This is a genomic window from Aeromonas sp. MR16, assembly GCF_022549315.1.
GTDB lineage: Bacteria > Pseudomonadota > Gammaproteobacteria > Enterobacterales > Aeromonadaceae > Aeromonas > Aeromonas aquatica.
In genome coordinates, this window is record NZ_JAKZFK010000005.1 from 56,722 (window position 1) to 114,392 (window position 57,671).

49 protein-coding genes, 9 tRNA genes and 1 pseudogene (1 of these 59 running past the window's edge) are annotated in these 57,671 nt (G+C 61.2%); 38 read left to right on the forward strand and 21 right to left on the reverse strand.

Features of this window, described 5'->3' with window-relative positions:
- Positions 1-86: 86 nt before the first annotated feature.
- A complete protein-coding gene (locus MM194_RS06040) occupies positions 87-1,259 on the reverse strand; it encodes an MFS transporter (RefSeq protein ID WP_033131074.1) in 1,173 nt (390 codons plus the stop codon).
- Positions 1,260-1,421: 162 nt separating this feature from the next.
- Between MM194_RS06040 and MM194_RS06045 the strand changes: the two genes are divergently transcribed.
- Together MM194_RS06045 and MM194_RS06050 are read left to right on the forward strand one after the other, a co-directional pair.
- Entirely contained in the window at positions 1,422-2,564 is a 1,143-nt protein-coding gene (locus MM194_RS06045) for a PatB family C-S lyase (RefSeq protein WP_241343031.1), read from the forward strand.
- Between the two features lie 350 nt (positions 2,565-2,914).
- A complete protein-coding gene (locus MM194_RS06050; RefSeq protein WP_241343032.1) occupies positions 2,915-4,252 on the forward strand; it encodes a TAXI family TRAP transporter solute-binding subunit in 1,338 nt (445 codons plus the stop codon).
- 87 nt (positions 4,253-4,339) lie between these two features.
- On the opposite strand, the gene MM194_RS06055 is transcribed toward MM194_RS06050, so the two are convergent.
- Positions 4,340-5,260 carry a LysR family transcriptional regulator gene (locus MM194_RS06055; RefSeq protein ID WP_033131107.1) on the reverse strand — a complete coding sequence of 307 codons (921 nt, stop codon included), beginning with the start codon at positions 5,258-5,260 and terminating at the stop codon, positions 4,340-4,342.
- Between the two features lie 170 nt (positions 5,261-5,430).
- Here MM194_RS06055 and MM194_RS06060 point away from each other — a divergent pair, with 170 nt between their 5' ends.
- Both MM194_RS06060 and ygjK read left to right on the forward strand, forming a co-directional pair.
- Positions 5,431-6,687, forward strand: coding sequence for an adenylosuccinate synthetase (locus MM194_RS06060; RefSeq protein ID WP_033131071.1), 1,257 nt, complete (start codon positions 5,431-5,433; stop codon positions 6,685-6,687).
- Positions 6,688-6,986: 299 nt separating this feature from the next.
- Complete coding sequence (gene ygjK, locus MM194_RS06065; RefSeq protein WP_241343033.1) at positions 6,987-9,467, forward strand: alpha-glucosidase; 2,481 nt, start codon at positions 6,987-6,989, stop codon at positions 9,465-9,467.
- 74 nt (positions 9,468-9,541) lie between these two features.
- Here the strand turns inward: ygjK and tyrS are convergent, their stop codons facing one another.
- The gene (tyrS, locus tag MM194_RS06070) at positions 9,542-10,741 is read right to left on the reverse strand and encodes a tyrosine--tRNA ligase (protein WP_033131069.1); all 1,200 of its coding nucleotides are present in this window, start codon (positions 10,739-10,741) and stop codon (positions 9,542-9,544) included.
- A 112-nt stretch (positions 10,742-10,853) separates the two neighbouring features.
- Here tyrS and MM194_RS06075 point away from each other — a divergent pair, with 112 nt between their 5' ends.
- The 3 genes from MM194_RS06075 to MM194_RS06085 all read left to right on the forward strand — a co-directional run bounded on the left by MM194_RS06075 (position 10,854) and on the right by MM194_RS06085 (position 15,599).
- Positions 10,854-12,161, forward strand: a complete 1,308-nt coding sequence (locus MM194_RS06075; RefSeq protein WP_241343034.1) for a peptidoglycan DD-metalloendopeptidase family protein — start codon at positions 10,854-10,856, stop codon at positions 12,159-12,161.
- Positions 12,162-12,338: 177 nt separating this feature from the next.
- Positions 12,339-13,484 carry an anhydro-N-acetylmuramic acid kinase gene (locus MM194_RS06080; protein ID WP_241343035.1) on the forward strand — a complete coding sequence of 382 codons (1,146 nt, stop codon included), beginning with the start codon at positions 12,339-12,341 and terminating at the stop codon, positions 13,482-13,484.
- Between the two features lie 849 nt (positions 13,485-14,333).
- Positions 14,334-15,599, forward strand: coding sequence for a Rid family detoxifying hydrolase (locus MM194_RS06085; protein WP_241343036.1), 1,266 nt, complete (start codon positions 14,334-14,336; stop codon positions 15,597-15,599).
- Between the two features lie 138 nt (positions 15,600-15,737).
- On the opposite strand, the gene MM194_RS06090 is transcribed toward MM194_RS06085, so the two are convergent.
- From MM194_RS06090 to tkt, 4 genes are all read right to left on the reverse strand, one after another.
- Positions 15,738-16,139, reverse strand: a complete 402-nt coding sequence (locus tag MM194_RS06090) for a hypothetical protein (RefSeq protein ID WP_082041597.1) — start codon at positions 16,137-16,139, stop codon at positions 15,738-15,740.
- Between the two features lie 424 nt (positions 16,140-16,563).
- Positions 16,564-16,935, reverse strand: a complete 372-nt coding sequence (locus MM194_RS06095; RefSeq protein ID WP_241343037.1) for a hypothetical protein — start codon at positions 16,933-16,935, stop codon at positions 16,564-16,566.
- Between the two features lie 89 nt (positions 16,936-17,024).
- Complete coding sequence (locus MM194_RS06100; protein ID WP_241343038.1) at positions 17,025-17,486, reverse strand: GNAT family N-acetyltransferase; 462 nt, start codon at positions 17,484-17,486, stop codon at positions 17,025-17,027.
- A 262-nt stretch (positions 17,487-17,748) separates the two neighbouring features.
- A complete protein-coding gene (tkt, locus tag MM194_RS06105) occupies positions 17,749-19,740 on the reverse strand; it encodes a transketolase (RefSeq protein WP_241343039.1) in 1,992 nt (663 codons plus the stop codon).
- A 341-nt stretch (positions 19,741-20,081) separates the two neighbouring features.
- Here tkt and metK point away from each other — a divergent pair, with 341 nt between their 5' ends.
- The 7 genes from metK (at position 20,082) to ruvX (ending at position 26,002) form a co-directional block, all read left to right on the forward strand.
- Positions 20,082-21,233 carry a methionine adenosyltransferase gene (gene metK, locus MM194_RS06110; RefSeq protein ID WP_033131062.1) on the forward strand — a complete coding sequence of 384 codons (1,152 nt, stop codon included), beginning with the start codon at positions 20,082-20,084 and terminating at the stop codon, positions 21,231-21,233.
- A gap of 79 nt (positions 21,234-21,312) precedes the next feature.
- Positions 21,313-21,837: a SprT family zinc-dependent metalloprotease gene (locus MM194_RS06115; protein WP_033131061.1), complete on the forward strand. Its 525-nt coding sequence runs from the start codon at positions 21,313-21,315 to the stop codon at positions 21,835-21,837.
- A gap of 72 nt (positions 21,838-21,909) precedes the next feature.
- Positions 21,910-22,608: an endonuclease gene (locus tag MM194_RS06120; protein WP_241343040.1), complete on the forward strand. Its 699-nt coding sequence runs from the start codon at positions 21,910-21,912 to the stop codon at positions 22,606-22,608.
- A gap of 208 nt (positions 22,609-22,816) precedes the next feature.
- Complete coding sequence (gene rsmE, locus MM194_RS06125) at positions 22,817-23,548, forward strand: 16S rRNA (uracil(1498)-N(3))-methyltransferase (RefSeq protein WP_033131059.1); 732 nt, start codon at positions 22,817-22,819, stop codon at positions 23,546-23,548.
- Positions 23,549-23,670: 122 nt separating this feature from the next.
- Complete coding sequence (gene gshB / locus MM194_RS06130; RefSeq protein ID WP_241343041.1) at positions 23,671-24,621, forward strand: glutathione synthase; 951 nt, start codon at positions 23,671-23,673, stop codon at positions 24,619-24,621.
- 314 nt (positions 24,622-24,935) lie between these two features.
- Positions 24,936-25,490, forward strand: a complete 555-nt coding sequence (locus tag MM194_RS06135; RefSeq protein WP_033131057.1) for a YqgE/AlgH family protein — start codon at positions 24,936-24,938, stop codon at positions 25,488-25,490.
- Between the two features lie 89 nt (positions 25,491-25,579).
- Positions 25,580-26,002, forward strand: a complete 423-nt coding sequence (gene ruvX, locus MM194_RS06140; RefSeq protein WP_033131056.1) for a Holliday junction resolvase RuvX — start codon at positions 25,580-25,582, stop codon at positions 26,000-26,002.
- 102 nt (positions 26,003-26,104) lie between these two features.
- Here the strand turns inward: ruvX and yidZ are convergent, their stop codons facing one another.
- The 4 genes from yidZ to MM194_RS06160 all read right to left on the reverse strand — a co-directional run bounded on the left by yidZ (position 26,105) and on the right by MM194_RS06160 (position 31,352).
- A complete protein-coding gene (gene yidZ / locus MM194_RS06145) occupies positions 26,105-27,091 on the reverse strand; it encodes an HTH-type transcriptional regulator YidZ (protein ID WP_033131055.1) in 987 nt (328 codons plus the stop codon).
- A gap of 16 nt (positions 27,092-27,107) precedes the next feature.
- A complete protein-coding gene (locus MM194_RS06150; RefSeq protein WP_241343042.1) occupies positions 27,108-28,268 on the reverse strand; it encodes an MdtL family multidrug efflux MFS transporter in 1,161 nt (386 codons plus the stop codon).
- Positions 28,269-28,547: 279 nt separating this feature from the next.
- A complete protein-coding gene (ampC, locus tag MM194_RS06155) occupies positions 28,548-29,714 on the reverse strand; it encodes a class C beta-lactamase (protein WP_241343043.1) in 1,167 nt (388 codons plus the stop codon).
- 198 nt (positions 29,715-29,912) lie between these two features.
- The gene (locus MM194_RS06160) at positions 29,913-31,352 is read right to left on the reverse strand and encodes a sodium:alanine symporter family protein (RefSeq protein ID WP_241343044.1); all 1,440 of its coding nucleotides are present in this window, start codon (positions 31,350-31,352) and stop codon (positions 29,913-29,915) included.
- Positions 31,353-32,075: 723 nt separating this feature from the next.
- Between MM194_RS06160 and tal the strand changes: the two genes are divergently transcribed.
- The gene (gene tal, locus MM194_RS06165; protein ID WP_241343045.1) at positions 32,076-33,026 is read left to right on the forward strand and encodes a transaldolase; all 951 of its coding nucleotides are present in this window, start codon (positions 32,076-32,078) and stop codon (positions 33,024-33,026) included.
- A 195-nt stretch (positions 33,027-33,221) separates the two neighbouring features.
- Entirely contained in the window at positions 33,222-33,401 is a 180-nt protein-coding gene (locus MM194_RS06170) for a DUF3545 family protein (protein ID WP_033131050.1), read from the forward strand.
- A gap of 95 nt (positions 33,402-33,496) precedes the next feature.
- Here the strand turns inward: MM194_RS06170 and MM194_RS06175 are convergent, their stop codons facing one another.
- Together MM194_RS06175 and ung are read right to left on the reverse strand one after the other, a co-directional pair.
- A complete protein-coding gene (locus MM194_RS06175) occupies positions 33,497-34,045 on the reverse strand; it encodes a hemerythrin domain-containing protein (protein ID WP_033131049.1) in 549 nt (182 codons plus the stop codon).
- Positions 34,046-34,245: 200 nt separating this feature from the next.
- Entirely contained in the window at positions 34,246-34,938 is a 693-nt protein-coding gene (gene ung, locus MM194_RS06180) for a uracil-DNA glycosylase (protein ID WP_241343046.1), read from the reverse strand.
- A gap of 736 nt (positions 34,939-35,674) precedes the next feature.
- Here ung and grcA point away from each other — a divergent pair.
- Positions 35,675-36,055 carry an autonomous glycyl radical cofactor GrcA gene (gene grcA / locus MM194_RS06185; RefSeq protein WP_033131047.1) on the forward strand — a complete coding sequence of 127 codons (381 nt, stop codon included), beginning with the start codon at positions 35,675-35,677 and terminating at the stop codon, positions 36,053-36,055.
- Between the two features lie 101 nt (positions 36,056-36,156).
- Here grcA and MM194_RS06190 read toward each other — a convergent pair whose 3' ends face one another.
- The 7 genes from MM194_RS06190 to hemA form a co-directional block, all read right to left on the reverse strand.
- Positions 36,157-37,440, reverse strand: a complete 1,284-nt coding sequence (locus MM194_RS06190; RefSeq protein WP_033131046.1) for a dicarboxylate/amino acid:cation symporter — start codon at positions 37,438-37,440, stop codon at positions 36,157-36,159.
- Positions 37,441-37,743: 303 nt separating this feature from the next.
- On the reverse strand, positions 37,744-38,598 hold the full coding sequence (kdsA, locus tag MM194_RS06195; protein WP_033131045.1) for a 3-deoxy-8-phosphooctulonate synthase: 855 nt from the start codon (positions 38,596-38,598) through the stop codon (positions 37,744-37,746).
- Between the two features lie 100 nt (positions 38,599-38,698).
- The gene (locus MM194_RS06200) at positions 38,699-39,499 is read right to left on the reverse strand and encodes a tetratricopeptide repeat protein (RefSeq protein WP_241343047.1); all 801 of its coding nucleotides are present in this window, start codon (positions 39,497-39,499) and stop codon (positions 38,699-38,701) included.
- Positions 39,500-39,510: 11 nt separating this feature from the next.
- On the reverse strand, positions 39,511-39,891 hold the full coding sequence (locus MM194_RS06205) for a SirB2 family protein (RefSeq protein ID WP_033131043.1): 381 nt from the start codon (positions 39,889-39,891) through the stop codon (positions 39,511-39,513).
- On the reverse strand, positions 39,891-40,778 hold the full coding sequence (gene prmC / locus MM194_RS06210; RefSeq protein ID WP_052101036.1) for a peptide chain release factor N(5)-glutamine methyltransferase: 888 nt from the start codon (positions 40,776-40,778) through the stop codon (positions 39,891-39,893). The genes MM194_RS06205 and prmC overlap by 1 nt, the downstream gene beginning before the upstream one ends.
- The gene (gene prfA / locus MM194_RS06215; RefSeq protein WP_033131042.1) at positions 40,778-41,866 is read right to left on the reverse strand and encodes a peptide chain release factor 1; all 1,089 of its coding nucleotides are present in this window, start codon (positions 41,864-41,866) and stop codon (positions 40,778-40,780) included. The genes prmC and prfA overlap by 1 nt, the downstream gene beginning before the upstream one ends.
- 51 nt (positions 41,867-41,917) lie before the next feature.
- On the reverse strand, positions 41,918-43,177 hold the full coding sequence (hemA, locus tag MM194_RS06220; RefSeq protein WP_241343048.1) for a glutamyl-tRNA reductase: 1,260 nt from the start codon (positions 43,175-43,177) through the stop codon (positions 41,918-41,920).
- A 118-nt stretch (positions 43,178-43,295) separates the two neighbouring features.
- Between hemA and lolB the strand changes: the two genes are divergently transcribed.
- From lolB to MM194_RS06300, 16 genes and pseudogenes are all read left to right on the forward strand, one after another.
- Positions 43,296-43,880, forward strand: a complete 585-nt coding sequence (gene lolB / locus MM194_RS06225) for a lipoprotein insertase outer membrane protein LolB (protein WP_241343049.1) — start codon at positions 43,296-43,298, stop codon at positions 43,878-43,880.
- A 26-nt stretch (positions 43,881-43,906) separates the two neighbouring features.
- Entirely contained in the window at positions 43,907-44,794 is an 888-nt protein-coding gene (ispE, locus tag MM194_RS06230) for a 4-(cytidine 5'-diphospho)-2-C-methyl-D-erythritol kinase (protein WP_241343050.1), read from the forward strand.
- Positions 44,774-44,848: transfer RNA gene (locus MM194_RS06235), tRNA-Gln, on the forward strand. Before ispE ends, MM194_RS06235 begins: the two co-directional genes overlap by 21 nt.
- Before the next feature lie 239 nt (positions 44,849-45,087).
- Positions 45,088-46,035: a ribose-phosphate pyrophosphokinase gene (locus MM194_RS06240; protein ID WP_033131039.1), complete on the forward strand. Its 948-nt coding sequence runs from the start codon at positions 45,088-45,090 to the stop codon at positions 46,033-46,035.
- A 92-nt stretch (positions 46,036-46,127) separates the two neighbouring features.
- Positions 46,128-48,116, forward strand: a complete 1,989-nt coding sequence (locus MM194_RS06245; RefSeq protein ID WP_241343051.1) for a bifunctional metallophosphatase/5'-nucleotidase — start codon at positions 46,128-46,130, stop codon at positions 48,114-48,116.
- A gap of 197 nt (positions 48,117-48,313) precedes the next feature.
- Positions 48,314-48,910: an aminoacyl-tRNA hydrolase gene (gene pth, locus MM194_RS06250; protein WP_241343052.1), complete on the forward strand. Its 597-nt coding sequence runs from the start codon at positions 48,314-48,316 to the stop codon at positions 48,908-48,910.
- Positions 48,911-48,936: 26 nt separating this feature from the next.
- Positions 48,937-49,032 (forward strand): annotated as a pseudogene (locus tag MM194_RS06255) (aminoacyl-tRNA hydrolase); the annotation flags it as partial.
- A gap of 144 nt (positions 49,033-49,176) precedes the next feature.
- Entirely contained in the window at positions 49,177-50,268 is a 1,092-nt protein-coding gene (gene ychF, locus MM194_RS06260) for a redox-regulated ATPase YchF (RefSeq protein ID WP_241343053.1), read from the forward strand.
- Positions 50,269-50,503: 235 nt separating this feature from the next.
- Positions 50,504-50,580 (forward strand) — tRNA-Met (locus MM194_RS06265).
- Positions 50,581-50,594: 14 nt separating this feature from the next.
- Positions 50,595-50,669: transfer RNA gene (locus MM194_RS06270), tRNA-Gln, on the forward strand.
- A 152-nt stretch (positions 50,670-50,821) separates the two neighbouring features.
- A tRNA-Gln gene (locus MM194_RS06275) sits at positions 50,822-50,896 on the forward strand.
- 38 nt (positions 50,897-50,934) lie between these two features.
- Positions 50,935-51,011 (forward strand) — tRNA-Met (locus MM194_RS06280).
- 14 nt (positions 51,012-51,025) lie between these two features.
- Positions 51,026-51,100, forward strand: a tRNA-Gln gene (locus MM194_RS06285).
- 47 nt (positions 51,101-51,147) lie between these two features.
- A tRNA-Gln gene (locus MM194_RS06290) sits at positions 51,148-51,222 on the forward strand.
- Between the two features lie 138 nt (positions 51,223-51,360).
- Positions 51,361-51,437: transfer RNA gene (locus MM194_RS06295), tRNA-Met, on the forward strand.
- Between the two features lie 8 nt (positions 51,438-51,445).
- Positions 51,446-51,529: transfer RNA gene (locus MM194_RS06300), tRNA-Leu, on the forward strand.
- Between the two features lie 205 nt (positions 51,530-51,734).
- On the opposite strand, the gene MM194_RS06305 is transcribed toward MM194_RS06300, so the two are convergent.
- Positions 51,735-53,567: an SLC13 family permease gene (locus MM194_RS06305; protein ID WP_241343054.1), complete on the reverse strand. Its 1,833-nt coding sequence runs from the start codon at positions 53,565-53,567 to the stop codon at positions 51,735-51,737.
- A 281-nt stretch (positions 53,568-53,848) separates the two neighbouring features.
- Between MM194_RS06305 and yqfB the strand changes: the two genes are divergently transcribed.
- The 5 genes from yqfB to nifJ all read left to right on the forward strand — a co-directional run.
- Positions 53,849-54,181 carry a N(4)-acetylcytidine aminohydrolase gene (gene yqfB / locus MM194_RS06310; protein WP_163147797.1) on the forward strand — a complete coding sequence of 111 codons (333 nt, stop codon included), beginning with the start codon at positions 53,849-53,851 and terminating at the stop codon, positions 54,179-54,181.
- 87 nt (positions 54,182-54,268) lie between these two features.
- Complete coding sequence (locus tag MM194_RS06315) at positions 54,269-55,189, forward strand: alpha/beta hydrolase (RefSeq protein WP_241343055.1); 921 nt, start codon at positions 54,269-54,271, stop codon at positions 55,187-55,189.
- 60 nt (positions 55,190-55,249) lie between these two features.
- The gene (locus MM194_RS06320; RefSeq protein WP_033131032.1) at positions 55,250-55,627 is read left to right on the forward strand and encodes a DUF1622 domain-containing protein; all 378 of its coding nucleotides are present in this window, start codon (positions 55,250-55,252) and stop codon (positions 55,625-55,627) included.
- 181 nt (positions 55,628-55,808) lie between these two features.
- Entirely contained in the window at positions 55,809-57,422 is a 1,614-nt protein-coding gene (locus MM194_RS06325) for an alpha,alpha-phosphotrehalase (RefSeq protein WP_241343056.1), read from the forward strand.
- A 137-nt stretch (positions 57,423-57,559) separates the two neighbouring features.
- Positions 57,560-57,671 carry the beginning of a pyruvate:ferredoxin (flavodoxin) oxidoreductase gene (gene nifJ, locus MM194_RS06330; protein WP_241343057.1) on the forward strand. Its footprint extends 3,419 nt past the window's final position, so 112 of the gene's 3,531 nt are visible here — the first part of the coding sequence; the start codon lies at positions 57,560-57,562; its stop codon lies beyond the right edge, outside the window.

Genomic DNA, 57,671 nt, shown 5'->3' on the forward strand with positions numbered 1-57,671 from the left:
GGCAGACCGGCCCCTCAGCCTGATTACTCCCTATTTGCCCCCTGCTTGCCCCTGCCTATCGGATCTCGGCGCCAGCCCAGCCAGCCTCACACATTGGGCACACGCCAGCAGGCGGCCAGCGCCGCCAGCGCCAGCCCTGTGGCCACCATGAAGACCCCGTGAAAACTCCAGATCTCCGCCACAGTCCCCGCGATCGCGCCCGCCATGATGGAGCCGGTACGGATGCTGTTGGCAAACAGGGTGGTCGCCACCCCGGCGCGGCCCGGCATCAGATCCTGGAAGTAGGACATGCCGATCCCCGCGACGATGCCGATGAAGATGGCGTTGAGCAGTTGCAGCCCGATCAGCGCCTGCTGGCTCGACAGGGTCACCAGCCCCACGTAGAAACCGACCCCGGCCAGCACCGCCAGCAACATCATGGGCCGCTTGCCAAAGCGCCGGGTGTAGTAACCCGCCAGCAGCATGAAGGGGATCTCGAGGGCCGCCGCCGTGCCCATCAAGATCCCGGCGAGCTTCTCCTCCAGCCCCAGCTCGCGGGTGATGTAGAGCGGCATGTTGATGAGGTACATGCTGTTGCAGGTCCACATCAGGGTGGAGGCGATGAACAACGCCCGCACCGAGGGATCCTTCCAACTGCTGACCCGCTCCCCTTCCCCGTTGGACTTGGGCAAGGGCAGGGAAGGCAACCAGCGCCAGACCACGAAGGCGCAGACGAGATAGGCGAAGGCCGAGGCCAGGTACATCACCTCGAAGCCATAGCCGATGGCGAGTGCAAAAGCGGCCGGCGGCCCTATCACCCAGGCCAGGGAGAACTGGGCCCGCAGCACCGAGCTGAACATGTCGGCGCGCTTGTTGCGACTGTCGGCATACTCCCGCGCCAGGGCAAACAGCTGAGGGCTGGCGGTGGCGGTCAGGCTCGCCAGCACCACCCCCAGGCTCACCAGCAGCCAGTATTGGCGGTTCCAGGCAAACAACAGGGAGAGCACTATGCCGGCGAAACAGCAGCGCAGGATCAGTTGCTTGCGATCCCCCTTGCTATCGGATCTATGGCCGAGCCACTGGCTGATGAGGATGCCGATCACGGCGTTGACCGTGTAGAACAGCCCCACCAGGAAGGGGCGAACCTGCACCTCCTCGGCCAGGAACAGGCTCAGGGTGGGCACCTGCAGTGCCACCGCCACCCCGGTCATGAAGGTGACGGCCAGGAAAGAGAGGGAAACGGGATCCGGCCTCTTGCGGGCTGCGGTCAATAAACTCATAGAGATACCATCGATAAGGGAGAGAAAAAGGAGCCAGAAACCGGCAGCTGTATAAAATGACGGCGCTCATTTTATGTCACTATCAAGAGCCACCTCAAGGCTTGCGAGGCCACGTCCAAGTCCGTACATTGGTAAACCCTCTGGCCAGCACAAGGATTTCACATGTTTGATTTTGATCGGGAGATAGATCGCCGCCATACCATGAGCCTGAAATGGGACAAGTACAAGACTCAGGACGTGCTGCCCATGTGGGTGGCCGACACCGATTTTTGCTCCCCCCCTGCGGTGATCGAGGCGCTCACCCAGCGGGTTGCCCACGGCATCTTCGGCTACTCCCGCCCCTCCCCCCGCCTGATCGAACTCATCGTGACCCGTCTGCAGCAGCGCTATGACTGGGCCATCCAGTCGGAGTGGCTGGTCTTCCTGCCGGGCGTGGTACCCGGACTGAACCTGGCCTGTAAGGCCTGGAGCCAGCATGGCCGCGGCATCATCACCCCCAAGCCGGTCTACTACCCCTTCCTGCAGGCGCCGGGCTTCAACGATCGCCCCCTGCTGACCGTCCCCATGATCGAGGAGGCCGGACGCTGGGTGCTGGATCTGATCGAGCTCGAGCGCCAGGCCCCTTCAGCGGATCTGCTGCTGCTGTGCAACCCGCACAATCCGGGCGGTACCGTGTTCACCCGCGAGGAGCTGGAGGCCATCGACGCCATCGCCGAGCGCCACAATCTGGTGATCTGCTCGGACGAGATCCACTGCGATCTGCTGCTGGATAAAGATGCCCGCCACATCCCCTACGGCGCCCTCAGCCCGGCGGCGGCCGAGCGCAGCGCCGTGATGATGGCACCGAGCAAGACCTTCAACATCGCGGGCCTGTGCTGCTCCTTCGCCGTGGTGCCCAACGCGCGTCTGCGACTCAAGTTGCAACAGGCGATGCGCGGCATCAGCGCCGACGTCAACCTGCTGGGCTTCGTGGCGGCGGAGGCAGCCTACGAGGGGGGCGAGCAGTGGCTGGCGGAGCAGCTCGACTATCTGTCCGCCAACCTGGCCCTGATCGAGCAGGCGGTCGCCCGCTGGCCCGGCGTCAAGCTGGCCAACAACCAGGCCACCTACCTCGCCTGGATCGATGTGAGCGCGCTCGGGCTGGACGATCCCGTCGCCTTCTTCGAGCAGGCCGGGGTGGGGCTCTCTCCCGGCGCCCAATTCGGCGATGGCCAGTTCGTGCGGCTCAACTTCGGCTGCACCCGGGCTCGTCTCACCCACGCCTTGGCGCGCATGGAGAAAGCCATCTTTCAGCGCTGCGTCTGACCAAGGTCGTGCGATCAAACGCCGGCTGCACCAGGGCGCGGCTGGTCGAGGCGCTGGCCCGCATGGAGAAAGCCATCTTTCAGCGCTGCGTCTGACCAAGGTCGTGCGGTCAAACGCCGGCTGCACCAGGGCCCGGCTGGTCGAGGCGCTGGCCCGCATGGAGAAAGCCATCTTTCAGCGCTGCGTCTGACCAAGGTCGTGCGATCAAACGCCGGCTGCACCGGGGCACTGCTCACCGAGGCCCTTACCCGTATGGAGCAAGCCATTCGGGCTAACATCTGATATAGATGTGACTCATGACGGGATGAGCCTGGCTCATCCCCTTTTTTCAGCCATTGATCCGGTTCACTATGCACCCACGAGCCCTGCGCCACTTGTTTATCCCAAGCACAAGCCTGCCCTGGCTGGCCGCCTTGCTGGCCGGCGTGCTGGCCCTGCCGCTGTCGGCCGCCCCCGCCTATGTCACCATAGGCACGGGTGCGCTCAACGGCGTCTACTACCCGACCGGTGGCGCCATCTGCCGCCTGCTCAACGAAGACAACAGCCAGAATCGGCTGCACTGCACGGTGCAGAGCACTGCGGGCTCCCTCGCCAACCTGGTGGCGCTGGCCAAGGGCGACATCCAGCTCGCGCTGATCCAGTCGGATGTCCTGTACCATGCGGCCCACGGCAGCGGCCCCTTCGCAGGCCAGGCCCCCAATGATCAGCTGCGCAGTCTGTTCCGGCTCCATCAGGAGTCGCTGACCCTGCTCGCCAGCGCCACCAGCAACATCACCACCCTGGCCGACATCGAGGGCAAGCGGGTCGATCTGGGCAGCCTGGACTCCGGGGACAGGGCCGCCAGCCAGGCGCTGCTCGATGCCATGGGCTGGCAGGAGAGCAGCTTCGCGGTGCCGCCGGTAGCCTCCCCCGGCAACCGGCTGGAGGGGCTGTGCAACGGCAGCCTGGATGCCGCCTTCCTGGTCGCCGGCCACCCCAATCAGGGGATCGGCGATCTGACCGGTCGCTGCAAGGCGCGCCTCATCCCCATTGAGGGAGAGCAGATAGACAAGCTGCTCAAACAGCACCCCTATTACCAGCGCAGCCGCATCGGCGCCAACCTCTACCCGGGTCAGACCGGTGGCGTCAACACCTTCGCCGTCACCGCCGAGCTGGTGGCACTGGCGAGCCTGCCCGAGGAGACTGTGCGCACGGTGCGCGACGTGCTCACCAACAACCTCAAGCAGTTCACCCGCTTGCACCCGGCCCTGACCACCCTCACCCTGGAGTCCATGCAGGCGGATGACATCATACCGCCCCACCCGGGGATGCAGGATGCGCAGCCCAGCCTACTGCCCGAGTCCCTCAGCCCTTCAGAGGCGGTGGCCACCTCGGGCACGCAGCCCACCGCGGTGGACGAGTCTGCCGGCGAGACGGGGGCTCCCTCCCCGGAAGGGGCCCCCGCCACTCAATCCGAACATGCCCCTGGCGCTACCCTGCCGACGACCTCGGGGGCCCAGGCAACTGAACCGACCGCGAGCCCCGTGCTCGAAGGGGCCGCCGTGGAGCAGGGCGGCAAGCTGACGGGCACCGCCGCCCCCAGCCCCTCAGCCCTGACGAGCGGGGAGCAACCCGCTAAGGCGACCCCGCCAGCGGCACCTGCGCCGAGCAGCGCCGCACCGACCGGGGATATCGCTCCTGCACAATGATGCACACGAGCCCGCAACGAGAGAGGCCACCCAAGGGTGGCCTCTCTTCATCTCGATACACAGTATTTTTCTAATCTGCGCCTGAGCTCACGGCGTGGCGCCCGGCAACGGCTCGGGGCGCTGGATCTCCTCCTCCACCCAGTGCAGCAACTGCTTGATGGCCCGCGACAACACCTGATTCTGGCGCACCACGTACCCTAAGCTGGTGGCGGGGAAGTCGGTCAGCCGGGTCACGGGAGCAGTCAGCTTGAGACGGGGGTGCAAGGAGAAGTCCGGCACTATGGCGACCCCGAACCCCGCCTCGGCCCAATCGAGCTGGGCGTCCACGCTGCCCACCTCCATGATGCGGCAGGGGGGCAACCCCAGGAGCGGCAAGGAGGGATCGATCAACGCCCGGGTGCGGGTGTCGTGCCCCAGCAGGATGAGCGTGGGCTCGTCCTGGGGATCGCTCTTGCGCTCATCCACCCCGACTCTCGCCCTGCCCTGCCAGCGCGCCAGCCCGTGGCCGAGGGCGCACCAGGTCACCTGCTGCAATTCTGTGTAAGAGAGCGGCTCGCTGCGCTTTTGCGCCATCACGAAGCCCAGATCCGCCCGCCCCGTCTTGACCAGCTCCGCCGCCTGATCCGAGGTGGTGTTGAACAGGGTGAGATCGATCCCCGGAAAGGCCTGCTTGAAGCGTTGGAACGGCTGGATCAGCAAGAGGCGCGAGAGGATGTCGCTGGCGGCGATGGCGAGCGTCCCCTGGCTGTGCTGATTGAGGGCGTTGAGGTCGGACTGGCACAGTTGCAGTTCGTTGATGGCGCGCTCGGCGCTTTGCAGCAGCCGCTCACCGGCCTGGGTGAGGCGAAACGGGCTGCGCTCTATCAGCTTGACCCGGGTGGCCTGCTCCAGGTTCTTGAGGTGCAGGCTGACATTGGGCTGGGTCATGTGCAGTTCGGTGGCGGTCTGGCCGAAGTGTTGCAAACGGGCCAGGGTGACGAAGGTATTTAACCAGTGAATATCCAGCATGACGACATTCTCATCCAGCACTGGCGCGGCTTGGCGCACCATGGCACGTTGTGTGCCGATAAATTGGCCACAATTATATGACTTTCTTATTGGAATTATAAAGATAATTAATTTTTCTAATCCACCCCAGGCTCCTAGGATGAACGCCTAACGTCTTAGGAGAAAGAGTCATGTCGTCTATCGTAGTCGTAGGTGCTAACTGGGGTGATGAAGGCAAAGGCCGCATCGTCGATTATCTGGCAGGTGAATCCGCCGCCAGCATCCGCTTCCAGGGCGGCAACAACGCCGGCCACACCGTGGTCAACGATCTCGGCACCTTCAAGCTGCACCAGCTGCCGAGCGGCGTCTTCAACCCGGATTGCCTGGTTGTCCTCGGCCCTGGTATGGTCATCAGCCCGGAGCCCCTGACCAAAGAGCTGGCCGAAGTAAAGGCCGCCGGCGTGACTCCCAAGCTCGCCATCTCCGATCGCGCCACCTTCTGCCTGCCGATCCACGCGCTGGAAGACACCCTGGAAGAAGTGCGTCTGGGTGACGGCGCCTACGGCTCCACCCGTCAGGGCATTGCCCCGGCTTACGGTGATCGGGTCATGAAAAAAGCGATCCTGGTGGGCTGGCTGAAACAGCCGGACGTGCTGGTCGAGCGTATTCAATTCTTCCTCGACTGGAAACTGCCACAGCTCAAGGCCCTCTACCCGAGCTTCGAGTTCAGCCAGACCGCCCAGGAGATGGCCGACTGGTTGCTGGAAGTGTCCACCCCCTGGCGCGATGCCATCTGCAACGTCAGCGAGCCGCTCAAGGCGATCCAGGCACAGAACGGCACCCTGCTGTTCGAAGCCCAGCTCGGCGCCGGCCGTGACCTGATCTACGGTGAGTACCCCTGGGTGACCTCCTCCCACGTCTCCGGCGCCTACGCCGGGATCGGTGGCGGTCTGCCGGCCCTGCGCCCGGAGCGCGTCATCGCCGTGGCCAAGGCGTTCAGTACCTCGGTCGGTACCGGCACCCTGATCACCGCCATGGAGAACCAGGACGAGTTCCGCAAGTTCGCCAACGAGTTCGGCGCCACCACCGGCCGTCCCCGTGACATCGGCTACTTCGACGCGGTCGCCACCAAGCAAGGCTTGGAAATTCAGGCCGCCAACGAGATCGCCCTGACCAAGCTGGACTGCCTCTCCGGCATGCCGGATCTGAAGATCTGCATCGCCTACGAAGGTGCCAACACCGAGAACCCGATCTGGCCGCAGACCGCCGGTCTCAAGCCGGTGTACGAGTCCATGGAAGCCTGGAGCGAAGACATCTCCCACATCCGCAAGTTCGAAGACTTGCCCAAGGCTGCCCAGCACTATGTGCTGCGTATCGAAGCCTTGCTGGGTGTTCCTGTGCCCATGGTCTCCGTCGGCCCGGGCCGCGATCAGATGATCCTGCGCTAAGCAGCGCGATCCGCTACCGACACAGTCTCGAAACCGGCCTCATGGAGGCCGGTTTTTTTATACCTGACTGCCGCTTACTCGCCCTTCAGATCACCACAAAGTAAATAGTTACTAAAATTAACCCTCATGTAACCTCGTGTAACCCGGTGATCCCGCTCACAAGTCACCGTCCCCACACTGTGACATAGCTCCAATCTTTCCCTATTTCTTGCCATACAATGGCATCCGCAAACGCTTTCACTAAAAACAAGATAAAAAAACACCTACCTCAACCTACAAAATCGTCATTGGAGCGAGATATGTTTCGTAAAAATTTACTTTCCGTCGCCCTGGGTGTCGCCCTGTTTGGTCTGGCCGCCTGCAACGGCAATGACTCAAGCGCACCGACCCAGCCCGACGCCACCCTGGCGAACCAGTACAGGAACGTGATCGATCGCACCGGTACCCCGCTCCAATTCCGTGACTTTGACAGCTACTCCAACCTCAAATACAACCCCCTGCTCGATCTCGGGGCCTGGCACGGCTTCCTGCTGCCCAAAAGCGACAGCGAGTGGGGGGGCTTCACCGGTCCCATGGTGATCGCCGAAGAGTACAGCCTCTTCTTCGCAAGGGAATTGGACAAGCTGACCCTGAGCGATGAGAGCGGCCGCCAGTACCCCCTCACCAGCGCCAGCAAGCATGAGATCTACGCCATCCCCGGCGCCCTGGTGCAGCGCTTCGAGTTCGAACCCTTCACCCTGGAGCTGGAGCTGCGCTACGGCGATGCCCGCACCGCCCTTGTCCGCACCCGTCTGGTGAACAATCAGGATGCGCCCCTCACCCTGACCCTCAACTGGCAGGGGGAGCTGCTCCAGCAGTGGGATGCCAAGAAGACGGTCGCCGAGCAGTATCCCGACTGGACCCGCACCCTCCGCCAGAGCGAGCAGGGGATCGAATTCCAGTTTGGCGAACTGCGCAGCACCTGGAACATCATGCAAAGCGGCAGCGCCAGCTACCGCATCGACCGCACCCTGCCGAGCCGCACCACCCTGGACGAGAAGGGGCTCGGCTATGTGAGCGAGGCCAGCCTCACCCTGGCCGCCAAGGGTCAGCAGGATATCTACACCCTGCAGAGCTACGTTCACAGCAGCGATGACGCCAGCCGCTTCCAGCAGAGCCGCCAGGCCCTGCTGGCCAACCCGGCCGACGCCTTCGATGCCTCCATCCGCCGCTGGGAGGGCTACCTCGAGCGCGGCCTCTCCAACCAGGGCATCCCCGAGTCGGAGCGCCGCATCGCGGTCAAGGCGATAGAGACTCTCAACGGCAACTGGCGCTCGCCGGCAGGCGCCATAAAGCACGACGGCGTGACCCCCTCCAACACGGCCCGCTGGTTCGACGGCGTCTGGGCCTGGGATAGCTGGAAGCACGCCTATGCCATGGCTCACTTCAACCCAGAGGTGGCCAAGAACAACGTGCGCGCCATGTATGACTACCAGATCCAGCCCGATGATCCGGTGCGCCCACAAGACGCCGGCATGGTGATCGACGCCGTCTTCTACAACAAGCTCGCCGATCGGGGCGGCGACGGCGGCAACTGGAACGAGCGGGACACCAAGCCGCCCCTCTCCGCCTGGGCCATCTGGGAGATCTACAGCGCCACCCAGGACAAGGCCTTCATCGCCGAGATGTATCCGAAGATCCAGGCCTATCACGACTGGTGGTATCGGGCGCGGGACAACAACCGCAACGGCATCATAGAGTACGGTGCCACCCGCCACGTCGAGCACAACGACGAGTTCGGCAATATCACCTTCAAGGTGCGATATGGGAACGGCGTACCCGCCGTGCTGGATCTCGCGCGCTGCACCGACGAGGGGGATGGCTGGTACGGCTGCGCCGGCATGCCGCTCTACCAGCAGGTGCTGAGCACTGGCGGTTACGACGAGATGGACATAGGTGCCCAGCACGGCGCCGGCTGGGAGTCCGGCATGGACAACGCCGCCCGCTTCGGCTTCATCGAGCAGGACCAGCTCAAGCGTTACGCCGACAAGGCCTATGGCGGCGACATAGAGAAAGCCCGTCAGGACTGGAACGTCGCCTTCTTCGAGAACCACCAGGATAGCGGTGAGCTGATCGGTTTCTCCATCGATCAGGAGTCGGTGGAGCTCAACGCCTTCCTCGCGAAAGAGAAGCGCATCCTGGCGGACATGGCAGATCTGCTCGGCAAGCCGGACGAGGCAAGCCGCTACCGCGAGGGGGCCAGCCAGCTCGCCGGCTACATCAATAGCTGCCTGTTCGATGAGACCTCCGGCTTCTATTACGATCGCCAGATTGCCCTGGGCGACGTGGCAGACGCCAACGGCTGCGTCGGCAAGCTGCTGACCGCCCGCGGCCGCGGCCCGGAAGGCTGGAGCCCGCTCTGGGCCGAGGTGGCCGACAAGGAGAAGGCGGCGCGGGTGCGCGAGGTGATGCTGAGCAGCCAGGAGTTCAACACCAAGGTGCCGCTCGGCACGGCGGCGCTGACCAACCCGGCCTACGATCCCGACATCTACTGGCGTGGCCGGGTCTGGCTGGATCAGTTCTACTTCGGGGTGAAGGGGCTGGAGAACTACGGCTATCGCGACGACGCCCAGGCGCTGGTCAACAAGTTGTTTGCCAATGCCGAGGGGCTGGCGGGCACTGGCCCCATCCGCGAGAACTACAACCCGGAAACCGGCGCCATGCAGGGGGCCAGCAACTTCAGCTGGAGTTCGGCCCACCTCTATATGCTCTATCGCAACTTCCTGAAAAAAGAGGGGTAATCCCCGCTGACCCGGTAAATGACGCAACAAAAAGGCCTCCAGATGGAGGCCTTCTTTCTATCAGGGGAGCGCGCTTACTTGACGGTCACCCGGGCAAACTTGCGCTTGCCGACCTGATAGACGGCGGTGCCGGCAGCAATCAGCGCCTTGCCATCGTCCAGCTTGTCGCCATCCACCTTGACCGCGCCCTGCTTGATCATCCGCAGCGCTTCGGAGGTGGTCTCCACCAGACCGGCATCTTTCAGCAGGTTGGCGATGGCCAGCCCTTCCCCTTCCAGCGCCAGTTCGACTTCCGGCATCTCGTCCGGGATGGCGTTCTTGGAGAAGCGCTGGGTGAAGTCTTCGTGGGCCGCTTCGGCCGCCGCCTCGTCGTGATAGCGGGTGATGATCTCTTTCGCCAGCCAGATCTTCACATCGCGCGGGTTCAGGGTACCGGCTTCGATGCCGGCCTTGAAACCTTCGATGTCCGCCAGCGGGCGGGAGGAGAGCAGCTCGTAGTAGTTCCACATCAGGGTGTCGGTGATGGACATGATCTTGCCGAACATCTCCCCCGGGGCATCGTGCACGCCTATGTAGTTGGCGGCGGACTTGGACATCTTCTTGACGCCGTCCAGACCCACCAGCAGTGGCATCATCAGCACGCACTGGGCGGCCATGCCGGCATCTTTTTGCAGCTCGCGGCCCATCAGCAGGTTGAACTTCTGATCGGTACCGCCGAGCTCCACGTCCGCTTTCAGCGCGACCGAGTCATAGCCTTGCAGCAGCGGGTAGAGGAATTCGTGAATGGCGATGGACTGGCCGCCGGAGTAGCGCTTCTTGAAGTCGTCGCGCTCCATCATGCGGGCCACAGTCTGCTTGGCCGCCAGCTTGATCATGCCGGTCGCGCCCAGCTCACCCAGCCAGCTGGAGTTGTACTCGATGCGGGTCTTGGCAGGATCCAGGATCTTGAACGCCTGCTCCGCATAGGTGAGGGCGTTGTGCTTGATGGCCTCTTCGGAGAGCGGCGGGCGGGTGCTGTTCTTGCCGGACGGGTCGCCCACCATGGCGGTGAAGTCGCCGATCAGCAGGATGATCTCGTGGCCCAGATCCTGGAAGGTCTTCAGCTTGTTGAGGATCACGGTGTGGCCGAGGTGAATGTCGGGAGCCGTCGGGTCCATGCCCAGCTTGATGCGCAGCGGGCGCCCTTCCTTCAACTTGGCGACAAGTTCTTCTTCCACCAGAATTTCTTCCGCTCCGCGCTTGATCTCGGCTAGCGCCACCTCGAGCTGGGACATTTTTTGACTCTCCAATCACGATTCCACAGGGCCAAACATATTACTGGAATGGCGGGCCAATTGGAAAGGCTGTAAAATCCGACGCTCTTTCTCTCTCGACCCGTCCGCCTCGATGATTATTTGGAACGCCTTCAACTCTCTTCCCACCTGGCACCGCAAGATGGTGCTGATCCTGAGCATCATGGTGATGATGCTGGCGGCCTGGCCCAGCGAACAGGCGGTGGCCACCCGGGTCAACGATGACGAGCCCCTCGCCGATGCCTCGCCTCTTGATGAAGGTGAGGCCCAGCCCCAGGCCCTGGCACAGAGGGCCGCCAAGCCCAGCTACGTCACCAAGCAGGTGAAGGTGCGCACCGGCGACAACATGCAGGTCATCTTCCAGCGCCTCGGCCTCAGTGCCAACGATCTCTACCTCATCGCCCAGCTGGAGACCACCAATCCCTTGCGCACCCTGCAGCCGGGCCAGGAACTCACCTTCAAGCTCACCAAGGGCGGCGATCTGCACAGCCTCTACTACCCCCACAGTCTGGAGCAGGCGCTGAAGGTCAGCCGCAAGGCCGAGGGCTTCGTCGCCAAACCGGTCAAGCTGGAGCTCGACACCCGCGAGCAGGTGGCCAGGGGCGAGATCCGCTCCAGCTTCTGGGGCGCCGCCGCCGAAGCGGGCATGACCGAGGATCAGATCATGGACTTGGCAGCCATCTTCGGCTGGGACATCGACTTTGCCCAGGACCTGCAACCGGGGGACAGCTTTCGGGTGGTCTATCAGGACAAGTATCAGGATGACGAGCGGGTCGCCTCCGGCGACATCCTGGCCGCCGAATTCATCAACCAGGGCGCCATCTACCGCGCCGTGCTGAACGAGGATGGCAACTACTACACGCCGGAGGGCAAGGCGATGCGCAAGAGCTTCCTGCGTGCGCCGGTCAACTTCAAATACATCAGCTCCAACTTCAACCCGCGTCGCCTGCACCCGGTCACCGGCAAGGTCCGCCCCCATAACGGCATCGACTACGTGGCACCGGTGGGTACCCCCATCATGGCGGCGGGTGGCGGCAGCGTGGTCGCGGCCGGTTACAACCAGTTCAACGGCAACTACGTCTTCATCAAGCACGCCGGCAACTATGTGACCAAGTACCTGCACCTCTCCAAGCTCAGCGTCAACAAGGGCCAGCGAGTCAAGCAGGGCCAGACCATTGGCCTCTTGGGAGGCACGGGACGGGTCACGGGCCCGCACCTGCACTATGAATTCGTGGTGGGGGGCGTGCACAAGAACCCGCGCACCCTGGACCTGCCTCAGGCGGAGACCCTGAGCGGACGAGAGCTGGCCAGTTTCAAGGCCCAGGCGATGCCACAGCTGGCAAAACTCGACAGCAGCGAGCTGCAGCTGGCCCAGAATAAACGGGACAATAGCGGCAGCTAATTCGCCCATAGCCCCGCTTGTTATGTGCGGGCGAACCGGAAGACCATAAGGAGAAGGCCATGAGTGAGCGCCATATCGGGCTGATGTGGGGTACCGGAATATGTACCGGCATAGATGCGGACGCCCCGCCTCTGTCACTCGTTTTGCACGCATCTTCTCAACAAGCAGGGGTACATCATGACTGAACGCTATATCGGGTTGATGTCGGGTACCAGCATGGATGGCATAGACGCCGTGCTGATCGAAGCGGATGGTGATCAGTTGCGGGTCGAGGCGGCCCTCTGCCACCCCTGGCCGAGCGACACCGCCCGCGAGCTGCACGCCCTCTGCACCCCGGGGGAGAACGAGATAGATCGCTTGGGGGTAGCCGATAACCTGATAGCGCGAGAATTTGCCGCCGCCACTCGGGCCCTGCTCGCCAAGGCCGGGCTCGCACCTTGTGATATTCGCGCCATCGGCTCCCACGGCCAGACGGTGCGCCATCGCCCGGCCCTCGGCTTTACCCTGCAGATCGGCAACGCCGCCCTGTTGGCGGTGCTCACCGGCATCGACGTGATTAGCGACTTTCGCACCATGGACATGGCCCTCGGCGGCCAGGGCGCGCCCCTGGTGCCCGCCTTCCATCAGGCCCTGTTCGCCAAGCCCGGCGCCCTGCGGGTGGTACTGAACCTCGGCGGCATCGCCAATATCTCGGTGCTGCCGGGTCATGCCGATGGCGCTGAGGGCGCTGGTTTAAACGGCTCTGGTTTAAACATCTATGGCTTCGATACCGGCCCCGCCAACACCCTGCTCGATGGCTGGTATCGCCGCCATCACCCCCAAGGCGGCGCCTATGATGCCTGTGGTCGCTGGGCCGCCAGCGGCGCCCTTGTCCCCGACCTGCTGGCCCGGCTGCTGGCCCATCCTTACTTCGCCGCCCCCTGGCCCAAGAGCACCGGACGGGAGATGTTTACCCTGGACTGGCTCGACGGCGAGCTGGCAGGCGCGGCCTACGCCCCTGTGGATGTACAGCGTACCCTGTTGGCGCTGACCTGCCACAGCATCGCCCGCCAGTTGCCTGCGCTGGACAAGGCCCAAGGCCAGGCCGAGCTGTTTGTCTGCGGTGGCGGCGCCCATAACGGCCCGCTGCTGGCAGAGCTCGCGGCCCTGTTGCCCCGCTGGCGCCTTGCCAGCACCGCCGAGCTGGGCCTCGCCCCCGACTGGGTGGAAGGGGCCGCCTTTGCCTGGCTGGCGATGCGCTTTATCCAGCGTCAACCGGGTAACCTGCCCGCCGTCACGGGGGCCAGCCGCCCCGCCGTCTTGGGCGCCCTCTATCCCGCCTGATCGATAGCCGGGATCACCACCTCGTATCGACCATGGCTGGGCAAGGAGGGCAACCTGCCCTCTCATTCCCTTATTTCCTCTCCACGTTTTTACCCCTAGCCTGACATTCCTCATCCTTGGCCTTTTCCCCTTCAATTCACGATTGAAATTTAATGGCATATAACGCCAGCGCTTTGTCAGGAAATAATTCACTGATATCAGCATTCAAGCTTTATATCGGCGCGAGCAGAAGGGAGTACCATGCAGAATGAATGCATTATATTCCAGGCACATCTTTACGCTTATTCAGATACCCTTTGGCTAGCATACTTTTGGCCGCCGAGATAGCCCGCCAAAAAATCAAATATTACATATCCATGCACAATAATGCTGATTAACTGCAAGATGGTGCATATTATTAACGCTTCATTCACAGTGGAGGCCCCAGGCTTGTGCGGGGAAGATCCTATGCCACACTGCCTTCACCCGCTTGAAGCAGCATGTTCAACTACCAATCTGTGGTATGCAGCATGAATTGAATAGCAAAATGGCTATTTTTCAGACCATTGAGCCACCTCATAGAAATGAGATCCTGGTTTGCATCCCGTGTGGGCCACTCATAGAATCGCCTTGTCTGAAATAATCAACCCCATCCCTGCCTCTCTTATCCAATCCCTCATTTGACTGGATTGACAATAATAACCGAGGACGCGGATCCGGCTTCCTGTTGCGTGCCGCTCAGCCGCCTGCCATGGCCAGCTATTCGTCACACAAAAGATCTCGGCTGCCCAATTTATGGCACCGAGGCTGGCTCGCGATCAGATAGGGTCAAACCGTACTCTGCGTTAATACTGAATGAGGAACATAGATATGAGTGGAATTATCATCAAGTCTGCCAGAAATACCCCTAATGCCCCCCAGGATCTGGGCCCCTATACCCAGAGCGTGGCGTTCTCTCATTACAACAATATTTCCGCTCAACTCCCTGTCGATCCCAACACCGGCAAGATGATCGAGGGTGATGTCGCAGCGCAGGCCAGACAATGCCTGAGCAACATCAAGGCCATCGTCGAAAGCATCGGCCATGTGATGGACGACATGGTGAAAGCCACCATCTTCCTCCAAGACATTTCAGATCTGGATGCGGTCAACGCCGTCTATACCGAATTCTTCCCGGGCTATGTGCCGACCCGCACCGTGCTCGCCGTGGCCGCCTTGCCGATGAATGCCAAGGTGCAAATCGATGCCATCATCTCCAATGGTGAAGGCACCTTCCCGCAGGCACCTTGCGCACTCATCAAGCTAGCCCGCAATAGCGACAAGGCGCCGCAGAGCCCGCTCTCGACCCATACCGTGGCCTTCTCCCACTACAACAACATCGGGGCCCAGCTGCCCGTCGACGGGGCATCGGGCAAACTGGTTGCCGGCGGTATCAAGGAGCAGGCGGCCCAGTGCCTGAGCAACATCAAGGCCGTCCTGGAAAGCGTCGACGTGCCCTTTGACGACATCGTCAAGGTGACTGTCTATCTGACCAATCTGGCGGATATCGACGCCGTCAACGAGGTCTACACCACCTTCTTCCCGGACTCCGCCATCGCCCGCGCCGTCGCCTATCTGCCGGCCCGCTCCGTGATCTGTGCCTCTGCCCTGCCGATGGGTGCCCTGGTGCAGATGGATGCGGTGATCTCCCACGGTGACGGCACCCCGCCGCAGCTGGTGGAAGACAGACACAATCTGGTGATCCTGGCCCGCAATACCGACAAGGCGCCACGCAGCCCGCTCCATTGCCAGACCGTCGCCTTCTCCCACTACAACCATATCGCCGGCCAGCTGCCGCTCGATATGGCCACCGGCAAGATCCTGACCGGTTGCGTCAAGGAGCAGACCGCCCAGTGCCTGAGCCATATCAAGACGATTGTGGAGAGCATCGGCCATGTGATGGACGATATCGTCAAGGTCAATATCCAGGTGAAGAACATCGAGGATCTGGAGGCGGTCAACGCCATCTACACCCAGTACTTCCCGAGCTACCATCCCGCCCGCACCCTGATCGGTGTTAGCGAGCTGCCCGCTGGCGCCCTGGTGCAGATGGATGCGGTGATGTCCAACGCGGAAAGCACCCCGCCCCAGTACTGATTAGTTAATTAAAAAAACAGGGCCCTGAAATAACTATTTCAGGGCCCTGTTGTATTCAACCTAATCTGGAATAAATCGTTGCCTGTAGGCTCGATAAAATAAAGAATTAAGTTTTCTTTATTTTAAATAGCAACCTTTTTATTGAATGTAACGCTTAAGCTCCGCTTCCCGCGCCTTGAACATCTGATAATCACCGGCGGCTCTGCTCTTTGCGGCGGTGAACCACTGCACACCCACCTCGTCAGCATGTCTGAACTCCAGTCTGAATTCATATTTCATGCTTATCACCAGCGCCAAGCATGCCCCCACCACAAATGCAACGGCAGGCAGCAGCCACGTGATGACCTGACCGTTTTCATCCGTTGGGACAAATATAAACAATAAGCTGGAGGCAATGGCACCCAGCATCATCATATTGAGTACTTTATCTTTCCAGGAAAGAACCTTGACTTGTACATTGGATATTTTATCCAGATCATAGCTATCTTTATTGACTTGCAACTTGCTTGCTGACTTGTTGATGACAATGGAACAAGGCATCGTAACACTCCATTTTAAATATGCATCACATGACATTTTTATAATTAACCGGCATTCGTGCGGGAGCTGATCACCCCCTGCATGCCTCATTACTGACTCCCTCACCCAGGCCCGATACGCTGATTGCCGGCTTGACTTGCACCATGGGGCTGCCGGACAAGGGCTTGCCGCTGGCAGGGGGAATGGTCGCCGTGAATGGTATCGTATGGCGCTATAGTGCGCAGCAAAATAAGGATAAAAAGCGAGGCAGATCACCTTCTCACAGCATGAGATTGACCATAGGCGCTTATCCCCCGTCAGCCATGACAGCCACCGCCCAGAAGAGTCTTTGTTGGGACAGAAGAGCCCGGAAGGCCAGCAGGGTGCCGCTGCCATCAGGAGCGGACAATAGCCGCCCGAGCCCGGCATCCATCATGACGACTGGCTAGCCCCCTGCTCGCAACCTGCGGATACGCACCAGAAAATAGCCGGCCGCGAGCAGTGGCCAGAGTGACAGCCATTGCCCCGGGATCAGAAACAACAGGGTGATCGCAACCAGGGCACCACTCACCAGTCCGGCGAGGTGCAGTCTGAGGTCACCGAGAGGGGCGCCGTTGCGAAAATGGTTGTCGAGACTAGAGAGCGTCTGCAGCCCGACGCCACCGCACAGCAGCAAGAGTGCCAGCGGCCAGTGGCCGAGCGCGAGCCCCTCTGTCGCCATCCCCGTCAAGGCGGCCACCCCCATCAACATGAAGAAGGCGCTCACCACGAAAGTCGGCAGCAACACCAGCAGCCAGATGATTCGATAGAGGATCATGCTATCCATGTCACCGGAGATCGGGCCGGAAGGCAGCTAAACACGCTGCTCTTGTGCCGGTTAACAGAAGATAAAGGATGAATTTATCATCATCGGCAGATGATCAGCTCCATAAACAGGCTGTTTGGGTCTGCTTCGTAGCTGCCGAAGGGCTCACACTCGCGAAAGCCATGCTTGCGGTAGAGGGCGTGCGCCGGCTTGAAGAAGGCCATTGAACCGGTCTCCAGTTTCAGCGAGCGATAGCCCCGCGCTTGGGCGGTCGTGATGAGGTGGTTCAGCAGGCGGGAGCCCACCCCCCTGCCCCTGGCGGCGTCATGTACCCGCATGGATTTGATCTCCCCACTGTGTCGATCCAGCTCCTTGATGGCGCCACAACCGACGAGCTCGCCCCCCTCATAGGCCGACCAGAAGGTGATCTCCGCCGCCTTGAGCCCCTCGAGATCGAGCGCATGCTTGCTTTCCGGCGGCGAGCTGGCCCTCATGTCATCCAGGTGACACGCCAGGAACGCGGCGATTTCCGGCCCCTCGAGGTTGTCGATGCCAATGTCCATCCCTGCGCTTCTCCTTCTCTCATATCGTGCCAGCATCCTGCTGGAGGTTTCAGGGGCGCCTGTGACGGCGATCAGCCCTGCCAGCTCCATTGATACGCGATCAGCCGACCCGGATCCAGCCACCAGCTGGTGCGGAACCGGATTGTGCCGGCGAGCGGGCCCTGGGCCGCCCATAAAAAAACGCCCCCCATCTTGCGATGGGGGGCGTTTATCGACTCAGCGCTTGGGCCCGGTGCTGCTCAGCCCAAGGTGCCGACAGGCATTACAGGGATTCGGCGGTCGCAACCACGTTTTCCACGGTAAAGCCAAATTCCTTGAACAAGAGCTCGGCAGGGGCGGACTCACCGAAGGTGGTCATGCCGATGATCTTGCCGCCGAAGCCCACGTACTTGTACCAGTAGTCGGCGATACCCGCTTCGATGGCGACACGCTTGGTCACGCTCATCGGCAGGACGGACTCCTTGTACTCGGCAGACTGGGCATCGAACACGTCGGTAGCCGGCAGGGAGACCACGCGCACGGCGCGGCCCTTGGCGGTCAGCTCGACGTAGGCGGCCACGGCCAGCTCCACTTCGGAACCGGTGGCGATCAGGATCAGCTCCGGGGTACCGGCGCAGTCTTTCAGCACATAACCACCCTTGGCCACGTCGGCCAGTTGCTGGGCGGTGCGGTCCATCTGGGGCAGGTTCTGACGAGAGAAGATCAGCGCAGTCGGGCCGTCATGACGCTCGATGGCGTGCTTCCAGGCAATGGCGGATTCCACCTGGTCACATGGGCGCCAGGTGCTCATGTTCGGGGTCAGACGCAGGGAAGCGATCTGCTCGACCGGCTGGTGAGTCGGGCCATCTTCACCCAGACCGATGGAGTCGTGGGTGTAGACGAAGATGGCGCGCTGCTTCATCAGGGCGGCCATGCGCAGGGCATTGCGGGCGTATTCCATGAACATCAGGAAGGTGGCGCCGTAGGGGATGAAACCCCCGTGCAGGGCGATGCCGTTCATGATGGCGGACATGGCGAACTCGCGCACACCGTAGTGAATGTAGTTGCCGGAGGCATCTTCATTGGTCAGGGACTTGGAGCCGGACCACATGGTCAGGTTGGACGGTGCCAGATCCGCAGAGCCACCCATGAACTCGGGCAGCAGCTTGCCGAAGGCTTCCAGAGCGTTCTGGGACGCTTTACGGGTCGCGATCTTGGCCGGGTTCGCTTGCAGGGTTTCGATGATCTTGGCGGATTCTGCGGCCCAGTTGGCCGGCAGCTCACCGACGGTGCGGCGCTTGAATTCGGCAGCCAGGGTCGGGTGCGCGGCTTCATAGGCGGCAAACTTGGCAGCCCAGTCGGCTTCCAGCTTGGTGCCTTTCTCTTGGGCATTCCACTCGGCAGCGATGTCGGACGGAATGACGAACGGCGCGTGGTCCCATTTCAGGAAGGCGCGGGCGGCGGCGATCTCGTCGTTACCCAGCGGTGAACCGTGGCAATCGTGGGAGCCGGATTTGTTCGGTGAACCGTAACCGATGATGGTGCGGCAGCAGATCAGGGTCGGCTTGCCGGTCTCGGCCTTGGCGGCTTCGATGGCGGCATTGATGGCTTCCGGGCTGTGACCGTCCACCGCCGGGATGACGTGCCAGCCGTAGGCTTCGAAGCGCTTGGGAGTGTCGTCGGTGAACCAGCCTTCCACGTGACCGTCGATGGAGATGCCGTTGTCATCCCAGAACGCAATCAATTTACCAAGCTGCAGGGTACCGGCCAGGGAGCACGCCTCGTGGGAGATGCCTTCCATCAGGCAGCCGTCGCCCATGAAGGCGTAGGTGTAATGGTCGACGATGTCGTGACCCGGCTGGTTGAACTGTTCGCTCATGGCCTTCTCGGCGATCGCCATGCCCACGGCATTGGTGATGCCCTGACCCAGCGGGCCAGTGGTGGTTTCGATGCCAGGGGCATAACCGTACTCCGGGTGACCCGGGGTGCGAGAGTGCAGTTGACGGAAGTTCTTCAGATCATCGATGGAGAGATCGTAACCGGAGAGGTGCAGCAGAGAGTACAGCAGCATGGAGCCGTGGCCGTTAGACAGTACGAAACGGTCGCGGTCGGCCCACTTGGGGTTGTTCGGGTTGTGCTTGAGGTGGCCACGCCACAGCACTTCGGCGATATCTGCCATTCCCATGGGGGCGCCCGGGTGACCGGAGTTGGCTTTTTGAACGGCATCCATACTCAATGCGCGAATGGCATTGGCAAGCTCTTTACGAGAAGGCATCTGTATCTCCTGCGATTGCTTCATTTTGGTGGCCAAGATTAAGGCGCGTCATTGTCCCAGCAGGGCGCGCGGCGTGCAAATATTATCTGGGCGAATAAAGCCGCTTTGGGAGCACAATCGCTTTTCTTGGCGGGGCAAACGATTCAATCCAACCCCTTGCCACTCCCCAATGGGGTAATTCTCCGCACCGACCCGCCCCGGGCGGCTCCAGGCCAAAATAGTGCTGGCAATCACCCTATGGCCTAATTAAAATAGACGTCCAGATGTAGATACCTCTACAGTCATCCTGTCATTATCCGGTTATGGCCGAGGCGATAACCCCAACGAATCGAGAACCTATCATGGCAAAGCTGTTTACTTCCGAGTCGGTCTCCGAAGGCCATCCCGATAAAATCGCCGACCAGATCTCCGATGCGGTGCTGGACGCCATCCTGGTGCAAGACACCAAGGCTCGCGTCGCCTGCGAGACCCTGGTCAAGACCGGTATGGTGATGGTCGCCGGTGAAGTAACCACCTCTGCCTGGGTCGACATCGAGCAGATCGTGCGCGACACCGTGCGCGAGATCGGTTACACCCACTCCGACATGGGCTTCGATGCCGACTCCTGCGCCGTGCTGAACGCCATCGGCAAGCAGTCTCCCGACATCAACCAGGGTGTTGACCGTACCGATCCGTACGAGCAAGGCGCCGGTGACCAGGGCCTGATGTTCGGCTACGCCACCAACGAAACCGACGTGCTGATGCCCGCCCCCATCACTTACTCCCACCTGCTGGTGAAACGCCAGGCCGAAGTGCGCAAGAACGGCACCCTGCCGTGGCTGCGCCCGGATGCCAAGAGCCAGCTGACCTTCGCCTACGACGACGCGGGCAAGATCCTGGGTGTGGATGCCGTGGTGCTCTCCACCCAGCATTGCGACTCCATCAGTCACAAAGATCTGGTGGAAGCGGTGCGCGAGGAGATCATCAAGCCGGTGCTGCCGACCGAGTGGATCACCAGGGACACCAAGTTCTTCATCAACCCGACCGGCCGTTTCGTCATCGGCGGCCCCATGGGTGACTGCGGTCTGACCGGTCGCAAGATCATCGTCGATACCTACGGCGGCATGGCCCGTCACGGTGGTGGCGCCTTCTCCGGCAAGGATCCGTCCAAGGTGGATCGCTCCGCCGCCTACGCCGCCCGCTACGTGGCCAAGAACATCGTCGCCGCGGGCCTGGCGGATCGCTGTGAAGTGCAGGTTTCCTACGCCATCGGCGTGGCCGAGCCGACCTCCATCAGCGTCGAGACCTTCGGCACCGGCAAGGTCGCCGAGGAGCTGCTGGTCAAGCTGGTACGCGAGCACTTCGAGCTGCGCCCCTACGGCCTCATCGAGATGCTGGACCTCAAGCGCCCGATCTACCAGGCCACCGCCGCCTACGGTCACTTCGGTCGCGAAGAGTTCCCCTGGGAGAAGACCGACAAGGCCGCTCTGCTGCGGGACGTCGCCGGTCTGTAAGTTTCGCCCGGCCACGAGCCTGTGATAAAAGGGGAGCCTGGCTCCCCTTTTGCTTATCCGCCGACCGACAGGATTGCCCATGTCTGCCCTCCCCTCCCCCGATGCCCTGCTCGCCGCGCGGGTCGACGCCTGCTTCTTGCAGGCAGAGGCTCGCCTCGGCCGCCCCTTCCCGCGCCCGCAAATTCACTTGAACATGCGTGGCCGGGCGGCGGGATCGGCGCGGCTGCAGACCTGGGAGCTGCGCTTCAACCCGGCGCTCTATGAGGCCAACCAGCAGGCGTTTATGGACGAGGTGGTGCCCCACGAGGTGGCCCACCTGCTGGTCCATGCGCTCTGGGGGGAAGGCCGTGGCAAGAGCCGGGTGCTGCCCCACGGCCGCCAGTGGCAGTCGGTGATGCGGGAGGTATTCAACCTCGAGCCCCGCACCACCCACAGCTTCGATCTCGCGGTGCTCGGCCAGCGCACCCATGCCTATGCGTGCGCCTGCCAGCAGCATCGGCTCTCCGTCCGCCGTCACAACAAGGTGCTGCGCGGCGAGGCCCGCTACCACTGCCGCCGCTGTCGCCAGCCATTGGTGTTGCAGCCGGGCTCGCCAGCGGATTGAGTCAACCCGTGTCGCGCCCCTGTGTTAGGGTGCGCAACCGCGTCGTTTTATCTCTCATTTTCAAGGATCTTCATGTCTCGCTCCCTGCTCTCTCTTGGCCTCGGCCTGCTCATCAGCCTGCCGCTTCTCAGCTCGCCACTTCAGGCCCAGACCTTCCGCGCCGCCAAGCAGGATCTGGTCAAGCTCTATCAGAGCCACCCCACCAGCTTCTACTGCGGCTGCAACATCAAGTTCAGCGGCAAGAAGATGGCGCCGGACTGGGAGAGCTGCGGCTATCTGCCGCGCAAGCAGGCCGCCCGCGCCGCCCGCATCGAGTGGGAGCACGTGGTGCCTGCCTGGGAGTTCGGCCACCAGTTGCAGTGTTGGCAGGAGGGGGGCCGCAAGAACTGCGGCAAGAGCGACGAGTTCAACCAGATGGAGGGGGACATGCACAACCTCTTCCCCGCCATCGGCGAGGTGAACGGCGATCGCGCCAACTACCGTTTCTCCGACTGGAACGGCAAGCCGGATCAGTACGGCAAGTGCCAGATGCTGGTGGACTTCAAGGAGCAGCGAGTACAGCCGCCCAAGGGGCCGGTGCGCGGCCAGATAGCCCGCGCCTACCTCTACATGGGGGAGCAGTATGGGCTGCGTCTGGCTGCGCAACAGCGTAAACTGTTCGAGGCCTGGGACAGGCAATACCCGGCGGATCGCTGGGAGTGCGAGCGCAATCGTCGCATCGGCAAGCTGCAGGGCAATACCAACCCCTTTATTGAAAAGCAGTGTCAATGACCCCATTTGACAGGGAGGGATAACAGATCCCTCCCATATGAGAAGCGGTGCTATCTCGACACGACAGGCTGCCAGCGGGCTCATCGACTGCGTCAAATCCCTATTTAATACCAATAAATAACGACTGTACGCAGTGCATAAGCTATTAAACGGCACCCTGGCATCATATTTAACCGCTTAATCGTCATTCAAGAGACAGATATAACGCATGCGCACTCCACGTATCTATGAACCGGCCCCCCTGCAGGTTGGCCAGACTCTCGCCCTGTCGGAAGACGGTGCCAACCACATCGGCCGGGTGCTGCGCATGCAGCCGGGTCAGCCCCTCGAGCTGTTCAACGGCGACGGCAACCAGTATCCCGCCACCATTGTCAGCGTCGGCAAGAAGTCGGTGGAGGTGCGGATCGACGGTTGCGACGAACAATCCGTCGAGTCGCCGCTGGCCATCCACCTGGGCCAGGTGATCAGCCGCGGCGACAAGATGGATTTCACCATCCAGAAATCCGTGGAGCTCGGCGTCACCTGCATCACCCCCCTGTTCTCCGAGCGCTGCGGCGTCAAGCTGCCGGCGGATCGGCTGGAGAAGAAGCGCGAGCAGTGGCAGAAGGTGGTGATCAGCGCCTGCGAGCAGTGCGGCCGCAATGTGGTGCCAGAGGTGCGCATGCCAATGGAGCTGGACGCCTGGCTGGCGGAAGAGACCCAGGAGCTCAAGCTCAACCTGCATCCCCGCGCGCCCTACAGCATCAACACCCTGCCGGTGCCCGAGCACGGGGTACGTCTGCTGATCGGCCCCGAAGGCGGCTTGTCCAGCGACGAGATCGCCCGTACTGTGCAGGAAGAATTCAAAGAAATGTTGCTGGGGCCGCGAGTGCTGCGCACCGAAACCGCCGCCCTGACCGCCATTTCGGCGCTGCAGTGCCGCTTTGGCGATCTCGCTTAATGCCATCGGGCAGCGTCGATAAGCCGCGTGGCGGCATAATCGAACGATTGCAGTCTTAAACGGCCGATTACGCTTTGCTAATCGACCCTACAACCCAATCGAGCCACAAGAAGGAATCTCGGATGACCATCAAACTCGGCATAGTGATGGACCCCATCTCGGCCATCAACATCAAGAAGGACTCCAGCTTCGCCATGCTCGAAGAGGCGCAACAGCGCGGCTATGAGCTCTTCTACCTGGAGATGTCGGATCTCTACATGGAGGCGGGCCGCGCCTTTGGCACCATGCGCCCGCTCAAGGTGAAGTACGACCATGCCAACTGGTTCGAACTGGGTGAGGTTGTCGATCAGCCGCTCTCCACCCTGGACGTGATCCTGATGCGCAAGGATCCGCCGTTCGACACCGAATTCATCTACGCCACCTACATGCTGGAGCGGGCCGAGGATGAGGGCTGCCTCATCGTCAACAAGCCCCAGAGCCTGCGCGACGCCAACGAGAAGCTCTACACCGCCTGGTTTGCCGAGCACACCCCGACCACGCTGGTCACTCGTCGCGCCGACAAGCTGCGGGCCTTCCACGCCGAGCACAAAGACGTGATCTTGAAGCCGCTGGACGGCATGGGTGGCGCCTCCATCTTCCGCATGAAGGAAGACGATGCCAACGTCGGCGTCATCATCGAGACATTAACCTCGCACGGCAGCCAGTACTGCATGGCGCAGACCTATCTGCCCGCCATCAAGGACGGCGACAAACGGGTGCTGGTGGTAGACGGTGAACCGGTGCCTTACTGCCTGGCCCGCATCCCGGCGCAAGGGGAGACCCGTGGCAACCTGGCGGCCGGTGGTCGCGGCGAGGCGCGTCCTCTGAGTGAAGCGGACTGGGCCATCGCCCGCGCGGTCGGGCCGACCCTCAAGGCCAAGGGCCTGATCTTTGTCGGTCTCGACATCATCGGCGATCGGCTGACCGAGATTAACGTCACCAGCCCGACCTGCATCCGCGAGATCGAGGCGGCTTTTGACGTCTCCATCACCGGCATGCTGATGGACGCCATCGAACGCCGTCTGGGACGTTAATGATGCAGGGTACTCCAACTGTCGTTCCATTTACCGAAGCCGGCATGCTGATGGACGTCTCAGTGGAGCCTCGGCAGGGACGTTAATGATGCAGGGTACTCCAACTGTCGTTTCATTTGCCGAAGCCGGCATGCTGATGGACGTCTCAGTGGAGCGTCGGCTGGGCAAGTAATTCCCATCGGGGGCCCTCGCGGCCCCCGCTATTCCCTTTGCGGATCAGTACCCAACTTCGTGCCACGGCCGCAAAAAGCGGTTTTGCCCGCCGCCCCTTACTGCCATAATCACCCCAAACACCTTTGCACTATTTGGCCACTATGCAAACACTGCAAAACCATTTTCTGCTCGCCATGCCGAGCCTCTCTGACGCCTACTTCGAACGCTCCCTGGTCTATCTGTGTGAACACAGCAGCGAGGGCGCCATGGGGTTGGTGGTCAATATCCCGGTCGACATGGCGCTGGATGAGATGCTGACCAAGCTCAACCTGAGCCCGCCCGACACGGCCGAGATGAAGCAGCCCGTGCTGCAAGGCGGACCCGTCCACGGGGATCGCGGTTTCGTGCTGCACAGCTTCCGCCCCGGCTTCAACTCCACCCTGCAGGTGAGCGACGAGATGATGGTCACCACCTCCAAGGACATCCTGGAGACGCTCGGCACCGATGAGGCGCCGAGTCACTGGCTGGTGGCGCTCGGCTACGCAGGCTGGAGCGCGGGTCAGCTCGAGCAGGAGCTGGTGGACGGCGCCTGGCTGGTGATCCCGCCCAATGCCAAGCTGGTATTCGACACACCTATCCATCAGCGCTGGCAGCAGGCCGCCGCCAGTATCGGCGTCAACCCCCTGCATCTCTCCAGCCAGGTGGGGCATAGCTAAGACCCCAAGTCGTCTTGCATTTCCCTTTGTCCCCAGTGGCAAAGGGAAGTCAGGGCTCCTTTTCATGTATCCCAGTTTCAAGGACTTTCATGTCATCACGCAGCATCATGGGCTTTGACTACGGCACCAAGAGTATCGGCGTCGCCATCGGTCAGGAGCTCACCGGCACGGCCAGTCCCCTTCGTTCCCTCAAGGCCAACGACGGCATCCCCAACTGGGACGAGATAGAGAAGCTGCTCAAGGAGTGGCAGCCGGATCTGCTGGTGGTGGGCCTGCCGCTCAACATGGACGGCACCGATCAGGAGATCACGGTGCGGGCCCGCAAGTTTGGCAACCGCCTGCACGGCCGCTTCGGCAAGCCGGTGGAGTTCAAGGATGAGCGGCTCACCACCACGGATGCCCGCGCCCGGCTGTTCGAGCGCGGCGGCTACAGGGCGCTGGACAAGGGCAGCGTGGACGGGGTCTCCGCTCAGCTCATCGTCGAAGCCTGGATGGAAGAACAATACGGCTGATGCCGCACGAGGCCAGCTATCCTCTGGCCTCGACTCCCCCCGCTTTGCTCAAGGCCCCCGGCCTGCCCCTTCCCGGCCACTACACCTGACGAACGCCCGTCGTCATGGCTGATGCTCCGCCCGATATGTCCCCATCGATGCCTCGCCATAGAGCCTTCTGATCTCATTGCGCAGCCACATCACCTTGGCATCGTGGTTATGGCGTTTATGCCACAGCAAGATGAAAGCGATCTCCAGTTGTTGATAGAGCGCCTCGGTCAGCGGCAATGGCATGGCGATCAGGTTGGCATGGTGCCTGGCGGCATAATCGGCGCAATAGGAGGGCGCGACTGCAATCAGCTCATGACTGGTCTGGGAGGCGATGTGCAGCGCCTGCTCGAAGCTGGCGACCATGATGGGCACCTGCCGACACAGCCCCTCATCTTCCAGCAGGCTGTCGAGCGCCCAACTGTCACTGGCCTCCCACACCATGCTGACCTGGGGGCAGGCCAGAAAATTGTCCAGCGACCAGCGCTGGGCGAGCAAGGGATGATCCCGCCGCAGGAAGACCACGGGCCTATCGGTGAAGAGCACCTCATGGTCGAGGTAATAGGGTAGCCGGTTCACCTTGGCCCGCGAGCGGCCATGGGTCTCCCGGGCACAGAAACCAAGATCCGCATCACCATTGACGATGTCGTTGAGGGAGTGGTGATCCCAATCCAGCACCTTGACCACGGAATGGGGGTACTTCTGGTAGATCGTCATGGGCAGCTCGCTCAGGAAGCTGATGTAGAAGGGGGACTCCAGTACCAGGTTGAAACGGGCGCCATCGGGGATGGCCTCGCTGTTGAGGGCAACGATGCTGTCGGTCAGCTGGAACCAGGCCTTGAGCTCCTCCTCCAGGGTCAGGGAAAGCTGGGTGGGCTGCAATCCCTGCCGGACCCTGATGAACAGTGGGTCGTCAAACCAGTCCCGCAGCTTGGCCAGCGCCTTGCTCACCGTCGAGGGGGTGACGCACAGCTTCTGCGCCGCCCCCGCCACGCTGCGCGTCTGCATCAGGTGCTTGAAGACCACCAGCAGATTCAGATCGAGTTCACTCAGACGACGCATGACTCTCTTCCCCGGTTCACTTGGACTCGACTACTCGAGCAGTCGGCCATGGTAACAGCCTCCTGGCGGCCAGGTAACTGAGCAGGGTCAACAGCAGCGCACAGAGCAGCATCACCACCGGCTTGACCCCGAGCCAGCCCGCCAGCCAGATGAAGAGGCCGGAGAGACTGATCTGCATGATGCAGAGCAGCGCACTGGCAAAGGCGACGTTATGCTGGCAACCGTCCAGCACCGCCCCCATCGCCACCCCGAAGCCACAGGAGAAACCGATGCACACCAGAGCGAACCCCAGCATCAGCAGCGGCATGTTCCCTCCCCCTTGCCAGGCCCTGAACAACGCCAGCGCCGCCAGCAGATAGGCCAGGTGGGCACCGGCCAGTACCCGTTGCTTGCCATGGCGGCGCAGCAGCAGCGGTGTCAGGAACGATGTGATCATGCTGACGGCCGCCATCACCATCATGCAGAGGGAGTAGTGCTCGGCGCTGAAGCCAAGCTCTTGCATCAGGATCAGGGGCGACACGCTGACATAGACCAGGATGGCGGTGACGCTGGCGCTGGTCTGCAGGGAAAGCAACATGAACCGGCGGGAACCCAACAAGGCGAAGGAGAGCCGCTGCCCGCTGGCGGGTGGGCGCGTCTCCTCGAGCAACAGCAGGTTGACCAGGCCGCTGCAGGTCGCAATCAGTGCCATGGTGATGAAGATCCCCTGCCAATGGTAGCGGGAGAGAATGAGATAACCGATCACCGGCGCCAGCACCGGGATCACGCAGATGACCCCATTGATCATCGACAACGCCATCGCCAGCCGCTCCTGGCTCAGCACATCCCGCAACACGGCAAAGGTCATGATGTAGAGTGCACCGGCTCCGATCCCCTGGCCAAAACGGCCCAGATAGAACTGGTTTATCTGGCCGGCATCGGCCGCCGCCAGCGACGCGATGGCGAAGATCAGGGCGCCACCCAATACCACGGGGCGACGGCCGTGACGATCGGCGATCAGTCCCCCCAGCAGCACGGTGGCCGCCATGCCAAACAGGTAAAGGGAAAACGCGGTGTGGATCTGGGCCTCGCTGGCCCTCAGGCTGCTGGCTATCTGGGGGATGGCGACCAGATAGAGATCGACCCCGACCGGATAGAGGATGATCATCAGAAAACTGCAGAGCAGAAAGGTTCGCATGGATACTCCGTGGCGGGCTGACGCAGTCGCAATGGCCTGGACGGCCATTGCGCAGCAAAGATGAGGTCTGCTGACGGGAGCACTATATTGGCCGGGCCAGCGCCGCCCTAGTGAACAGAAGGCGATCTGCACATTCCATTCTGGAAACTGACCCTCATCGCGGCGGATTGCGGAGAGACCACGAGCGCTCGGCACCAACAAAAAGGGGAGCCAATGGCTCCCCCCTTCACCTCATCAACGATACTGGCTGACAGCGCAGCAACACGGCTCAGGCCTGTATCAACGATCCAACTGCTGCAGTATCCGGTGTGCCGCCTCGATGCGGGCCGCATTGGGGTAGTTGCGATTGGCCAGCATGACGATGCCGATCCCCCTGGCTGGCACGAAGAGGACATAAGCCCCGAAGCCATTGGTCGAGCCCGTCTTGTTAAACAGGGTGCTGGCCTTGGCCGGGGCAGGGTTGCTCAGGGGAGTCACCTTCTGGGGGTTGAGCGCCATGTCGGTGCTGTTGCCGCTCAGCAGGGTCGCGAGAGGGGTGGGATACTCATACATCTCCCAGCCCAGCCCCTGGGTCATAGGCCCTACCGAATAGGTACCGGTGTGGGTCAGCGCGATCGCCGCCGCAAGCTTCGCATCCTTTGGTGTGGTCATATTCGCCTCGACCATATTTGCCTCGACAAAGGCGAGCAGATCCGGCGCAGAGGTTTTGATGCCGTACGCCTCGGCGGCCAGCATGCCGGGGTTGACCCTGATGGGCTTGTCACTCTTGTCATAGCCGTAGGCATAGTGGCCCATGGCGCTCGCAGGCACGCTGAGGTATGTGTGTTGCAGGCCGAGCTTGGGCAGCAGGGTCTGCTCCATCATCTGTTCGAAAGACTCCCCCCGGCTGCGCGCCGCCAGATGGCCGAACAGGCCAATACTCGGATTCGAATACTGGCGATGGGTACCGGCCGGATAGGCGGGTGACCACGTGCGGTAGTAAGCCTGCATCTTGTCGGCGCTATCCACCTCATCCGGGAACTGCAGCGGCAAGCCACCGGCGCTGTAGGTGGCGAGCTGCCCCATGGTGACCTGGTCAAAGGCGCTGCCCTTGAGGGCGGGATTGTGCTGACTCACCCTGTCACCGAGGCCAAGATGCCCCTCGGCCACGGCATAGGCCCCCAGGGTCGCGGTCAGGGTCTTGCTGACCGAGCCTATCTCGAACAGGGTCTGATCATCGACCTTGGCACCCGTTTCCCGATTGGCCAGGCCGTAGTGGAAATAGTGAGCCTCACCATCCTTGAGCAGGGCGACTGCCATCCCCGGGATCCGATGCTGTGCCATCACCGGCTTGATGGTCTCATCCACCAGTTGGCGCAGCCCCGCGGGCTCGCTGCCGGCTTGCGTCAGGCCGGCCCACAGCAGCGTCGTCATCGCCAACCAGTTCATTCCCTGTCGTTGTTGCATCGTTTTATCCTCTTGTCTGTCTGGATTGCCGCACTCGCGACGAAGAAGTGACGCCAGCATAGCCCGTCTCCATGTGCTGGCGATGAGGCTGTGTGAAGTCCAGGTGAAGTCCCACCGCTTGCCGCGTCCCCACCCCACCAATGAGAGAGGGGAACCTGCGGTTCCCCTCTTGGCCTATCCACTCGTCGAGCGCGGCGCTTACGCCTGCTTGCTCTTGGGCGGGTTGTCCCAGATCCCCTCTTCGAGCTGACTGCGCAGCTCGGGGTACTTGTTGGCATCGAAGGTGGGTACCCGGCCCAGCTTGAGCTGGTCGTTGTAATCCTTGGCCAGCTTGATGGCGACGCCGGAGAGCAGCAGCATGGCCACCAGGTTGACGATGGCCATCATCCCCATGGAGACATCCGCCAGCGCCCACACGGTAGGCAGCTCGCCCACAGAACCGAACATCACCATGCCCAGCACGAACATACGGAACAGCATCAGACCGCCTTTGTGGTTGTGTTCCAGGAACACCAGGTTGGTCTCGGCGTAGGAGTAGTTCGCGACGATGGAGGTGAAGGCGAAGAAGAAGATCGCCGCCGCGATGAAGATGTTGCCACCACCACCGATCTGGGAGGAGAGCGCACGCTGAGTCAACTCGACCCCGGTCACCCCTGAGCCCGGTTCAAACTGGCCAGACATCAGGATAATGGCGGCGGTACAGCTGCAGATGACGATGGTATCCAGAAACACCCCCAGCATCTGCACATAGCCCTGGGAGGCCGGGTGCGGCGGATAGGGGGTGGCAGTAGCGGCGGCGTTCGGCGCCGAGCCCATGCCCGCCTCGTTGGAGAACAGACCGCGCTTGATGCCGTTGATCATCGCCTGGGAGATGGCGTAACCCATGGCACCGGAGCCAGCCTGCTCGATACCGAAGGCGGACTTGATGATCAGAGTGAACACCCCTGGCAACTCGCTGATGTTCATGGCGACCACGAACAGCGCCATCAGGATGTAGGCCAGCGCCATGAAGGGCACCACCACCTCGGCGAAACGGGCGATGCCGCGAATACCGCCGAAGATGATGAGGCCGGAGAGGGTCACCAGCGCCAGGCCGCTGGCCCAGTCGGGGATGCCGAAGGCAACTTTCATGGCCAGACTGATGGAGTTGGCCTGTACCGCGTTGAACACCAGACCGAAGGCCAGCAGCAGACAGAGGGAGAACACCACCCCCATCCAGCGCATGCCGAGACCGCGCTCCATGTAATAGGCCGGGCCGCCTCGGTAGTTGCCGTCCTCGTCCTTGACCTTGTAGAGCTGGGCCAGGGTGCTTTCCACGAAGGCGGTGGCCATGCCGATGAAGGCGATCAGCCACATCCAGAAGATGGCGCCAGGGCCACCGAGGTAGATGGCGACGGCCACACCGGCCAGGTTGCCGGTGCCGACCCGGGCAGCCAGACTGGTGCACAGGGCCTGGAAGGAGGAGATGCCGGCCTTGTCGGATTTGCGGCTATTGCGCAATACCGAGAACATGTGGCCGAAGTGGCGGACCTGGATAAACCCCAGGCGGAAGGTGAAAAAGATACCGACCCCAATCAGCAGGTAAATGAGCACAGCTCCCCACATCAGGTCGTTAATCATTGCGATCAAGGTGTCCATAATTCTCTCGTTGTTATCACATCCATGGCCAGTCTGCGCTGGCCGCTCTCTGTCCGTTTCCGAATTAGCAATGCGCTAAAGGGGCGAAATCTAGCATAGCGAGGGGGCTCATAATAGTGACTAACCTTGCCGAAGAGACAAAAAACGAGCGATTTGATGCAATTAATCTTCATTTAGCACGCAAAGTTTCAACAAAAGTTGATGAATTATCAATCAATTGACAAATAAGATTCAATAGAAAACCATTTTGGGTTTTTATCACCGTGGTGAAGAAGGCGAAAAAGGAGTGGGCACGGAGACAAGCGTTTGCTTCGGATTTCGCCAGCCACGAGGCTCAGGACGCAAAACGTTTTACACGTAATAAAATTTCAAGTAGCTGACGAGACTATTTATGTGACCCATCGCACACAATGGAGAATCAACTAAAAAAGTTGCTTTTATTCAGGCCGGAGCCGGATCGCAAGTAATCAATAAAAGTCTTTCTTTATCAAATACTTTTACCCTCTTCCGCCCGTTGCCGCCGAGGGCTGGATGATTCGTATACAAGCCCCCCTATTGCAGGATGCACCACATCCGTATTAATTAGGCAGGCAATGGTGATGGGCCGCTCCCATCCTGATTTTCTGAGCCTGAGTCGCCGGGATCTTGTAATTTTATTTCAGAACTGTCCTCTCACGCCCGCAACCCTTGGGATTGCTCCCTCATAAAGAGATGATATTTGCTATGGCCGATAAATTAACCCAGCTGAAAGCCCTGACCACCGTTGTTGCCGATACCGGTGACATCGAAGCCATCAAGCGCTACCAGCCCATCGATGCCACCACCAACCCTTCCCTGGTGTTGAAGGCATCCGAGATCCCCGAATACGCGGCGCTGATCGACGACGCCATCAGCTGGGCCAAGGCCCAGAGCCAGGACAAGGCACAGCAAATCATCGACGCCGGCGACAAGCTGGCGGTCAACATCGGTCTGGAAGTGCTGAAAATCGTTCCGGGCCGCATCTCCACCGAGGTGGATGCCCGTCTCTCCTTCGATACCGACGCCAGCATCGCCAAGGCGCGCAAGCTGATCCGTCTCTACAACGAAGCCGGCATCACCAACGATCGCATCCTGATCAAGCTGGCCTCCACCTGGGAAGGGATCCGTGCCGCCGAGGTGCTGGAGAAAGAAGGCATTCAGTGCAACCTGACCCTGCTGTTCTCCTTCGCCCAGGCCCGCGCCTGTGCCGAGGCCGGCGCCTTCCTGATCTCCCCCTTCGTGGGCCGCATCCTCGACTGGTACAAGGCCAAGCACAACCGTGACTACACCGCGAGCGAAGATCCGGGCGTGGTCTCCGTTACCGCCATCTACGACTACTACAAGCAGCACGACTATCAGACAGTGGTGATGGGGGCGAGCTTCCGCAACACCGGCGAGATCCTGGAGCTGGCCGGTTGCGATCGCCTGACCATTGGCCCTGCCCTGCTGGAAGAGCTGAGCAAGAGCGAAGGCGCCGTGGTGCGCAAGCTGAACTACACCGGCGAGCGCAAGGCCAAACCGGCCCCGATGAGCGAAGCCGAGTTCCGCTGGGAGCTGAACCAGGACGCCATGGCGGTCGAGAAGCTGGCCGAAGGCATCCGCATGTTCGCCGTCGATCAGGGCAAGCTGGAAACCATGCTGGCCAGTCGCCTCTAAACGAAGGCATCTGGCGATACGCTGACCGGCAGTCTCTGACAGGCTGCCGACCCCGATAAAAACCGGGCTCCCGTGAGGGAAGCCCGGTTTTTTTATGCCCCCCCCCAATTGTCACAACCTCGTCACAAAAACGTTTTATTTTCAAGTGCATCGTGTTATACGGGTGGTGAAAACCATAAAACCAAGGAGGGAGTCATGGACATATTCAACTTCGATTTTGACGAGGTCGTTGAGCTGGGTCCACGTAGCCGCGGGACTACGGGCAAGAAACGTAAATGGCGCGAGATTGAGGCACTCAAAGACAAGCATCGCCTGCAGAAGGAGCTGCAATCCATCGACATCGCCTACGAAGGCTCCGACGAGCTGCAACTGTAGCGCGGCAGGCCCTCCGGCAGCGAGCCGCCGACATACAGGTTCGATAAACTAAAACGCCCCGCTCAAGCCGGGGCGTTTTGTTGGAGGGCTGGTAATCAGGGCGTGTGCGGCAACGACAGCTGCTTGGCCAGCGCCTGGAAGTGCTGGCTCACCTCTATTCCGAACAGGGGATCGCTGATGGCCCTGTTCTGCCAGAGCTGTTCGAGCTGACGCCAGTCGTCCTCGGTCAGGGAATCGCGCAGATGGGGGAAGATCACCCCCTCTTCATAGTTCATGTGCGCCTCCTGCTGATCGATGAACTGCTCGAGCTTAGCGGTGAACTGCTCAAGCGGAATGACCGCATCCATCAGTATCATCTCCACCATCTCCTTGAGCTCGGTGCCCGCTTCCAGCAGACGGGCATGCTCCTCGTGCAACCGGTTCGCCACCTCCCCCTCCACCACCCGGTATTTCAGGTAGTAGTCATAGATGAGGTCCTCCTTGGGATGGTGGTACTTGTCGGAGATCTCCCGCAGGTAATCCACCACGTCCCGGATCAGGAAGTAGCTGATCCGCTGCTCGCTGCGGATGGCGGCAAGCTTGCTCTTGAGCAATTGCAGCAGCTTGGCGATGTTGAGGTGGTCCTTATGCAGACTGGATAACATGGGCACTCCTTGCACTGATTTGAGAAAGATCCTACCTCGAGTATACGGTCATTTATTGCGCTAACTTTGCACTCAATCAAATCTGGCGCAGACAATCCCGGCTCATGCACCTTCCTTCAAATGACCGAAATTGCCGCCTCCTGCCAACGACACAGGCGACCAGAAACAGTGCGAGCCCTCTCGGGCTCGCACTGTGGGGGTCAGATCAGGCTGGTCTTGACCGGCAATTCGCAGACCGAGAGCCAGTCGATGGGGGTCATGCCCTGCTGGGCCAGCAGGCGGTTGCTCTCGGAGAAGTGACCACAGCCGATGAAGCCGCGATGGGCGGAGAGCGGGCTGGGATGGGGAGCACTCAGCACGTGGTGGCGCTGGCGGTCGATGAAACGCCCCTTCTTCTGGGCATGGGCGCCCCACAACAGGAAGACGACCCCCTGGCAGCTGGCGTTGATCTGCTCGATGACCCTGTCGGTGAAGGCCTCCCAGCCCAGATGCGCATGGGAGTGAGCCATGCCCGCCTGCACCGTCAGCACGGTATTGAGCAGCAGCACCCCCTGTTTGGCCCAGGATTCCAGGAAGCCGTGGCTGGGGGTGACGAAGCCCGGCAGGTCCCGCTGCATCTCCTTATAGATGTTGACCAGAGAGGGAGGCGTGCGCACCCCGGGCAGGACGGAGAAGCAGAGGCCATGGGCCTGGTTCGGGCCGTGATAGGGGTCTTGCCCCAGGATCACCACCTTGATCTGATCCAGTTCGGTCAGCTTGAAGGCATTGAACACCTCGGTGGCGGGGGGATAGATCACCTTGCCCGCTTCCCGCTCACTCCTGACGGTCGCCAGGGTTGCCTTGAAATAGTCCTGCTCTTTCTCCGATCCAATCACGTCAGTCCAGGTCCGCATCTCAATCTCCTTAGCCGAAGGCGTAGAATGAGAGTCCTGCGCTCCTTGCCCTTCCACCGCTTTCTCCGCATCAGGTACATCAGTCCAGGTCACCACACCACTCTCCTCAAAAAATACCCATCTCTCTTCTCGCCGTTTGCTTCACCCGCATTCGCCCATCGGCGCACCGCTGTGCTGCGCGCGAAGCAACGAGGCGCCCAGAATAGGGGCCAAGGCCATCGGACGCAACCGTGGCTCAGCCATCTCTTCCCAGGCGAGGCCGGTGACAAGCGCGCTTTCCTCTCTGCGACCATCTGATAAAACGATGCTTTAGTCATTTATTTATTCTTTTTACCGATACCTCTGGCGCCATACCTGCCCCTGTATTCCAGCCGGATCCGGTTTTGCTCTGCGCCCAGTCGGTGTGGGCAGGGATCTCGGAAACCTAAAAGACCTAAAGATGTAGTTAAATTACTAGATTTGATAAATATAAAATGCATAATTCATATATCTTACAAAATCATAAAAATGAGAGAATTTTGATTAAACTCAATAATTTAATATCTTGAGCCACGCGCTATGTGCGCACTTTTTGATTTGGATCAATTTTCGTATTATTACCATCGTGGTATATATGACCCCAACGAAGTAAAGGTGTAAGGCAAGCCCCCTTTAACTGCTCCGCGAGCGAGGTAGTTAAACAACATCGGGGAGATGTCCTTACCATTGAACCCGCTTTCCTATGAGGAGTCATACCATGATCAAGGGCATCCAAATCACCCAGTCCAACAACGCCGCACTGCTGAACTCTTTCTGGCTGCTGGACGAAGAGAAGCAACAGGCTCGTTGCATCTGCGCCAAGGGCGACAGCTTCGCCGCCGACCAGGAAGTGGCGCTGTCCGATCTGGGCCAGTTCGAATATCGCGAACTGCCGGTACAAACCGAGCCGGTGGTCGAGGGTGGTCAACACCTGAACGTCAACGTGCTGAGCCGTGAGACCCTGGAAGAGGCCATCGCCAATCCGGAGAAGTATCCGCAGCTCACCATCCGTGTCTCCGGCTACGCCGTGCGTTTCAACGCCCTGACCCCGGAACAGCAGCGTGACGTGATCACCCGCACCTTCACCAAGAGCCTGTAATTCGCCCGGCGATAACAGCTTCCACGAAAAACGGCCCTCTCGGGCCGTTTTTTTATGGGTGACTATCTCTCGTCACTGCACTGATGCAAGGCCTTCGGCACTTAGCCATGTTGATCGACGCGCTGCACGGCGGCCGGCTTGGCGAGCACCTCGTGCATCTGCTGCTCGTCGAGCTGATCGCAGTAGCGGGCCACCACCAGGGTCGCGACCCCGTTGCCGATGAGGTTGGTCAGGGCGCGGGCCTCCGACATGAAGCGATCTATCCCCAGGATCAGCGCCAGCCCGGCGAGCGGCAGGTGCCCCACCGCCGAGATAGTCGCTGCCAGCACGATAAAGCCGCTGCCGGTCACCCCTGCCGCCCCCTTGGAGGAGATGAGCAACACCACCAGCAGGGTGATCTGATGGAACAGGTCAAGCGGCGTGTTGGTCGCCTGGGCGATGAAAACAGCGGCCATGGTCAGGTAGATGGAAGTGCCGTCCAGGTTGAAGGAGTAACCGGTCGGGATCACCAGACCCACCACGGATTTCTTGCAGCCGAGCGCCTCCATCTTGACCAGCATGCGCGGCAAGACGGATTCGGAAGAGGAGGTTCCCAGCACGATTAGCAGCTCTTCCTTGATATAGGAAATAAAGCGCAGGATGCTGAAACCATTGGCCTTGGCGATGCTGCCAAGCACCAGGAAAATAAACAGCAGACAGGTCAGATAGAAGCTGGCGATTAATTGTCCGAGCTGAACCAGCGAGCCGATGCCATATTTTCCGATGGTGAAGGCCATGGCGCCAAATGCCCCAACCGGCGCCAACTTCATGATCATGTTGATGATGCCGAAAATAACCTGGGAGAAACTGTCCACCATATTGAAGATGAGTTTTCCCTTCTCGCCGATATGATGCAGGGAGAAGCCAAACAGCACCGCAAACAACAACACCTGCAGAATATTGCCGCTGGCAAAGGCGCCGATCACGCTGCCCGGGATCACGTCGAGCAGGAAGGCGATGATGCCCTGTGATTTGGCCTGCTCGGTGTAGACAGAGATGGCGCTGGCATCCAGGGTGGTCGGGTCCACGTTCATGCCCACCCCCGGTTGCAGCAGGTTCACCACGCACAGGCCGATGACCAGTGCCAGGGTGCTGACCACCTCAAAATAGATAAGCGCAATGGCGCCTGTCTTGCCCACCGCCTTCATGCTCTCCATCCCCGCGATGCCGGTCACGACTGTGCAGAAAATCACGGGGGCAATGATCATCTTGATTAATTTCACAAAACCATCACCGAGCGGTTTCATATCGGCGCCAAGGCTTGGATAGAAGTGCCCCAGTAATACCCCTATGGTGATGGCCAATATCACCTGAAAATAGAGGCTGCTTAATATTTTCTTGTGCATGCTCAACGTCCTGTTAATTAATTGACATGGGCGATGGCAAAAAAACTGTGCAGTGATCCGCGGCGAAATATAACCCTATTTCACCCGGTTCATGCTATTTCGCCATTCCAACGGCAGCACTTTCACACGTTATAAGAATCAATTTAGCGACATCAATCACACAACATATTTAACATCATTAACACCACAGCAACCATGATATAGTTGGTCGGTGATTTATTTAAGACCTTAATGAGAACATAGCGGACATAAAAAATGCCCCGCGTGGCGGGGCATTTTTCGGCAAGCGATCCGCCTCCTATATCAGGCGGAGGTATCCAGCGGCTCGAAGCCTTTGATGAGATCGTCGATCGCCTTCATCTGCTTCAGGAAGCCTTCCAGCTTGTCCAGCGGCAGGGCGCTCGGGCCGTCGCAACGGGCCACTTTCGGATCCGGATGTGACTCGATAAACAGGCCGGCCAGGCCGACCGCCATGCCGGCACGGGCCAGCTCGGTCACCTGATCCCGACGACCACCGGAGGCGGCCCCCAGCGGATCGCGGCACTGCAGGGAGTGGGTCACGTCGAAGATCACCGGATAACCGCCGGTGCTCTTCTTCATCACGCCCAGACCCAGCATGTCCACCACCAGGTTGTCGTAACCGAAGTTGGCACCCCGCTCGCACAGGATCAGGCGATCGTTGCCGCACTCCTCGAACTTGTCGGTGATGTTCTTCATCTGGCTTGGGCTCAGGAACTGCGGCTTCTTGATGTTGATGACGTTGCCGGTACGGGCCATGGCCTCCACCAGATCGGTCTGGCGCGCCAGGAAGGCGGGCAGCTGGATCACGTCTACCACCTCGGCGACCGGCTTGGCCTGATGCACCTCATGCAGATCGGAGATGACCGGCATGCCGAAGGTCGCCTTGAGCTCCTGGAAGATCTTCATCCCCTCTTCCAGACCCGGGCCCCGGTAGGAGTGGATGGAGGAACGGTTGGCCTTGTCCCAGCTCGCCTTGAACACGAAGGGGATGCCAAGCTTGGTGGTCACTTCCACGTACTTCTCGCACACCGCCATCGCCATGTCGCGGGACTCCAGCACGTTCATGCCACCAAACAGGACGAACGGCTTGTCGTTGGCCACATCGATCTGGTTGATCTTGATATTCTTCTGTTCCATCTCAGCATCCTTAATTGAAGGGGCTTGGGGTTTGAATCCAAGTTGGTTCGCCGTACCTCAGCACAGCTGACCACGATATTCTTTCATTTCCCAGGCATCCTCAGTGAAGGGGCTTGGGGCTCAGATCCAGTGCGGCCAGCTGCGACTTCAGCACGTCGGCCACCGGATCGTCCGGGCATTGTTCAATAAAGTATTCAAAATCGTCGGCGGCGAAGCGGGGACAGTCGAGCTGCTCGTAGATGAAGCCCCGATCCCGCGTCTCCAGCGGATCGCCGGGCTTCATGCGCAGCAACAGCTCGCTGCAGCGCAGCGCCTCCGTCATGCGCTCCTCCCGCAGCAGGGCACCCTTGCTGACGTTGAGCAGCCGCTCGATGATCTCCCACTGCCCCGAAGGCTGCAGATGGTCATCGCTCAGGGTAGCCAGGTTGCCGAGGGCGCCGCGCAGCAGCAGCTCGACACGGTGCAGGCTCAGCTCATCGCCGTTGAAGGGGTCCACATAGACCTCGCCCTCACTGCCGGCGAAGCTCACCAGGAAGTGACCGGGGAAGCAGATCCCCTCTACATCCAGGCCTATCTTGCGGCCAAGCTGGATGATGAGGATGCCGAGGCTCACCGGAATGCCCTGCCTGCGCTCCAGCACCTGGGCCAGATCGCAGTTGGCGGCCGAGAAGTAATCCTGCCAGTCGCCACGAAACCCCAGGGTCTGGTAGAAACCAGCGAGCAGCTGGCGTCGCACCTCGTCACAGTTGCCCTCGGCAATGGCCTCGTCCAGCCAGGCATCGAGCCGGGTCAGCTCGGTCTCACCGGCGCCGCTGCGGCCCAGGATCTCGTCGCTCACCGACAACGCCAGTTCGGCCAGATCATGAGCCTCGAAATCGGTCCATTCGTCCACACGTATCATCTTCGTCATTCCTAACCGAACAGACTGGCCTGCTTCTGCACCGCGAGCTTGGCGATAAAATAGACCCACCCCAGCACGCCGAGGAAGGCGAACCAGCGGATGGCGTTGCTGCGCGCGAGGCGCAGCGCCATCAGGCCCAGGAAGGCCACCACCAGAATGGCCGTCAGTTTCTCGCTGAGCCAGGGGGTGGCGTTGTTGAACGGATTGAGATCCAGCACCATGCACAGCAGGACGCCGGAGAGCACCACCAGCCCATTGAGCCAGCCGCTGGCTTGCAGCACCCGACCGCTGGCCCGCTCAGAGCCGGTCTGTGCCCAGTAAAAACGCAGCATAAACACCAGCACAGCCGCCGCAATCAGCAGCACATGCAGATGCTTGATAGCAACATACATCAGTTGTCCTCACTCGAATGTGGCCCGGGTTCCTCATACAGAGGCCATTGTCCCAGGGTCACTCGTTCGTTATCCCCGTAATCGCGCACGGTTTCTACCTGGCGGTAGCCCCGTTGCAGCAAAAGTTGACGCACCGGCTCACCCTGGTTCCAGCCGTGCTCCAGCAGCAGCCAGCCACCCGCCGTCAGATGGGCCGGTGCCTCGGCCACGATCAGGCGGATGTCCGCCAGCCCCTGCTCGTCAGCCACCAGGGCGGAGCGCGGCTCGAAGCGCACGTCCCCCTCCTCGAGGTGCGGATCCGTCCCGTCGATATAGGGCGGGTTGGAGACGATCATGGCAAAACACGGCGCGCCCGATAGCGGCTCAAACCAGCTGCCGTCGCGCACCTCTATGGGCAACCCCAGGGCCGCGCTGTTGGCACGGGCCAGCGCCGCGGCCTCCGGCATCCGGTCAACGGCCCATACGTCGAGGTTGGGTCGCTCGGATTTGAGCGCCAGCGCGATGGCGCCGGTGCCGGTGCCCAGATCCAGCAGGGCCAGGGGCGCCTGACTCGCTTGGGCCGGCTCCGGCAACCGGACCAGCGCCTGCTCCACCAACACCTCGGTGTCCGGGCGCGGGATCAGGGTCGCCGGGCTCACCCTGAGGGGCAGCGACCAGAACTCCCGCTCACCGATGAGGTGAGCGATGGGTTCGCCATGGAGGCGACGCTCGAGCCAGCCCATCAGGGTCGCCTGCTGGGCGGCATCGAGCTCGCGCTCCGGCCAGGTCATCAGGTAGCCGCGCCGGCACCCCAGCAGATGGCAGAGCAGCGCATCGGCGTCGGCACGGGGGGATTCCCCCTGTGCCAATACCGTCATGATGTGGGCTCGAGCCTGCTGGATCTGCATCAGCCGTTATCTGCCAGAGAGGCAAGCTGATCGGCCTGGTATTCCTGCACCAGCGGGGTGATCACGCAGTCCAGATCCCCTTCCAGGATCTCGCCGAGGCGATAGAGCGTGAGATTGATGCGGTGCTCGGACAGGCGCCCCTGGGGGTAGTTGTAGGTGCGGATGCGCTCGGAGCGATCGCCAGAGCCCACCAGGTTGCGGCGGGTGCTCTGCTCGGCGGCGCGGTGGCGCTCGTCCTCGGCCGCCTGCAGGCGGGCGGAGAGCACCGACATCGCCTTGGCGCGGTTCTTGTGCTGGGAGCGCTCATCCTGACACTCCACCACCAGGCCGGTCGGCAGGTGGGTAATGCGGATAGCGGAGTCGGTCTTGTTGACGTGCTGACCGCCGGCCCCGGAGGCGCGGAAGGTGTCTATCTTCAGGTCGTTCGCATTGATCTCGATCTGCTCGGCTTCCGGCACTTCCGGCAGTACCGCCACGGTACAGGCGGAGGTGTGCACCCGCCCCTGGGATTCGGTCTCGGGCACCCGCTGCACCCGGTGACCGCCGGACTCAAACTTGAGGCGACCGTAGACGCGCTCGCCGTCCACCTTGGCGATCACCTCTTTATAGCCACCGTGCTCACCGTCGTTGCAGCTGACGATGGAGACGCGCCAGCCCTGACGCTCGGCGTAGCGTGAATACATGCGGAACAGATCGCCGGCGAAGATCGCCGCCTCGTCGCCGCCGGCACCGGCGCGGATCTCCAGATAGCAGTTGTTGTCATCCTTGGGATCCCGCGGCAGCAGCATCACCTGCAACGCCTGCTCCTGCTCCTCCAGCGCGGCCTTGACCAGCGGCAACTCCTCCTGCGCCATCTCGCGCAGGTCGGTGTCGGTGTCCTCCAGCATCAGCTTGGTGGTCGCCAGATCCTCCTCGGCCTGACGGAAGCGCTGGAAGGCGTGAACGATATCTTCGAGCTGGGCATATTCCCGGGTCAGGGCACGGTATCTGTCCTGATCCGAGGCGACCCCGGGCTCGCCGAGCAGGGCCTGTACTTCTTCGTGGCGCTCGATGAGGCCTTCCAGCTTTCTGATCAATGACGGATTCATAAATCTTGTGTTCTCAATGGAGGACGGGACAACCGGCAGGTTGCCCGAAAATTATGACTCTTGTGACAGCCCCAGCACCTGGCGCAGTTGGGACAGCTTGTGGTTATCCCCCTGTGCGGCGGCCTGGCGCAGGGCCTGGGTCGGGGCGTGGATCAACTTGTTGGTGAGACGATGGGCCATGGCCTTGAGCGCCTGTTCGGCGTTCTCGCCCTGTGCCAGGGCCAGCAAGGCACGTTGCAGCTCTTCGTCCGCCACCTGTTGGGATTGGTGGCGATAGTCGCGGATGAGATCGACCGAGTGCTGGCTGCGATACCAGCCCATGAAGTCGTCGCGCTCCTCATGCACGATGAGCTCCGCCTCGGCGGCGGCCTTCTTGCGGGTCTCGAGGTTCTGCTCGATGATGCCCTGCAGATCGTCCACCGTGTAGAGATAGGCGTCGGACAGCTCATCCACCTCGGCCTCGATGTCCCGCGGCACGGCGATGTCCACCAGGAACATCGGCTTGAAGCGCCGCGCCTTGAGGGCGCGCTCCACCATGCCCTTGCCGATGATGGGCAGCGGGCTCGCAGTGGAGCTGATGACGATGTCCGCCTCGTGCAGGTAGTCCGGGATCTCTTCCAGGGTCATCACCTGGGCGCCAAACTCCTCGGCCAGCAGCTGGGCGCGCTGCAGGGTGCGGTTCGCGACCATCATCTGGGTCACGTTCTGCTCGCGCAGGTGGCGGGCCACCAGTTCGATGGTCTCCCCGGCGCCGACCAGCAACACCTTGGTCTGGGAGAGATCGGAGAAGATCCGGCGCGCGAGACTCACGGCGGCGAAGGCCACCGACACGGCGCTGGCGCCGATCTCGGTGTCGGTACGCACCCGTTTCGCCACCGAGAAGGACTTCTGGAACAGCCGCTCCAGGGCCCCCTTCACCGCCTCGGCCTGCTGGGCATGGGCGTAAGACTGCTTGATCTGCCCCAGGATCTGCGGCTCCCCCAACACCAAGGAGTCGAGGCCACAGGCGACCCGCATCAGGTGGCGTACCGCCTCTTCGTCCTGATGCTGATAGATGGCGGAGATCACTTCGCTCGCATCCAGCTTGTGGAAGGCTTGCAGCCAGCGCAACACCCGCTCCGAGTTCCCCTGCTCCAGGCTGCAATACAGCTCGGTGCGGTTGCAGGTGGAGACGATCACCGCCTCGCTGACACCGGGCTGCTTCACCAGCTCACGCAAGGCGCGATCGATGCAGTCCGGGCCAAAAGCGACCCGTTCCCGCAAGGCGACACTGGCGGTGTTATGGTTGATTCCGAGGGCGAGCAGACTCATGAGTGGATGATGATCGTTTCGTGCACAGGGTATGAGGCCGACAATTGTACGAGAAAGGGTAAGTCTTTAAAAGCAATACGGCCGCCCCTTATACTGTTGCAAATCACCTTTCTGGAGCATGACCTTGTTCTTGCGTATTTTCTCCCTCGCCTGCCTGCTGGTACTGGCCGGCTGTACCACTACTCAACCCCAGCGGGATCAGGTCAACTGGCAGCAGGAGCGCGCCCGTCTCGAGCGGCTCGATCACTGGCAACTGTCGGGCAAGATGGCCATCATCACTCCCCAGCAGAAGGGCAGCGCCCGTCTCAACTGGCAGCAAGATGGCGATGACTATCGCCTCAATCTCAGCAGCATCGTTGGCACCCACATCCTGGAGCTCTCCCGCAACAAGGGCGAGGTGACGCTGATCGACAACGACGGCAAGCTGCACCACAGCCAGGACGCCGAAGCCCTGGTCTACCAGCTCACCGGCTGGAATATCCCGGTGCAGGGGCTGCCAGAATGGATCAAGGGGCTGCCGGGTCAGGCCGAGTTCGAGCTCAACCCCGACGCCAGCCTGGCCTCGGTGCGCGACGGCCAGTGGCAGATTGTCTATGGCGACTACCGGGACCAGGAAGGCTATCGCCTGCCCCACCTGCTGACCATGACGGGCCAGGGCAGCCGCCTCAAGCTGCAGATCAACCAGTGGACCCTGGCCCCATGATGAGCTCCCCAGACCAGGCACCGTCGATGGCGCTAATCCGCTGGCCCGCACCGGCCAAGTTGAACCTATTCCTGCACGTCAACGGCCGCCGCCCGGACGGTTATCACGAGTTGCAGACCCTGTTCATCTTCCTCGACCACGGGGATTGGCTCGAATTCGAGCCGCTGCCGGATACAGACTTGCTCACCCTGAGCCCCGCCATCCCCGGCGTGCCCGATGAGCAGAACCTGATCATCCGCGCCGCGCGGTTATTACAGAGCAAACTGGCCAACCCACAGGGGGCCCATATCCGGCTGGAAAAAAACCTGCCCATGGGGGGCGGTATCGGCGGCGGCTCCTCGGATGCGGCCACCACGCTGGTAGCCCTCAATCACCTCTGGCAGGCGGGGCTCAGCCAGGATGAGCTGGCCCAGCTTGGCGTCCAGCTGGGTGCCGACGTGCCGGTGTTTGTGCGCGGCCGCGCCGCCTTTGCGGAAGGGGTCGGTGAGAAGCTGCAACCGGTCGAGCTGCCAAGCGCCTGGTATCTGGTGCTCAAGCCCGATTGCCATGTGGCTACCGCCGCCGTGTTCCAGGATCCTGACCTGCCAAGAGACACGCCCAAGATGGCCTTGTCCGATCTGCTGGCTAAAAAGCAGCTGCGGGAGGGGGGGTGGAAAAACGATTGCGAATTGCTGGTGAAAAAGCGCCACCCCGAGGTTGCCAATGCGCTCGGCTGGTTGCTAGAATACGCGCCGTCAAGAATGACGGGCACTGGAGCCTGCGTCTTTGCTCAATTTGAAGACGAAGTGGCTGCTCGGAAGGTGTTGGCAAGAGTGCCGGAAGGTTGGGATGGGTTTGTCGCCAAGGGCGAGAACATATCACCACTGTTCGTCACTTTGCAACAAGTCAGTGATTGGGGTATCGCCAAGCGGTAAGGCAGCGGGTTTTGATCTCGCCATTCCTAGGTTCGAATCCTAGTACCCCAGCCATTCTCTTGGTGATTGAGATAGGCAATCGATGACGGTCCGGGAAGTGTGAAGAGAGCACTCTCGTCAATCTGCCCGGTTTCTCCTCGATGTCCTTGGATCGCCGATAGCTGACTACAACCCAGGCCGGCGACAGCCTGCGGTAACTCCGCTCGTCAATGCTATGAATCGTTTGCCCGAGAACGATACGGGTCTGAAATCAGACTCTCCACATACTGGATGCAACCCCGAGGTTTCAAACCGTGCCTGACATGAAGCTGTTTGCTGGTAACGCAACGCCGGAACTAGCCCAGAAGATCGCAGATCGCCTGTTTATCAAACTCGGCAATGCTGCCGTAGGTCGCTTTAGCGACGGCGAGATCAGCGTACAGATCAATGAGAATGTACGTGGTGGCGATATCTTCATCATTCAATCCACCTGTGCCCCGACCAACGACAATTTGATGGAATTGATCGTCATGGTGGATGCACTGCGTCGTGCTTCAGCTGGCCGTATTACTGCCGTCATCCCCTACTTCGGCTATGCCCGTCAGGATCGCCGCGTCCGCTCCGCCCGTGTGCCCATCACCGCCAAGGTTGTCGCCGACTTCCTGTCCAGCGTGGGTGTGGATCGCGTGCTGACCGTTGACCTCCATGCCGAGCAGATCCAGGGCTTCTTCGACGTCCCCGTCGACAACGTGTTCGGTAGCCCAGTGCTGCTGGAAGACATGCAGTCCAAGAACCTCGAATCCCCCGTGGTCGTCTCGCCGGACATCGGCGGCGTGGTCCGTGCCCGTGCCATCGCCAAACTGCTGGACGACACCGACATCGCCATCATCGACAAGCGTCGTCCCCGCCCGAACGTCTCCCAGGTCATGCACCTGATCGGTGACGTGGCTGGCCGTGACTGCATCATCGTCGATGACATGATCGACACCGGTGGCACCCTGTGCAAGGCCGCAGAAGCCTTGAAAGAGCGCGGCGCCAAGCGCGTGTTCGCCTATGCGACTCACCCTGTCTTCTCCGGCTCCGCCGTGGAAAACATCAAGAATTCGGTCATCGACGAGCTGATCATCACCGACTCCATCCCGCTCACTGCCGAGATGAAAGCCGTTGACAAGGTCAAGCAGCTGACCCTTTCTACCGTGCTGGCCGAAGCCATCCGCCGTATCAGCAACGAAGAGTCCATCTCTGCCATGTTTGAGCATTGATAGCCCCGTTGTGACAAAAACCGCCGACTGGCGGTTTTTGTTTTTCTAGCCAGACCCGGTATTGCCCTGCCCCGGCAGGTTAAGGATGTCCCATGAAGTGCTTGCGTCCCCTGCTCCTCCTCCCGCTCTGTGCCCTGCTTTCCGCCTGCCTGCCCGGCCAGGACCATGCGCCTTTCACCCTGACCCTGGCGCACATGAACGACACCCACTCCCAGTTCGATCCGGTCAACGCCGAGTTCAAGGGCGCCATCTTCGGCAACACGGGAGAGAAAGAGACCCTCTACACCCGCCTCGGCGGCTACCCCCGGTTGCTGACCATGGCCAAGGCCTACCAAGCGGACGCGCTCGCCAAGAATGAGCCCTTGCTTCTGCTGCACGGTGGTGACGCCTGGCAGGGGAGCGGCTACTTCAAGCTCAACGAGGGGATGGCCAACGCCGAGCTGCTCAGCCAGTTCGGGCTCGATGCCATGGCCCTTGGCAACCACGAGTTCGATCTCGACAACCACAAGCTGGCCCGCTTCATCGAGGGGGTGAACTTCCCGGTGCTGGCCGCCAACCTGGAGGTCGGTGCCGACCCGGATCTGAGCCAAGCCCGCAACCTCAAGCCCTTCGTGGTCTACGCCTTCGAGGGTAACCAGAAGACCCCGGTCCCGGATCTCAACCATCTGCCGCAAGGCAAGCAGCTGGTCGCCGTCATGGGGCTGGTGCTGGAAGACATGGCCAACATCTCCCCCAACGTGGGTCAGCTCCATTTTCGCAAGGAAGTCGAGACGGCCCAGGCCACGGTGGATCTGCTGCAAGCCAAGGGCATCAACCACATCATCGCCCTGACCCACATAGGCAACGCCCGGGATCTGGCGCTCGCGGCCGAGGTGAACGGACTGGATGCCATCGTCGGCGGCCACTCCCACAGCCTGCTCGGCGACTTCAGCAATGTCGGCTGGGGCAAGACGGGAGAATACGCGGCGCTGGTCACCAACCCGGACGGGGTCGGCCTCACCTGTGTGGTGCAGGCGGGCTCCTATGCCCAGGCTATAGGCCTCGCCCGTGTCAGCTTCGACGGCCAGGGCCGGGTTATCGGCTGCAAGGGCCAGAACCAGCTGCTGGCCAGCGGCGACTTCTTCGCAGACCCTGCTCGTCAGCAGCCCCTCGATCAGGCCCGTAGCAAGCAGGCCAGCACGTTTATCGACGCCCAGCCCAACCTGGTGACGGTGGATGAGGATCCCCGCCTGCGCGGTATCATCGACAGCCACTTCAAACCAGCGCTGGAGCAGGCCTTCGGCCCCGTCATCGCCACCCTGCCGGCAGCACTGCAAAACGCCCGCCGTCCGGGGGACAACGGCAGCGACAGCCACGGTTCGGATGTCGCTCCCCTGGTGGCCGAAGGCCAGTACTACTGGGCCAACACCCCGGCGGTGCAGGCGCTGACCGGCGGCCCGGTGGACTTCGCCCTGCTGGCGGTGGGGGGCGTGCGCGCCGACCTGCCCGCCGGTGAGCTGCGTCAAGGGGATCCTGCCCTCACCCTGCTGCCGTTCAAGAATCAGCTCGCCGTGCTGACCCTGACCGGTGCCGAGGTGCGTGCCCTGCTGACCGAGACCATCACGGCGACCCTGGCCCCCAGTGCCCACGCCGGCAAGTTCCCCTACGGCGGCCATCTGCGCTACCGCTTCACCGAAACCCTGGCGGGCAAGCACGGCACCCTGACCCGGCTGCAATGGCAGGCGGCCGACGGGCAGTGGCAGGATCTGGTGGATGGCCAGCGCTACAAAGTGGTGATGAACGCCTACAGCGCCAACGGCAACGACGGCTGGCAGGCGCTGGCCCGCGCCCAGGCGCAGCAGGCCGAGCGGGTGGATCTCGCCTGGGTGGATGGCAAGTTGACCGCCTTCCCCGTGCTGCAGGTGGTCCAAAACGGTGACCAACTGAGCGCCCGCTACGGCGACGGCCAGGCATTGGACTGCAAGGCCGAGACCGTCGACTGCGGCACCGATGCCGCCTCCTTCGTGCAGTATGTGAAGGAGCAGCGCCCGACCCTGACCGCCCTGAGTGAGCCCGTCGTCACCCTGCTGCGGGCCAAATAAGCAGGCACCGACCACGACACAGGGCAAAAACGGGCCGAGGCTAGGCCCATTTTTTGCGGCCGTTAGCGACCCGTTACCGGGTTATTCCCTCCGGTTGCCGAGCTTTGGTTGAGTGATCGCCAGTCGGCGGCTAGAATATTGCGTCCCATTGCCCTGGGCCATCTGTCCACGGCAAGCAGCGAGTGAAGACATCAAGCGTGACAAGTCAAATCAAACTGATTGTCGGGCTGGGTAATCCCGGCCCCGAATATGCCAAGACCCGTCACAATGCGGGCGCCTGGTATGTGGAGCAACTGGCCCGCTGGCACAATGTCAGCCTGCGTGAAGAGCCCAAGTTCTTCGGCCACACCGCCCGCTTCCTGGTCGAGGGGCAGGATGTGCGGCTGCTCATCCCGAACACCTACATGAATCTCTCCGGCAAGGCCGTGGCGGCGCTCGCCCGGTTTTACCAGATAACGCCGGAAGAGATGCTGGTGGCCCACGATGAACTGGACCTGCCCCCCGGCATCGCCAAGTTCAAGCAGGGCGGCGGTCACGGTGGTCACAATGGCCTCAAGGACATCATCGCCAGGATGGGCAACAACAATAACTTCTTCCGGCTGCGCCTCGGCATCGGCCATCCCGGCGCCAAGGAGCTGGTCGCCGGCTTCGTGCTGACCAAGGCGCCCAGCAGTGAACAGAGCCTGATCGAGGCCGCATTGGATGAATCCCTGCGCGCCACCGACATCCTGTTCAAACAGGACATGACCAAGGCCATGAACCGGCTGCATAGCTTCAAGGCCGAAAAGGTTTGAACTGACTTTGCTCGATGAAGTACTGGATGAATTCCGATGTACACGCCACCGACATCCCGTTCAAACAAGACATGACCAAGGCCATGAACCGCTTGCACAGCTTCAAGGCCGAGAAGGTATAGAGCGCGTCGGTGCGCAGTCGGCACCGGCTCACACAAGAGATGACCCGGGTCATGAGCGGTGTTGCCGCCTCAGGGCCCGAGCAAGCATGACATGGGTCGCCCAAGGGCGTCCCTCACAGCATCCATCAAGTAAGGTAACAATCCATGGGTTTTAAATGCGGTATCGTGGGCCTGCCCAATGTAGGCAAATCCACCCTGTTCAATGCGCTGACCAAGGCCGGCATCGAAGCCGCCAACTTCCCGTTCTGCACCATTGAGCCGAACACGGGTGTGGTCCCCATGCCGGATCCGCGTCTCGACCAGCTCGCTGCCATCATCAATCCGCAGCGCGTGGTGCCGACCACCATGGAATTCGTCGACATCGCCGGCCTGGTGGCGGGCGCCTCCAAGGGTGAGGGTCTGGGCAACCAGTTCCTGGCCAACATCCGCGAGACCGAAGCCATCGGCCACGTGGTGCGCTGCTTCGAAGACGAGAACATCATCCACGTCGCGGGCAAGGTCTCCCCGGCCGATGACATCGAGGTGATCAATACCGAATTGGCCCTGTCTGACTTGGACGCCTGCGAGCGCGCCATCCACCGTCAGTCCAAGCGCGCCAAGGGTGGCGACAAGGATGCCAAGCTGGAAGTGGAGACCCTGGAAAAAATTCGCGCCGTGCTGGAAAACGGCCAGATGATCCGTGGCATGAAGCTGGACAAGGAAGAGCTGGCCGCCGTCAGCCACCTCAACTTCCTGACCTTGAAGCCCACCATGTACATCGCCAACGTGGCGGAAGACGGCTTCGAGAACAATCCCTTCCTCGACAAGGTGCGTGAAATCGCCGCCGCCGAGAACGCGGTCGTGGTCGTGGTCTGCTGCGCCATCGAGTCAGACATCGCCGAGCTGGACGACGCCGATCGCGCCGAATTCATGGCAGACCTCGGTATCGAAGAGCCGGGCCTGAACCGGGTGATCCGCTCCGGTTACGAGCTGCTGAACCTGCAGACCTACTTCACCGCTGGCGTGAAAGAAGTGCGTGCCTGGACCATTCCGGTCGGAGCCACCGCCCCGCAAGCGGCTGGCAAGATCCACACCGACTTTGAAAAAGGCTTTATTCGCGCTCAGACCATCGCCTTCGACGACTTTATCACCTACAAGGGTGAGCAAGGTGCCAAGGAAGCAGGCAAGATGCGCGCCGAAGGGAAAGACTACATCGTCAAGGATGGCGATATTATGAACTTCCTGTTCAACGTCTAATCCCATGAGAGGCCAGCATTTGCTGGCCTCTTTGCTATGAGCTCCGGTTGCGGATCTGCTGGCAAATGTCGTAAAAAAAACCAGATTGTTGGGCTTTTGCACGATAGCGTCCAATAACTCGCCAAACGCACCCAAATTCGATTTTTCTGGCAAAAAAAGGGTTGACGCCCCAGAGCCAGATACGCATAATTCCGGCCGCACAGTGACGAGGTAACGACTCACTGGAAGCACGGTTGGCTATGTAGCTCAGTTGGTTAGAGCATCGCACTCATAATGCGAGGGTCACAGGTTCGAATCCCGTCATAGCCACCATAAATCAGTTCAGTTGGGGTATCGCCAAGCGGTAAGGCAGCGGGTTTTGATCTCGCCATCCCTAGGTTCGAATCCTAGTACCCCAGCCATTATTTTTGGTTATCGATGTTCATCTGTCGGTAGCAAGCTGAGGAAAGCATTGAGAGGTTTTGATCTCGTCAATGTGCCTAGGTACAAATCCTGGTTCCCCAGCCATTTTTGAAGTTCTTTGCCAGCATTCCGTGCTGTTGAAGAGCGCTGTTGGGGTATCGCCAAGCGGTAAGGCAGCGGGTTTTGATCTCGCCATCCCTAGGTTCGAATCCTAGTACCCCAGCCATTATCTCGTTCTCTTCCACCTCGTGGTTGATGACAGATGGCTATGTAGCTCAGTTGGTTAGAGCATCGCACTCATAATGCGAGGGTCACAGGTTCGAATCCCGTCATAGCCACCATAAATTAGTTCAGTTGGGGTATCGCCAAGCGGTAAGGCAGCGGGTTTTGATCTCGCCATCCCTAGGTTCGAATCCTAGTACCCCAGCCATTTTTAAAGTTCTTCGTCGGCATTCAGTGCTGTTTGAGGGACGTTGTTGGGGTATCGCCAAGCGGTAAGGCAGCGGGTTTTGATCTCGCCATCCCTAGGTTCGAATCCTAGTACCCCAGCCATTATTGCCTTTCATCGACCTTGTCGGTGATAGCTGTGGTAAACGTAAGAGGTTTTGATCTCGTCAACGTTCCTAGGTTCGTATCCTAGTACCACAGCCATTATCTTGTTTTCTTCCACCACAGTGGTCGATGACAGATGGCTATGTAGCTCAGTTGGTTAGAGCATCGCACTCATAATGCGGGGGTCACAGGTTCGAATCCCGTCATAGCCACCATTAATATTGCGGAAGTGGCGAAATTGGTAGACGCACCAGATTTAGGTTCTGGCGCCCTAGGCGTGAGAGTTCGAGTCTCTCCTTCCGCACCATTAATAGCAGTACCAAACAGACCAGCTTAGGCTGGTTTTTTTGTATCCATTTTTCAGCAATCGCCCCACCTTCCCTCCCTCTTTCTCCTCTCGACTCATCCCATTCTGTTGCCTCTTGGCGATGAACCGACTGAGTACCCATCTAGGCAGCAAACCATCGGGCAATAAAAAGCGGCCCGCAGGCCGCCTATGTCGTCTTCCCTTGTCAGAACGGGAAGAACCAGGGGATGGCGATGACGCTCACCACCATCACCAGCAGGGTGAAGGGCACCCCGATCCGCACGAAGTCCACGAACTTGTAGTTGCCCGGCCCCAGCACCAGGGTGTTGACCGGTGACGAGACCGGCGTCATGAAGGCCGCCGAAGCGGCGATGGCGATGGTCATGGCGAAGGGATAGGGGGAGATCCCCATCTGCTGGGCCGTGCCCAGCGCAATGGGCGCCATCAGCACGGCGGTGGCGGTGTTGGAGATAAAGAGCCCGATCAGGGCGCACAGGGCGAACAGGCTGGCCAGCATCACACGAGGACCCATATCCCCCACCGCAGAGATCAGACCACCGACGATGAGATCCACCCCGCCGGTCTTTTGCAACGCCAGGGCGAAGGGCAGCATGCCGACGATCAGGATCAGGGTCGGCCAGTGGATGGACTTGTAGGCGCTCTCCATGTCGATGCAGCGGAACTTGCCCATCAGCAGGCAGGCGATAAGCGCCGCGATGACGTTGGGCACGGGGTCTGTCACCATCAGCACTATCATGACCCCGAGGCAGATCAGGGCATGGATGGCCTGACTGCGGGCCGGCGCCATTTCGTCTACTTCTGCCGGCAACCCCAGCAGCAGGAAATCCCGTACTTTAGCCTGCAACTGGCGAATAAGACTCCAGTTACCCACCACCAGCAGGCTATCCCCCATCTGCAGCGGCTCGTCCACCAGCTTGCCGGTGAGCGCCTCCCCGCCGCGGCGAATGCCCACCACGCTCAGGCCATAGTGGGTACGAAACGCCACCTCGCGGATGCTCTTGCCGAGCAGGCGGGATTCGGGAATGAGCGACACCTCGGCCATGCCCACCTCCCGCGCCTGATCGGAGAAGTACTCCCCGCGCAAGATCATGGGCTCGAGCCGCGCCTCGCTGCAGAACTCACGCACATCCACCTCGGGATCGGACATGTCGATGAGCAGCACGTCTTTGGCCTGGAACTCGGTGACGCCGGAGACGGTCACCATCACCCGCCTGAACTTGCGCCAGCGCTCCAGCCCGATGACGTTGGCGCCGTAACGGGCACGCAGCTGCAGCTCGTCCAGGGTTTGGCCAATCAGGGGAGAGTCTGGGCGGATCGCCAGCCGGCGGGCCCGACCGGCCAGCCGGTAGTCGCGGATGAGGTCGCGCAGGGTGCTGCGCCCCGTCGACTTGCCTTTGCCCTCCTCCCCCTCGCGCACCAGGGAATTGCGCATCAGCAGCATGTAGAGGATCCCTAGCCCCAGGATCAGCACCCCCATGGGAGTGAAGCCGAAGAAGCCGAAACCGTGGATGCCGTGGCGCATCAGTTCGCTGTTGACCACCATGTTGGGGGGGGTCGCCACCAGGGTCATCATGCCGCTGATGAGACCGGCGAAGCCGAGGGGCATCATCAGCCGTCCGGCCGGGATCCCCATCCGGTTCGCCACGCTCAGCACCACGGGGATGAAGATGGCCACCACCCCTGTGCTGCTCATCACGGCCCCCAGGGTCGCCACCGCCACCATCAAGAGCACCAGCATGCGGGTCTCGCTGCTGCCCGCGACTTTGACCAGCGCATCCCCCACCTGATAGGCGATGCCGGTGCGCACCAGCCCCTCCCCCACCACGAACAGGGCGGCGATCAGGATGACGTTGGGATCGCTGAAGCCCGCCAGTGCCTCCGGCAGGGTCAGGGTGCCGCTCAGCACAAACAGGATGACGATCGACAAGGCCACCACGTCCATGCGCACCTTGTTGGTAATAAACAGATAAATGGCGCCCACCAGCATGCAGAGGACCCAGATCAACTCGGAATTCACACTCGCTCCTTTCGTTCATGTCCGCCGGGCGGGGAACCGCGCCAGACGCCATCAGACCACAGCCAGTCCCCCTCCATTTTGTTACATATCAAGAAAGAGGAGCCCACATCATCGCACATTCGGGTTCACTTGCAGCCACTTTGCAGGGCAGAGCAAGCGCATCAGTCCCCTGCCCCCGGCAGCCCGGACGAAAAGTGCTGCGCGCCCTCACCGGCACTCCTAAAATGGGCCCGTTGCGGCGTGATCCGCCCCCTGCCCACCCCTTGCCCTTCGGAGAGAAAATGTCAGTTCACACCCCAACCTACCCGGAATTCACCTTCTTCGGCCGCTTCGTCGCCGACATCCAGTCCGGCCGCAAGACCATCACCATCCGCGACGAGAGCGAAGCCGACTGGCAGCCCGGCCAGCGGCTCGCGCTCTTCACCAATCCGGAGCACCAGCCCTTTGGCGCCATGGAGGTGCTCTCGGTCACGCCCCTGGCCTTCGATGACCTGACCGACGAGCACGCCCGCCAGGAGAACATGACCCTCGCCGAGCTCCAGACCGTCATCCGGGACATCTACCCCGCGCTGCCACCGCTCTATGTGATTGAATTCAAACTGATTGAAGCCTGATTTTGTGAGCTGCCTCAGCTAACGCCGGTTGCGCTCTCGGGCCAGAAGCGCACAATGCCTGTTTTTATATACAGTTAACGGTGCAGCATGAACACAGGACTCGAACCCGCAATCGCCGCCATGGTGGCGGAATTTGTTGCCGCTGGCAGACCCAGGGCGAGCGAGATGAGCTGGCAGGCAAGGCGGGAGGGCTACCTTGCCTCTGCCGTACTGGGCGGTGAGCGGGAAGAGGTGGGCGCCATCGAAGAGTGGCAGGCCGATCACTACGCCATCCGCCGTTACCAACCCGTGGATATGCCGGACCCCGCTTATCCGGTGCTGATCTATTTCCACGGCGGCTGTTTCGTCAGCGGGGATTTCGAGACCCACGATCGCCAGATGCGGATGCTGTGCAACAGTGCCAAGGCCCTGGTGTTTGCCGTGCACACGCGCCTCGCCCCCGAGCATAGCTATCCTGCCGCCCATGACGATGCGCTGGCCGCGACCCTCGCCATCATGGCCGCGCTGCCGCAGTGGCACGGCGATCCCGGGCGGGTCGCACTCGCAGGCGACAGCGCCGGTGGCCACATTGCCCTGATCACCACCTTGCGGCTCAAGGAGGCGGGAGCGGCACTGCCCGCCGCCCAGATCCTGATCTATCCCATGCTGGATGCCGGTGGCGAGAGCCAAAGCTATCGCGACTATGGCGAGGATTACCTCATCACCGCTGACATGCTGCTAAGCGGCTATCATGCCTATCTGGGCGTGCTGCCGACCCGCCATCCCGAGGCCAGCCCACTTCACCATCCAGGTCTTGCCGGTCTGCCACGCACCCACATCCTCACGGCCGAATACGACCCTCTACGCGATGAGGGGGAGGCACTCTATCGGGCCCTGCTCGAAGCCGGTGTCGAGGCCAGCTGCCATCGCCAGCTCGGCGTCATCCACGGCTTCTTCCAGCTGGCGGGGATAAGCCCGGCGGCCCGCTCGGCCATTGGCCAGGTGGTGGCCATCATCCGGGCCCTCTGAGTTGGTCTTGCGCGAGCATTGTGTTAATAGTGTCTCCTTTGAATCGATAAGGAGTCGAAGGTGCTTGAGATAACCAGCCTGCGAGAGGCCATGATGCACGGGGTCGAGCTGTTCCAGCTGCTGCTGGAGATCATCTCCATCGCCTGCGTGGTGATAGGGCTTGGCAAGACCCTTTGGCTGGCGGCGCGGGTGCGGGATCACGCCCCGGGCTTCCCCCGCATCCGGCTCTGCTTCGGCAGCTGGCTCATTCTGGCGCTGGAGTTCCAGCTCGCCGCCGACATACTGGCGACCACGGTGGCGCCGAGCAAGGAGGAGCTGATCCGACTCGCCATCATCGCGGTGATCCGCACCTTCCTGAACTACTTCCTCGGCAAGGAGCTGGAAGCCCAGAGCGAACGCCAGCAGGATCGACTGGCAGAGTCGCCCCCAGCCAGATAAAGATGCTCTCGCAGCGCCGCTCTGGTGCCTTGTCCCCGACAAGCCGAGGCGGCGCCGTGACCCGATCCGCACTTTTGACAACTGGCCGACGCTGGAACCCTTTTCAAGACGTGCCCGCCCCTGCCCCGCGCCGCCGCGACCACCTAGAATGGGGCTTCCCTTTCCCGGCCCGGCCATCCCCATGACCCCTCTCGACAGCGGCGTGATTTACCAGATCTACCCCATGAGTTTTCAAGACAGCGACGGCGATGGCATGGGGGACATCAACGGCATTCGTCGGCGCCTCGGTTATCTGGCCGAGCTCGGCGTCGACATGCTCTGGCTCACCCCAGTCTACCGCTCCCCCAAGTGCGACAACGGCTACGACGTGGCGGATTATCGCGACATCGATCCCGCCTTCGGCACCCTGGCCGAGATGGAGCACCTGATCCAGGAAGCCGGGGCGCGCGGCATCGGCATCATGATGGATATCGTCGCCAACCACACCTCCACCGATCACCTGTGGTTCCAGCGCGCCCTCGCCGGGGATCCCCACTATCAGGCCTTCTATGTGTTTCGCGACCAGGCCTTTGTCGATGCCCATCCGCTCCAGTCCATCTTCGGCGGCGACGCCTGGCAATACCTGCCCGCCCTGGATCTTTACTACCTGCACAACTTCGATCCCGGCCAGGCCGATCTGGACTGGGACAACCCGGCGGTGCGCGACGCCATGGCCGAGGTGATCAACTTCTGGCTGGACAAAGGGATCCGGGGCTTTCGTTTCGATGTGATCGACATGGTGAGCAAGGACTGGTCACGCCTCGCCATGAGCAACGGGCCGCAGCTGCACCGCTATATTCGCGAACTCAATGACGCCAGCTTCGGCGGCAAAGGGATCATCACGGTGGGAGAGACCTGGGGGGCGGATCTCCCCCATATGCGCAGCTACTCCAACCCGGACGGCAGCGAGTTCAGCATGGTGTTCAACTTCGAGCACCTGGGGCTGGGGCCGGACAAGTGGTCATCGCACTTTGAGCTCTTGCGCTTCAAGCAGGCCATGGCTCGCCACCAGCAGGGGTTGCACCGCCAGGGCTGGAACAGCCTGTTTCTCGGCAACCACGACCTGCCGCGCGCCATCTCCCGCTTTGGCAACGACGAGCCACAGTGGCGAGAGCTCAGCGCCAAGCAGTGGGCCATGGTGCTGCACCTGATGCAAGGCACCCCCTTCATCTATCAGGGGGAGGAGCTCGGCATGACCAACCGTCACTGGCAGCCCCATGAGCTGCGGGATGTGGAGGCCATCAACTATCGCACCGGCCAGCAGGAACAGGGGCTCGCCCCCACCGAGCTGACGCGGCGCCTCGATGCCATGGGTCGCGACAACGCCAGAACCCCGATGCAGTGGGATGCCGGCCCTCACGCCGGTTTCAGTACGGCCGAGCCCTGGATAGCGCTCAACGAAAACTACAAGGAGATCAACGCTGCCGAACAGCTGGCCCGCCCCGATTCGCTGTTTCACTGTTATCGCCAGCTGATCGCCCTGCGCAAGGCCCAGCCGGTCATTCGCCACGGCATCTTCGAGCTGCTGGATCCGGACGACCCGCAGCGCATCGGCTACCGGCGCCGCTACCGGGATCCCGCCTGCGGCCAGACTCACGTCCTGTTGCTGCTCGCCAATCTCACTGCAGACACCTTGCCCATGCCCCATTTCGACCAGGCGCCAGGAGCGGACAGACTGCTGATCGGCAACTACCCAGAGGCACCGGACAGTGCCCTGTTTGCCCCTTACCAGACCGCCGTCTGGCTGCTGACCTGAGGGAAAGAGGCGCAAGCGGCTACTGATTATTTATCCCGTTTGATGCCGGCTGTTCCCCCCCCTTATGATGTTCATGACCTATCCATGGCTGGCACTCCATCGCCGGCCTCTACACTGGCATAGCAAGTGGGCAACTCATGATCACCACAGACGGTAATAACGCGGTCGCCTCAGTGGCCTACCGCACCAGCGAAGTCATCGCCATCTACCCCATCACCCCCAGCTCCAGCATGGCGGAGCAGGCGTCGG

Excerpts from the sequence above, each read along its gene's own strand:
- MM194_RS06040 (WP_033131074.1), bottom strand. The coding sequence starts at position 1,259 with ATGAGTTTATTGACCGCAGCCCGCAAGAGGCCGGATCCCGTTTCCCTC.
- MM194_RS06045 (WP_241343031.1), top strand. The coding sequence starts at position 1,422 with ATGTTTGATTTTGATCGGGAGATAGATCGCCGCCATACCATGAGCCTG.
- MM194_RS06050 (WP_241343032.1), top strand. The coding sequence starts at position 2,915 with ATGCACCCACGAGCCCTGCGCCACTTGTTTATCCCAAGCACAAGCCTG.
- MM194_RS06055 (WP_033131107.1), bottom strand. The coding sequence starts at position 5,260 with ATGCTGGATATTCACTGGTTAAATACCTTCGTCACCCTGGCCCGTTTG.
- MM194_RS06060 (WP_033131071.1), top strand. The coding sequence starts at position 5,431 with ATGTCGTCTATCGTAGTCGTAGGTGCTAACTGGGGTGATGAAGGCAAA.
- ygjK (WP_241343033.1), top strand. The coding sequence starts at position 6,987 with ATGTTTCGTAAAAATTTACTTTCCGTCGCCCTGGGTGTCGCCCTGTTT.
- tyrS (WP_033131069.1), bottom strand. The coding sequence starts at position 10,741 with ATGTCCCAGCTCGAGGTGGCGCTAGCCGAGATCAAGCGCGGAGCGGAA.
- MM194_RS06075 (WP_241343034.1), top strand. The coding sequence starts at position 10,854 with ATGATTATTTGGAACGCCTTCAACTCTCTTCCCACCTGGCACCGCAAG.
- MM194_RS06080 (WP_241343035.1), top strand. The coding sequence starts at position 12,339 with ATGACTGAACGCTATATCGGGTTGATGTCGGGTACCAGCATGGATGGC.
- MM194_RS06085 (WP_241343036.1), top strand. The coding sequence starts at position 14,334 with ATGAGTGGAATTATCATCAAGTCTGCCAGAAATACCCCTAATGCCCCC.
- MM194_RS06090 (WP_082041597.1), bottom strand. The coding sequence starts at position 16,139 with ATGCCTTGTTCCATTGTCATCAACAAGTCAGCAAGCAAGTTGCAAGTC.
- MM194_RS06095 (WP_241343037.1), bottom strand. The coding sequence starts at position 16,935 with ATGATCCTCTATCGAATCATCTGGCTGCTGGTGTTGCTGCCGACTTTC.
- MM194_RS06100 (WP_241343038.1), bottom strand. The coding sequence starts at position 17,486 with ATGGACATTGGCATCGACAACCTCGAGGGGCCGGAAATCGCCGCGTTC.
- tkt (WP_241343039.1), bottom strand. The coding sequence starts at position 19,740 with ATGCCTTCTCGTAAAGAGCTTGCCAATGCCATTCGCGCATTGAGTATG.
- metK (WP_033131062.1), top strand. The coding sequence starts at position 20,082 with ATGGCAAAGCTGTTTACTTCCGAGTCGGTCTCCGAAGGCCATCCCGAT.
- MM194_RS06115 (WP_033131061.1), top strand. The coding sequence starts at position 21,313 with ATGTCTGCCCTCCCCTCCCCCGATGCCCTGCTCGCCGCGCGGGTCGAC.
- MM194_RS06120 (WP_241343040.1), top strand. The coding sequence starts at position 21,910 with ATGTCTCGCTCCCTGCTCTCTCTTGGCCTCGGCCTGCTCATCAGCCTG.
- rsmE (WP_033131059.1), top strand. The coding sequence starts at position 22,817 with ATGCGCACTCCACGTATCTATGAACCGGCCCCCCTGCAGGTTGGCCAG.
- gshB (WP_241343041.1), top strand. The coding sequence starts at position 23,671 with ATGACCATCAAACTCGGCATAGTGATGGACCCCATCTCGGCCATCAAC.
- MM194_RS06135 (WP_033131057.1), top strand. The coding sequence starts at position 24,936 with ATGCAAACACTGCAAAACCATTTTCTGCTCGCCATGCCGAGCCTCTCT.
- ruvX (WP_033131056.1), top strand. The coding sequence starts at position 25,580 with ATGTCATCACGCAGCATCATGGGCTTTGACTACGGCACCAAGAGTATC.
- yidZ (WP_033131055.1), bottom strand. The coding sequence starts at position 27,091 with ATGCGTCGTCTGAGTGAACTCGATCTGAATCTGCTGGTGGTCTTCAAG.
- MM194_RS06150 (WP_241343042.1), bottom strand. The coding sequence starts at position 28,268 with ATGCGAACCTTTCTGCTCTGCAGTTTTCTGATGATCATCCTCTATCCG.
- ampC (WP_241343043.1), bottom strand. The coding sequence starts at position 29,714 with ATGCAACAACGACAGGGAATGAACTGGTTGGCGATGACGACGCTGCTG.
- MM194_RS06160 (WP_241343044.1), bottom strand. The coding sequence starts at position 31,352 with ATGGACACCTTGATCGCAATGATTAACGACCTGATGTGGGGAGCTGTG.
- tal (WP_241343045.1), top strand. The coding sequence starts at position 32,076 with ATGGCCGATAAATTAACCCAGCTGAAAGCCCTGACCACCGTTGTTGCC.
- MM194_RS06170 (WP_033131050.1), top strand. The coding sequence starts at position 33,222 with ATGGACATATTCAACTTCGATTTTGACGAGGTCGTTGAGCTGGGTCCA.
- MM194_RS06175 (WP_033131049.1), bottom strand. The coding sequence starts at position 34,045 with ATGTTATCCAGTCTGCATAAGGACCACCTCAACATCGCCAAGCTGCTG.
- ung (WP_241343046.1), bottom strand. The coding sequence starts at position 34,938 with ATGCGGACCTGGACTGACGTGATTGGATCGGAGAAAGAGCAGGACTAT.
- grcA (WP_033131047.1), top strand. The coding sequence starts at position 35,675 with ATGATCAAGGGCATCCAAATCACCCAGTCCAACAACGCCGCACTGCTG.
- MM194_RS06190 (WP_033131046.1), bottom strand. The coding sequence starts at position 37,440 with ATGCACAAGAAAATATTAAGCAGCCTCTATTTTCAGGTGATATTGGCC.
- kdsA (WP_033131045.1), bottom strand. The coding sequence starts at position 38,598 with ATGGAACAGAAGAATATCAAGATCAACCAGATCGATGTGGCCAACGAC.
- MM194_RS06200 (WP_241343047.1), bottom strand. The coding sequence starts at position 39,499 with ATGATACGTGTGGACGAATGGACCGATTTCGAGGCTCATGATCTGGCC.
- MM194_RS06205 (WP_033131043.1), bottom strand. The coding sequence starts at position 39,891 with ATGTATGTTGCTATCAAGCATCTGCATGTGCTGCTGATTGCGGCGGCT.
- prmC (WP_052101036.1), bottom strand. The coding sequence starts at position 40,778 with ATGCAGATCCAGCAGGCTCGAGCCCACATCATGACGGTATTGGCACAG.
- prfA (WP_033131042.1), bottom strand. The coding sequence starts at position 41,866 with ATGAATCCGTCATTGATCAGAAAGCTGGAAGGCCTCATCGAGCGCCAC.
- hemA (WP_241343048.1), bottom strand. The coding sequence starts at position 43,177 with ATGAGTCTGCTCGCCCTCGGAATCAACCATAACACCGCCAGTGTCGCC.
- lolB (WP_241343049.1), top strand. The coding sequence starts at position 43,296 with ATGACCTTGTTCTTGCGTATTTTCTCCCTCGCCTGCCTGCTGGTACTG.
- ispE (WP_241343050.1), top strand. The coding sequence starts at position 43,907 with ATGGCGCTAATCCGCTGGCCCGCACCGGCCAAGTTGAACCTATTCCTG.
- MM194_RS06245 (WP_241343051.1), top strand. The coding sequence starts at position 46,128 with ATGAAGTGCTTGCGTCCCCTGCTCCTCCTCCCGCTCTGTGCCCTGCTT.
- ychF (WP_241343053.1), top strand. The coding sequence starts at position 49,177 with ATGGGTTTTAAATGCGGTATCGTGGGCCTGCCCAATGTAGGCAAATCC.
- yqfB (WP_163147797.1), top strand. The coding sequence starts at position 53,849 with ATGTCAGTTCACACCCCAACCTACCCGGAATTCACCTTCTTCGGCCGC.
- MM194_RS06315 (WP_241343055.1), top strand. The coding sequence starts at position 54,269 with ATGAACACAGGACTCGAACCCGCAATCGCCGCCATGGTGGCGGAATTT.
- MM194_RS06325 (WP_241343056.1), top strand. The coding sequence starts at position 55,809 with ATGACCCCTCTCGACAGCGGCGTGATTTACCAGATCTACCCCATGAGT.